This window comes from Bathymodiolus platifrons methanotrophic gill symbiont, from assembly GCF_002189065.1.
GTDB lineage: Bacteria > Pseudomonadota > Gammaproteobacteria > Methylococcales > Methylomonadaceae > Methyloprofundus.
The window spans coordinates 1-40,376 of sequence record NZ_BDMN01000033.1; the positions used below are offsets into that span (position 1 = coordinate 1).

Annotated in this window: 39 protein-coding genes and 1 pseudogene; 21 read left to right on the forward strand and 19 right to left on the reverse strand. The window is 41.1% G+C overall.

Annotated elements, in window-relative coordinates; translation table 11 throughout:
* The first annotated feature begins 291 nt into the window (after window positions 1-291).
* From aroQ to CDZ78_RS02400, 15 genes are all read left to right on the forward strand, one after another.
* Window positions 292-738 carry a type II 3-dehydroquinate dehydratase gene (aroQ, locus tag CDZ78_RS02330; protein WP_087868518.1) on the forward strand — a complete coding sequence of 149 codons (447 nt, stop codon included), beginning with the start codon at window positions 292-294 and terminating at the stop codon, window positions 736-738.
* 3 nt (window positions 739-741) lie between these two features.
* Window positions 742-1,188: an acetyl-CoA carboxylase biotin carboxyl carrier protein gene (gene accB, locus CDZ78_RS02335; protein ID WP_087868519.1), complete on the forward strand. Its 447-nt coding sequence runs from the start codon at window positions 742-744 to the stop codon at window positions 1,186-1,188.
* A gap of 15 nt (window positions 1,189-1,203) precedes the next feature.
* Window positions 1,204-2,547: an acetyl-CoA carboxylase biotin carboxylase subunit gene (gene accC, locus CDZ78_RS02340; RefSeq protein ID WP_087868520.1), complete on the forward strand. Its 1,344-nt coding sequence runs from the start codon at window positions 1,204-1,206 to the stop codon at window positions 2,545-2,547.
* 294 nt (window positions 2,548-2,841) lie between these two features.
* Window positions 2,842-3,720 carry a 50S ribosomal protein L11 methyltransferase gene (prmA, locus tag CDZ78_RS02345; RefSeq protein ID WP_087868521.1) on the forward strand — a complete coding sequence of 293 codons (879 nt, stop codon included), beginning with the start codon at window positions 2,842-2,844 and terminating at the stop codon, window positions 3,718-3,720.
* Complete coding sequence (locus CDZ78_RS02350; protein WP_087868522.1) at window positions 3,704-4,177, forward strand: hypothetical protein; 474 nt, start codon at window positions 3,704-3,706, stop codon at window positions 4,175-4,177. The genes prmA and CDZ78_RS02350 overlap by 17 nt, the downstream gene beginning before the upstream one ends.
* 61 nt (window positions 4,178-4,238) lie before the next feature.
* The gene (locus tag CDZ78_RS22845) at window positions 4,239-4,409 is read left to right on the forward strand and encodes a DUF3426 domain-containing protein (RefSeq protein WP_507766429.1); all 171 of its coding nucleotides are present in this window, start codon (window positions 4,239-4,241) and stop codon (window positions 4,407-4,409) included.
* A 339-nt stretch (window positions 4,410-4,748) separates the two neighbouring features.
* Complete coding sequence (locus CDZ78_RS02360) at window positions 4,749-5,945, forward strand: class I SAM-dependent rRNA methyltransferase (protein ID WP_087868524.1); 1,197 nt, start codon at window positions 4,749-4,751, stop codon at window positions 5,943-5,945.
* 508 nt (window positions 5,946-6,453) lie between these two features.
* Entirely contained in the window at window positions 6,454-6,702 is a 249-nt protein-coding gene (locus tag CDZ78_RS02365) for a hypothetical protein (RefSeq protein ID WP_087868525.1), read from the forward strand.
* A 182-nt stretch (window positions 6,703-6,884) separates the two neighbouring features.
* Entirely contained in the window at window positions 6,885-7,052 is a 168-nt protein-coding gene (locus CDZ78_RS02370; RefSeq protein ID WP_087868526.1) for a heavy metal translocating P-type ATPase metal-binding domain-containing protein, read from the forward strand.
* Window positions 7,053-7,082: 30 nt separating this feature from the next.
* Window positions 7,083-7,424, forward strand: a complete 342-nt coding sequence (locus CDZ78_RS22850; protein WP_230991145.1) for a hypothetical protein — start codon at window positions 7,083-7,085, stop codon at window positions 7,422-7,424.
* A gap of 419 nt (window positions 7,425-7,843) precedes the next feature.
* On the forward strand, window positions 7,844-8,293 hold the full coding sequence (locus tag CDZ78_RS02380) for a hypothetical protein (protein WP_087868527.1): 450 nt from the start codon (window positions 7,844-7,846) through the stop codon (window positions 8,291-8,293).
* A 180-nt stretch (window positions 8,294-8,473) separates the two neighbouring features.
* Complete coding sequence (locus tag CDZ78_RS02385) at window positions 8,474-8,962, forward strand: hypothetical protein (protein ID WP_087868528.1); 489 nt, start codon at window positions 8,474-8,476, stop codon at window positions 8,960-8,962.
* Window positions 8,963-8,979: 17 nt separating this feature from the next.
* Window positions 8,980-11,433 carry a heavy metal translocating P-type ATPase gene (locus tag CDZ78_RS02390; protein ID WP_087868529.1) on the forward strand — a complete coding sequence of 818 codons (2,454 nt, stop codon included), beginning with the start codon at window positions 8,980-8,982 and terminating at the stop codon, window positions 11,431-11,433.
* A gap of 1 nt (window position 11,434) precedes the next feature.
* Complete coding sequence (locus CDZ78_RS02395) at window positions 11,435-12,226, forward strand: sulfite exporter TauE/SafE family protein (RefSeq protein WP_230991144.1); 792 nt, start codon at window positions 11,435-11,437, stop codon at window positions 12,224-12,226.
* A gap of 369 nt (window positions 12,227-12,595) precedes the next feature.
* Window positions 12,596-13,726: a PQQ-dependent sugar dehydrogenase gene (locus CDZ78_RS02400; RefSeq protein WP_087868530.1), complete on the forward strand. Its 1,131-nt coding sequence runs from the start codon at window positions 12,596-12,598 to the stop codon at window positions 13,724-13,726.
* Window positions 13,727-14,211: 485 nt separating this feature from the next.
* Here CDZ78_RS02400 and CDZ78_RS02410 read toward each other — a convergent pair whose 3' ends face one another.
* From CDZ78_RS02410 to CDZ78_RS02430, 5 genes are all read right to left on the reverse strand, one after another.
* A complete protein-coding gene (locus CDZ78_RS02410) occupies window positions 14,212-14,793 on the reverse strand; it encodes a hypothetical protein (RefSeq protein WP_087868532.1) in 582 nt (193 codons plus the stop codon).
* 24 nt (window positions 14,794-14,817) lie between these two features.
* A complete protein-coding gene (miaA, locus tag CDZ78_RS02415) occupies window positions 14,818-15,759 on the reverse strand; it encodes a tRNA (adenosine(37)-N6)-dimethylallyltransferase MiaA (protein ID WP_087868533.1) in 942 nt (313 codons plus the stop codon).
* A 7-nt stretch (window positions 15,760-15,766) separates the two neighbouring features.
* Complete coding sequence (gene mutL, locus CDZ78_RS02420; protein ID WP_087868534.1) at window positions 15,767-17,632, reverse strand: DNA mismatch repair endonuclease MutL; 1,866 nt, start codon at window positions 17,630-17,632, stop codon at window positions 15,767-15,769.
* A 493-nt stretch (window positions 17,633-18,125) separates the two neighbouring features.
* Complete coding sequence (locus CDZ78_RS02425) at window positions 18,126-19,250, reverse strand: Fic family protein (RefSeq protein ID WP_244559143.1); 1,125 nt, start codon at window positions 19,248-19,250, stop codon at window positions 18,126-18,128.
* Window positions 19,251-19,474: 224 nt separating this feature from the next.
* The gene (locus CDZ78_RS02430; protein ID WP_087868536.1) at window positions 19,475-20,398 is read right to left on the reverse strand and encodes an ABC transporter ATP-binding protein; all 924 of its coding nucleotides are present in this window, start codon (window positions 20,396-20,398) and stop codon (window positions 19,475-19,477) included.
* 307 nt (window positions 20,399-20,705) lie between these two features.
* On the opposite strand from CDZ78_RS02430, the gene CDZ78_RS20995 reads away from it, so the two are divergent.
* The 4 genes from CDZ78_RS20995 to rlmA all read left to right on the forward strand — a co-directional run bounded on the left by CDZ78_RS20995 (window position 20,706) and on the right by rlmA (window position 25,137).
* Complete coding sequence (locus tag CDZ78_RS20995) at window positions 20,706-20,885, forward strand: hypothetical protein (protein ID WP_140413846.1); 180 nt, start codon at window positions 20,706-20,708, stop codon at window positions 20,883-20,885.
* A 397-nt stretch (window positions 20,886-21,282) separates the two neighbouring features.
* Window positions 21,283-22,794 (forward strand): exopolyphosphatase, encoded by a 1,512-nt coding sequence (ppx, locus tag CDZ78_RS02440; protein WP_087868538.1) that lies wholly within the window; start codon window positions 21,283-21,285, stop codon window positions 22,792-22,794.
* Window positions 22,795-22,799: 5 nt separating this feature from the next.
* Window positions 22,800-24,047, forward strand: coding sequence for a hypothetical protein (locus CDZ78_RS02445; RefSeq protein ID WP_087868539.1), 1,248 nt, complete (start codon window positions 22,800-22,802; stop codon window positions 24,045-24,047).
* A 268-nt stretch (window positions 24,048-24,315) separates the two neighbouring features.
* The gene (rlmA, locus tag CDZ78_RS02450) at window positions 24,316-25,137 is read left to right on the forward strand and encodes a 23S rRNA (guanine(745)-N(1))-methyltransferase (protein WP_087868540.1); all 822 of its coding nucleotides are present in this window, start codon (window positions 24,316-24,318) and stop codon (window positions 25,135-25,137) included.
* 93 nt (window positions 25,138-25,230) lie between these two features.
* On the opposite strand, the gene CDZ78_RS02455 is transcribed toward rlmA, so the two are convergent.
* The 13 genes from CDZ78_RS02455 to CDZ78_RS02510 form a co-directional block, all read right to left on the reverse strand.
* The gene (locus CDZ78_RS02455) at window positions 25,231-26,985 is read right to left on the reverse strand and encodes a mechanosensitive ion channel family protein (protein ID WP_167374144.1); all 1,755 of its coding nucleotides are present in this window, start codon (window positions 26,983-26,985) and stop codon (window positions 25,231-25,233) included.
* A 299-nt stretch (window positions 26,986-27,284) separates the two neighbouring features.
* Window positions 27,285-27,830: a ribosome biogenesis factor YjgA gene (yjgA, locus tag CDZ78_RS02460; RefSeq protein ID WP_087868542.1), complete on the reverse strand. Its 546-nt coding sequence runs from the start codon at window positions 27,828-27,830 to the stop codon at window positions 27,285-27,287.
* A 1-nt stretch (window position 27,831) separates the two neighbouring features.
* Window positions 27,832-28,017: a hypothetical protein gene (locus CDZ78_RS02465; RefSeq protein ID WP_087868543.1), complete on the reverse strand. Its 186-nt coding sequence runs from the start codon at window positions 28,015-28,017 to the stop codon at window positions 27,832-27,834.
* Window positions 28,018-28,147: 130 nt separating this feature from the next.
* A complete protein-coding gene (gene dinB, locus CDZ78_RS02470) occupies window positions 28,148-29,236 on the reverse strand; it encodes a DNA polymerase IV (protein WP_087868544.1) in 1,089 nt (362 codons plus the stop codon).
* Between the two features lie 4 nt (window positions 29,237-29,240).
* Window positions 29,241-29,555 carry a DUF4389 domain-containing protein gene (locus tag CDZ78_RS02475; RefSeq protein ID WP_087868545.1) on the reverse strand — a complete coding sequence of 105 codons (315 nt, stop codon included), beginning with the start codon at window positions 29,553-29,555 and terminating at the stop codon, window positions 29,241-29,243.
* Between the two features lie 7 nt (window positions 29,556-29,562).
* Complete coding sequence (locus CDZ78_RS02480; protein ID WP_087868546.1) at window positions 29,563-30,579, reverse strand: DUF2333 family protein; 1,017 nt, start codon at window positions 30,577-30,579, stop codon at window positions 29,563-29,565.
* A gap of 461 nt (window positions 30,580-31,040) precedes the next feature.
* Window positions 31,041-31,940, reverse strand: a complete 900-nt coding sequence (xerC, locus tag CDZ78_RS02485; RefSeq protein ID WP_087868547.1) for a tyrosine recombinase XerC — start codon at window positions 31,938-31,940, stop codon at window positions 31,041-31,043.
* A 194-nt stretch (window positions 31,941-32,134) separates the two neighbouring features.
* Window positions 32,135-32,803 (reverse strand): DUF484 family protein, encoded by a 669-nt coding sequence (locus CDZ78_RS02490; protein ID WP_087868548.1) that lies wholly within the window; start codon window positions 32,801-32,803, stop codon window positions 32,135-32,137.
* Window positions 32,800-33,633, reverse strand: a complete 834-nt coding sequence (dapF, locus tag CDZ78_RS02495) for a diaminopimelate epimerase (RefSeq protein ID WP_087868556.1) — start codon at window positions 33,631-33,633, stop codon at window positions 32,800-32,802. Before dapF ends, CDZ78_RS02490 begins: the two co-directional genes overlap by 4 nt.
* Window positions 33,634-33,755: 122 nt before the next feature.
* On the reverse strand, window positions 33,756-35,000 hold the full coding sequence (gene lysA / locus CDZ78_RS02500) for a diaminopimelate decarboxylase (RefSeq protein ID WP_087868549.1): 1,245 nt from the start codon (window positions 34,998-35,000) through the stop codon (window positions 33,756-33,758).
* Window positions 35,000-35,149, reverse strand: a complete 150-nt coding sequence (locus CDZ78_RS21000) for an LptM family lipoprotein (protein WP_140413847.1) — start codon at window positions 35,147-35,149, stop codon at window positions 35,000-35,002. The genes lysA and CDZ78_RS21000 overlap by 1 nt, the downstream gene beginning before the upstream one ends.
* A gap of 19 nt (window positions 35,150-35,168) precedes the next feature.
* On the reverse strand, window positions 35,169-36,545 hold the full coding sequence (locus CDZ78_RS02505) for a TRAP transporter large permease (RefSeq protein WP_087868550.1): 1,377 nt from the start codon (window positions 36,543-36,545) through the stop codon (window positions 35,169-35,171).
* Window positions 36,538-37,071: a TRAP transporter small permease subunit gene (locus CDZ78_RS02510; protein ID WP_087868551.1), complete on the reverse strand. Its 534-nt coding sequence runs from the start codon at window positions 37,069-37,071 to the stop codon at window positions 36,538-36,540. Before CDZ78_RS02510 ends, CDZ78_RS02505 begins: the two co-directional genes overlap by 8 nt.
* Before the next feature lie 327 nt (window positions 37,072-37,398).
* Here CDZ78_RS02510 and dhaK point away from each other — a divergent pair, with 327 nt between their 5' ends.
* Entirely contained in the window at window positions 37,399-38,388 is a 990-nt protein-coding gene (dhaK, locus tag CDZ78_RS02515) for a dihydroxyacetone kinase subunit DhaK (RefSeq protein ID WP_087868552.1), read from the forward strand.
* A gap of 76 nt (window positions 38,389-38,464) precedes the next feature.
* On the opposite strand, the gene CDZ78_RS02520 is transcribed toward dhaK, so the two are convergent.
* Window positions 38,465-39,460, reverse strand: a complete 996-nt coding sequence (locus CDZ78_RS02520; RefSeq protein ID WP_087868553.1) for a hypothetical protein — start codon at window positions 39,458-39,460, stop codon at window positions 38,465-38,467.
* A gap of 347 nt (window positions 39,461-39,807) precedes the next feature.
* Here CDZ78_RS02520 and CDZ78_RS21005 point away from each other — a divergent pair.
* Window positions 39,808-40,376, forward strand: a pseudogene (locus CDZ78_RS21005) (IS701 family transposase); the annotation flags it as partial.

Genomic DNA, 40,376 nt, shown 5'->3' on the forward strand with positions numbered 1-40,376 from the left:
CAAAAATTACGTGAATTAATTGAGCCATTGTTAACCCCTTAATTTTTAATTAAATATAGCTACAGCAGTGTTCTTTAGCAGTGAATAGTATACGCAAGCATTCGCGGCGAAATGCTGTTGCTGCACGAGATAAATACTCTGTCCTGAGTTATTCCCTCCATCCTCTAAGTTGTAAAAAAATGCACAGTTGTGTCGCGAACTGTTGCTAAAAAACATATATCTGGACAAAACCATACAAATTAGGCAAAATTAGAGCTCACTTACGTAAAATAATAAAAAATAACGTACAGAATGGCTAAAATTATAATTCTTAACGGTCCTAACCTGAACCTTCTCGGTGTAAGAGAACCTGGACATTATGGCAATAAAACCCTGGCTGATATTCAGATAAGTGCTGAATCTCTTGCCACAAAGACAGGCCATACTTTAAGTTTTTATCAAAATAACGCTGAACATGAAATTGTTGAGCTGATTCACCAGGCTTTTGCCGATCAGGTTGATTTTATTATTATCAACCCCGCTGCATTTACGCATACCAGCGTCGCAATACGCGATGCTCTATTAGCAACAAAAATTCCTTTTATTGAAGTTCACCTATCTAACATTCACGCTCGGGAGCCATTTCGTAAGCACTCCTATTTCTCTGATATAGCAGAGGGGGTTATTTGTGGATTAGGTGCAACTGGATACGAACTGGCCCTACAGGCCGCTCACCAGACACTACTTGAGAGAAAATAAATCGTGGACATTAGAAAAATAAAAAAACTGATCGAAATTATTGAAGAATCAGACATTGCTGAAATTGAGATTACCGAAGGCGAAGAGTCTGTCCGTATTAACCGTTACTCCTCAGCAGTTGCCCCGGCTGCACCGGATTTTGCTCCCGTAGCAGCAGCCCCTGTTGCCATTGCGACCGCTCCAGTTGCAAGCGAGCCTGTCGCTGCTGAACCCACTGGACACGCGGTTAAGTCACCTATGGTTGGTACTTTCTACCGTTCAGCTTCGCCTGGCTCAGCCCCCTTTATCCAAGTGGGTCAATCAGTAAAAGAAGGTGATACTCTTTGCATTATCGAAGCAATGAAAATTCTCAACCAGATTGAGTCAGATAAGAGTGGCGTTATCAAGCAAATTTTAATCGAAGACGCCCAAGCCGTTGAATATGATCAAGCACTATTCATCATAGAATAATAACGAGGAAAAATTATGTTCGATAAACTTGTTATTGCCAATCGTGGTGAAATTGCGCTAAGAATTTTACGCGCCTGCCGTGAATTAGGTATTAAAACCGTCGCTGTTTATTCCAGTGCAGATCGCGATTTAAAGCATGTTCGCCTAGCCGATGAAGCAATCTGTATAGGCCCACCAGCTTCAGCGGATAGCTACCTTAATATTCCTGCCCTTATTAGCGCTGCGGAAGTCACTGATGCAGAAGCGATACACCCGGGGTATGGCTTTTTAGCCGAAAGTGCTGAGTTTTCTGAAAAAGTAAAACAAAGTGGCTTTGTTTTTGTTGGACCAGAAGCAGATACCATTCGCATAATGGGCGATAAAATCGAAGCTAAAAAAGCGATGATCGCATCTGGAATCCCTTGCGTACCAGGTAATGGAGAACCTTTAGGTGATGATAATGCAACTAACCAGAAGTTAGCACACGAAATTGGTTATCCAATTATCATCAAAGCAGCAGGAGGAGGTGGTGGACGAGGTATGCGTACGGTACACACTGAAGGCGCTTTAATTAGCTCAATTGCCTTAACCAAGTCAGAAGCCGGATCTTTTTTTTGTAATCCAACGGTCTATATGGAAAAATTCCTTGAAGACCCACGTCATATTGAAATTCAGGTGCTTTCTGATGCTCACGGTAATGCTGTTCATTTAGGGGAGCGGGATTGCTCCATGCAGCGCCGCCACCAAAAAGTAGTTGAAGAAGCTCCTGCTCCTGGCATTACCGAAGAACAACGTAAATTTATTGGCGAACGCTGCGCACAAGCTTGTGTAGATATGGGCTACTTAGGTGCAGGTACCTTTGAATTCCTATTTGAGAATGATGAATTTTATTTTATTGAAATGAATACTCGCGTACAGGTCGAGCACCCCGTCACTGAAATGGTTACAGGTATCGACATTGTCAAAGAGCAGTTACGTATAGCTGCCGGCGAGCCGCTTTCTTTTACCCAGGATGATATTGTTTTACGCGGTCATGCAATAGAATGTCGCTTAAATGCTGAAGACCCGGTTACCTTTATGCCCTGCCCTGGTACTATTGATATATTCCATATGCCGGGTGGCCCAGGTATTCGTTGTGAAACACATATTTATAATGGCTATAGAGTGCCGCCTTATTATGACTCCATGATTGGTAAGCTAATTGCTCACGGAGATGATAGAGCTAGCGCTATCGCTCGCATGCGTACAGCGTTAAGTGAAATGGTAATCGATGGCATTAAAACCAATATCCCGTTACAACAGGATATTATGGCTGATAGTGCTTTTGCAGCTGGTTGCCAGAATATCCATTATTTAGAAAAGAAATTAGGTATGAATTAATTCTGTAGCAAGTGACCCAAAGTCCGCCCTTATCAATCTCTGTGTAATGGCGGACTAAAGAGACTATGAAAGTATATACTTTTAACCTCCCCCCTTGAGAAGGGGGGATTGAGGCGGGACCGTATAAAAACATATATCAAACTTCCCCAACCCCTCCTTAACTAAGGAGGGGAATTATATTGAATACTTTCACAGCCGCTAAAGCCACGCCCTACCGTTAAAATCAGCCTTTCTTGAATATATATTATTGCTACACTTAGCGGACTAAAGTCTGCTCTACACCAACAACCCATTATGGCCTGGCATCAAATTTCCGTAATAAGCAATTCAGCTATTGCTCCTGATATTTCCGATTTCCTTAGTGGGCTAGGGGCTGTCTCGGTCACATATATGAGTGCTGAGTCCAAGCCTGTCTACGAACCAAAAATAGGCGAAACGAAAATATGGGAACACACAAAAACTATCGCCTTATTTGAACTGGATGCTACTCCTGAAATAATCCAGACTCTTCTTTTGCAGCAGTTTCCTGATAATATCGCACATGACTGGCATGCTGAAATTCTGCAAGACCAAACCTGGGAACGTGCATGGATGGAACATTTTCAGCCTATGCAATTTGGCAAACGGCTATGGGTATACCCTTCGGGCCAGGAGCACTCAAAACCCGGGACTGTTAGTTTAATTCTTGATCCTGGCTTAGCCTTTGGTTCCGGTACCCACCCAACAACAGCCCTCTGTTTAGAATGGCTGGCAGAACATGATGTTGCCGGCAAGACAGTGATAGATTTTGGCTGTGGCTCAGGTATTCTCGCCGTTGCAGCTGTACTCCTAGGCGCTAAAGAAGCACACGCAATTGATATAGATCCGCAAGCCCTGACTGCGACAATTGATAATGCACAGAAAAATGGCGTGGTCTCTAAAATTAAAACCTATCTGCCCGAACAATTTACGCCTTTTGCTGTAGATATAGTACTGGCAAATATTCTAGCTAAACCACTGATTGAATTATCGGATAGCATCAGTGCACTTGTTATTCCTCAAGGCCAATTAGTTTTATCTGGCATATTAAAAGAGCAGGCACCTTCAGTTAGCAATACCTACCAAACCAGGTTCACGATGAGTACACCTGTAGTTCAGGGCGATTGGTGTCGCCTGGATGGCATTAAAAAATAGGCTTATGCTCCATATTCTTTGCCCGAAATGTAATCATTCTTTACAAATCAGCAGCAAACAGCTTAAAAGAAAACGCTACAACGTCACCTGCAGTCAGTGTAAACTGCAATTCAAAGCCGGCACCATAATAAATAAGCAAGCTGTACCGAAAACTCAGGAAACACGCGTACCAGAAGAGAAATTCCCTGAAATTCCAACCCTGATAAAAGTTCGTACTCAGACCAGTAAAAAGCCTGAAGCGCTCAATGCCCCCCCTGTCGAGACATACGCCTGGCAAACAACAAAATCAACTCATCATTCGGCCCGCTGGCTCACTGGAATTATTCTAGGGATTGCTTTATTCGCCTATCAAGTTTATTACTTTAAAGGCTATGCATTAAGCCAATCACCACAAATAAGACCCTGGCTACATATTATTAGTTCAAAATTAAATTACCCCCCTGCCAGTTTTTCGTAACCTGGCTGACTTTACCACCATAGGTAGTTCCTTTAAACGAGTTAATGCCGATAACTACCACGTGCAAATTAGCATCATTAACCATGCAGATTTTGATCAATATTTACCCAATATTTTCATCTCATTGCATAACTTATATGGCGGTACGCTGGCTCAAAGAGTTTTTACCCCCCCAGCAATACCTAGACAAAGAAACGGCTTCCGTACTAATCAAAAGCTCAGCTACACATGATATTGACTTTTTTATTTCCGCCCCTCAGCAGGAAATTGGCGGCTATAGCCTAGAGTTAAAATAAAAACCTAGGCTATACTCTTGCCTGCAACCTCTGCTTCACTTCCATTAAGTTAGTGAAATTTTTCATTAAACAACACAATGTTACCTGATTACCCATGACTCTCAGCCATACCTCGTCACTTTGGCTGAGAGTTGTACGTAATCAGCATCTTAAGCCAGGTTTCTGGCTGCCCACCTTCAAGTAACAAAATACTATATATTCAAAGACTTGTATTTTGTTACTTAGAAGGTAATGTTATAATTTTTTTTAATATCCTTTAAGCACAATAATATCCCATGGCTCACCCAGAATTATTTCTCAAGAAAAACGAAGATAAACGCTTACGCAAAGGCCACCTTTGGGTATTCAGTAATGAAGTTGATACCCAGCGTAGCCCTTTAAATCAATTTGCTCCTGGCGATATGGTCAAAGTAGTCACAAGTGACAACCAGATTCTGGGTGCTGCTTATATAAATCCTGGCACCCTTGTTTGCGCTCGACTATTATCCCGAAAGCCAGGGGCTAAATTAGGCTCTAAAATGTTTACTACTCGTATTGCACGAGCTCTGGCCTTACGCGAACGCTTTTATAACAAACCTTATTACCGACTTATTTTTGGTGAAAGTGACGGCTTGCCCGGCCTGGTTATCGATCGCTTTGGAGATGTATTATCAGTACAAATCACCACAGCCGGAATAGAACGACAGAAAGAACCATTGCTAGAAGTTTTAGTTGACCTGCTACAACCAACAGCTATTTTGCTCAAGAATGATAACCCACAAAGAATACTAGAAGGTCTTTCTACGGAGTCTGTCTGTGCGTATGGAACAATACCTGAACAATTAATTATTGAAGAAAATAACGCGCAGTTCCAGATTGATATAGTAGCAGGCCAAAAAACTGGCTGGTTTTATGATCATCGTAGTAGTCGTGCTCTATTAACTCAGCTCGCTAAAGATAAAACCGTGCTGGATTTATTCTCCTATGCCGGAGCCTGGGGCATTCCCGCCGCATTAAATGGCGCGCAGCAAGTAAGCTGTATTGATTCCTCTGCTGCTGCGATTGCTCTGGCGAAACAAAATGCACAGTTAAATCACGTTAGCGATAATATGCAGTTTGTGCAAAGTGATGTTTTTGAATATTTAAAACAAGCACGCCTGGAAAGAAGGCGCTTTGATATCGTTATTTTAGATCCTCCCGCATTAATCAAGCGCAAAAAAGATTTTAAATCAGGCTATGAAGCCTATCGCCGTCTTAACCATCTAGCTCTGCAAGTCTTAGAAAAAGATGGCATCCTGGTTTCTGCCTCCTGCTCTTACCATTTAAGCAAAGCCAATTTACACGAAATTTTGCGCTCCTCTGCCCGACATATCGATAGAAACCTGACTATTGTCGCAACTGGCGGGCAAGCACCTGACCACCCTATTCATCCCGCAATCTCGGAAACTGAATATTTAAAAACCTATTTCTGCGCTGTTTCTGAAAGCCTATAAGCAAAAAAGGGCGACTCAAGCGAGCCGCCCTTTTTTATTTAGACATTCAAAAGATTAACAAACTCTTTTAGGGTGCGATTTAATGTCACTTCTCCTATCAAGCATAAACTATCTTGATTACGTATATCTCTCAGCCATGACAGAATAAAGTTCGAAATATCAGAACGTTAAAAAAATCGTCATCCCGAAGTTTTTTAGCTGGAATCTGCGCTTAACCTACGAGATTCCAGCTAAAGGAATGCAGGAATGACCTCGTTTAGCTAAGAGTTATGGGTAAACTATTAACTTACAATGCATCGTAACTCAGCAACCCACCCAATGAATGAATTTTTCAGGCAAAAAAAACATTAATTGAACTATGTTAAATAACACATAAGCAATAGTTTAAATACCCTATTATTTCCTTAAATTCTTATTGTTACTTTAACTTATCTTTTATATTCATTACGTTATAAGTTGGCTTACTTTTTGTATAGTTATTTAGAACACCAATTAATCAAGCCAAAATATGAGCGATCAACAATCTATACAACAAGAATCTCAAATTTCAAATGGAGCTATAATGCTCGGCGCTGGTCTAGCCCTTGCCTCATTCATCGTTTTACCCGCTGTTGCAGCACGCTTTGGTTTAGGCTCTAGTCTCACTGGTGCTATGCGCATTGCTCTGATGAAAGCCTCATCTAAAGTATGCAATCACAAGCCAGGTAATGGGCTTTCTAGCAACAAGTCCTGCCCACCCGATGCTGACTGTCAGTAATAGCAAAAAAGCTGCATTATTAATACTTGCTAATTTTCAGCAAAACCCTCCCTAAAAGCTATATTTCTGTTATAGTTTATCAAAAGAGCGCACTCTAGCCTTACTAATTAAGACATCCCCTTTACTTAAGGCTATCTCTCTAGGGCGCGCACCAGGCTAAATCAATCCTTAACAACACACTTATGGCTGACGAAAAAAAATCATGTGATTTATGCGGACTACCAGTAGAAGTCGAAGGCTTTACACTCTTAACAAAAGAAGGTGATAAAGTATTTTGCTGTGAAGGTTGCCAGGGTATCTATCAAATGCTAAATGAAGATAACCTGTTACCTGAAGAAGCCTCTAAATAAATCATATTATCAATTCAACTGGACTCAAGAATGGCTCACAATCACGGTAAAAAAGCTGCTGTTACAACAATGAAGCATGCGCAACATATCGCCAGTCATGGAATGAATAGCCATGAAGTTTCAACTACATTAATCAAAGGTGCTGTTATGTCAGCAGGCGCACAAACAGGAAAAACAATTATGAGTAAAATCACTAAACACCCTCTTCTATTAATAGGTATCGGTATGGTAGCAGGCTACTATGCTCACAAATACAGAAAAGAAATTATTTCTTCTGTCACTTCGGTCGGTGACAAAGGTAAGGATTTTGTATTACAACAAAAAGAAAACCTGGAAGATATTGTTGCAGAGTCAAAAGAAGACCAAGAGTAAATTAAATTTACCTAAGGGAGTTGGAAACACACATCATCTAGGATTGCTGGTCTTTTTGTCCGTCTTCTACGTTGTAGTAACGGTTGCGTAGCCTGCTATGCGCCTTGAATACGAACAAAAATACTGCCCCATAGTGGACGTTTTTTTTATTTCCAGCTCTAACATTAATAACTATTTTTCAGGATGATTCCAGTGGGGTGAATTTTTAATTCACCCTACTGCACACACAAAGTGTAATAAAAGTAATGTCTCGCTTTCGTTTATTATCGTAAATTAAAGCACTTGTCGAAAATATAGCTGAGTGCGCAGGATCTTCTTTACCAGAGAGAACCTTATATATCTGGGGATCTTTGCAACAACAGTAATAAGTTTCTTATTATTTTGCGTAATCACGCCAACATCTATTTTTTACTACTTACATGTCTATACAACAAGAAATTATTTTACGCCATAAATCTTCTGGCCATGTAAGGTTCCAAATTCCGGAACGCTTATGTAGCGATGAAGTCGCTAGCTTCGTTTCTGATGCTATCAATGATTTTGATGGTGTGTATCGCGTTAATTTATTCAGAAACAAACAAAAGCTCGCCATTCGTTTCGTTGAGGAAAACCTCCCCTTCCAGGAGTTAGTCCAGCAACTGCTGACTCTACTCTCTGACCTGGAGAAAAAAGGTTTTTTTAAAGCTAAACCTGATGCAATCAAAACCAGCAGTTTTACAAACAATTTAAAATTATCTAACTGGAAAGGTACGCGCTGGGCTAAAGACAAATACACTGAAACTAAAGAAACAGCACAGGCAATCAGTATTCTGGCTAAATTAGGGCTGAAAAAAAACCCGAAATTCTCGCTAATCCCGAAAAAACCCTGATTACCTTTTTTAACGATGTGTTAGTGCTATTTTTAATTAAAATACACTGGAAATTAATTTCTAAAAAATGGATTCTGGCACCATTAAAATATCGCTATCAATGGCTCACCATTTTTTACCTGATGTTTTTATTTATTCGCTCAAAAACCACTAAAAAATAAAGGCTCTATGTGAATCCTAGTGGGTAGTGCGATAATAATACCAATCAGAAACAAACAAAAGCTCGCCATTCGTTTCGTTGAGGAAAACCTCCCCTTCCAGGAGTTAGTCCAGCAACTGCTGACTCTACTCTCTGACCTGGAGAAAAAAGGTTTTTTTAAAGCTAAACCTGATGCAATCAAAACCAGCAGTTTTACAAACAATTTAAAATTATCTAACTGGAAAGGTACGCGCTGGGCTAAAGACAAATACACTGAAACTAAAGAAACAGCACAGGCAATCAGTATTCTGGCTAAATTAGGGCTGAAAAAAAAACCCGAAATTCTCGCTAATCCCGAAAAAACCCTGATTACCTTTTTTAACGATGTGTTAGTGCTATTTTTAATTAAAATACACTGGAAATTAATTTCTAAAAAATGGATTCTGGCACCATTAAAATATCGCTATCAATGGCTCACCATTTTTTACCTGATGTTTTTATTTATTCGCTCAAAAACCACTAAAAAATAAATAATAGTAAGCTACCTATGACCGAATCATTTCAGCCTACAAATTTTAAGCTAGTTCATGAATTAAAAAACCGTATCCGGATTTTAGTTCCCATCCTGGAAAAGGATCCTGAACGAACTTATATTTTTGAAATCATTTTAAAAAAGCGCCCTGAAATACAATCAATCAAATCTATTCCCGAGATTGGCTCGATAACGCTTTACTTTGATCACAAACGCTTACCAAAAAAGAACTTTTTAACTTTGCTGGACATGGTTCTAGGGAATATCGGCAAGAAAAAGATCAGCCTGCCCAAAAGCGATATCATTGAGGACATAAGCGTCCCATTACAAGAGATCAGTTTAGCAATTGAAGGCATGAGTTGTGCCTCTTGCGCACTATTACTTGAAATGTCGCTAAAACGGGAGCCTCGTGTACACAGTGCAACAGTTAACTTTGCGTCTGCCATAGCCTCAGTCAATGGCCGCTTATCACGCCAGGATATGGCTGGAATTATTAGCAAAGTGGGCTATAAAGCAAACTTAATGGATACGCTATCACAGCGTCAGGAGCTTATAAGAAAGGAGCACTTGCGCCTGGCCAGCGCTAAAAAACGATTTATCTGGGCCAGCGTCTTAAGTGCGCCAGTTGTGGCAATTGGCATGGCAATGCCCTCGGGACGCTTATTTCACTTCATTCAATTTGCACTAACAACACCGGTTGTTTTTGTAGCAGGCGGGACCTTTTTCAGCAAAGCCTGGTTACTTGCAAAAATGGGTAAAGCAAATATGGATAGCTTAATTGCTATCGGTGTTGGTTCTGCATATGGTTATAGTTTGCCTGCCCTATTAAGAGGCAGAGGTCACCTTTATTTTGAAGCCGCAGCCAGCATCATTTCTTTTGTCTTACTTGGCCGCTATATGGAAGAAAGTGCAAAGGGAAAAGCAGGCGAAGCCATTAGGCAACTAGTTGATTTACAACCTCAGACAGCTACTTTGTTAAAAAATGGACAAGAGTTCACTATTAGCATTGATGAAATAGAATTAGATGATACTCTGCTGATTCGTCCTGGTGAAAAAATCCCCACCGATGGTGAAGTACTGTCAGGTATTTCCACCGTTGACGAAGCAATGGTCACAGGAGAAAGTATTCCTGTCATTAAGGAAAATGGCCATAAGGTTATAGGTGGCTGCGTAAATGGCACCGGTTTATTAACCATTAAGGCAACAGCTATCGGCATGGATACAGTTCTTGCTGGCATTATTCATATGGTAGATCACGCGCAAGCGTCTAAGCTACCCGTACAGAAAATGGTTGACCAGATTTCGGCGGTCTTTGTCCCTAGCGTTATGGGTATTTCAGCACTGACTCTTGCCTCCTGGACACTAGCTGGCGCACCCTTTAGCTTTGCCTTTAGTAGTGCCGTCACTGTACTGTTAATTGCCTGCCCTTGCGCGCTCGGCCTGGCAACACCTACTGCTATAATGGTGGGTACCGGCCAATCGGCAAAACGTGGCGTTTTTATCCGCAACGGTGAAAGTCTGGAGACAGCAACTCATTTAACAGCGATTATTTTTGATAAAACGGGAACTATCACCGAAGGCAAGCCGGTAGTTACGGACTTTATCAATATCAGCCAGCTTAGCAACGAAATACTGCTCACTCATATTGCTTCTGCCGAACATAATTCGGAGCATTTCCTGGCTAAAGCCATAGTGAATTATGCACAAGATAATCATGATTTCGCATTAAAACCCGTCAAAGATTTTCAGGTCACTGCGGGGCGGGGCTTACAAACAAAAGTAGGTCATTATCAGGTCTTGATCGGAAATCAGGCCTGGCTGGAAGAACAGAATATTGATATTTCTGAACTATTGCCTCATTGTCACAATCTGGGACTAAAAGGTAAAACACCTGTCTTTACCGCTTTTAATGGTAAAGCGAGCGCAATATTTGGTATCGCTGATCAGCCAAGAGAGTCTGCCAAACAAGCTATCGCTGCATTGAATCAGTTAAATATCGAAACCCTTATGGTCACAGGTGATACCCTTGAAACTGCGCATCACATTGCTGACCTCGTAGGTATTAAAACAGTGATTGCCCACGCAACACCTGAGCAAAAGCTACAGGAAATTCATCGCTTGCAAAACGAGGGCGGTAAAGTAGGTATGATAGGTGACGGCATTAATGACGCACCCGCCCTTGCAGCTGCAGACGTCGGTTTTGCTATTGGCCATGGTACTGATATTGCCATTGAATCTGCTGATTTAACTCTGGTTAATGGCGACATTTCCAAAGTAGCTGAAACAGTTGAGCTCAGCACCTATACCATGAAAATTATCAAACAAAATTTATTCTGGGCCTTTGGCTACAATACTGTTGCCATTCCTATAGCTGCAGTCGGAAAACTAAACCCAATGATAGCTTCTGCTGCCATGGCATTAAGTTCCGTCTCTGTTATCGTCAACTCTTTACGTATCAACGGAAAATAACGTGACCGATTTTTTTGCTAATCTGGATTACACTGTCTATCTGCTCGCCTTAATGACCGGATTTTTTGGCAGTGGACATTGCGCAGGAATGTGCGGTGCGCTGGTAGCGGGTTTCTTTATGAAAACCGAGAAAAAAAGTGTCTGGCCTTATATCGCCTATCACTTTTCCCGTATTACAATGTATTTTACCGTTGGCATTATTGCCGCCTTACTTGGTGTTGCGCTGGTCTCAACAGGCATCTTAGGCCAAATTCAAGGCTTTTTACAGGTTGGTATTGGCTTTTTTGTCATTATCTTAGCACTAGGTATTCTCGGAATTTCTCCCTGGCAGTTTTCCATGAAATACATGCCTACCAAAGTGCTAAATAAAATTTTTATGTCAGCGGCAAGACGTGGATCTGTTCTAGGTGCTAGCATGGGCGGCATGCTAAACGGCCTTATGCCATGCCCATTAACTTTTGCCATGGCAGTTAATGCTACCACCGCACCCAGCCCTGTCGAAGGCGGTTTAATGATGCTTGCCTTAGGTGTCGGAACATTACCCACCATGTTTCTGGTTACCTTTGCTTTTGGTAAATTAGGCACAGGAGCACGTGGCTTAATGTTAAAAGTGGCTGCTGTGTTGATGATTGTTATGGGAGCAAACACCATGTATAACGGAATTAGGTTCCTTGCATCTGACACTGGCTTCAAGGAAATGATGCACCATATGCAATCTATGGAAATGCTGAGTAATGAGCCTGAAAAAGAAGGCAGCATGCAGATGGATCACTCTATCCATAATATGCCTTAGGTGATTATCGGAAAAGAATATGCTAGATTACGCAGAATTTTTGTTCCTCTTCAAGGCGCGATTACAGGCGCATAGTTGTGCTATGTAACTGTAGTCGCAACGCCGAAGAAGGGCAAAAAGACAAGTAAGCTGGTATGTTCTTTGACAGAAATCACCTTAAGACTAGTAGAGCGAACTTGAGTCCGCTACTATTAAAGGTACTGAAGCTTTCTTAAATAGTTTTTATAAAAAAGAGCGGATAGCCCATTCAAGTTTCATGAGATACTGACCAGGAAACAGATAAGAAATAAGCTAGACAAGTTATATTTCTGCGCAATGGGTAAAGGAATGTACACGTTCCTGCCACTAAAATGTTTACAGGATATTATCATGTTCAAAGCAAAACTATTCAATCAATTTCTAGCCATCGGGTGGCTGTTCATTTTATTATTCAGCCAACTACAGGCAAGTGAGAAACAAACACTTCTGGATAACATAAAGCTGCCCAAAGGCTTTGCTATCAGTCTGTTTGCCGATAATGTACCCAATGCCAGAACAATGACTCTGGGCAATAAAGGCACAATCTATGTGGGCACAAGAAGTAAAGGTAATGTTTATGCTTTACAGGATATTAACCAGGATGGCAAAGCAGAGCGCCGTTATATCGTTGCCTCTGGTTTAAATATGCCCAATGGTGTCGCTTATAAAGATGGCACCCTGTATGTCGCCGAACTAAACCGTATTATCCGTTTTGATAACATCGACCAGCAATTGAGTCAGCCGCCTAAACCGACAGTCGTTTATAACAAATTTCCGGCGAAAAAAATGCATGGCTGGAAATATCTGCGCTTTGGCCCCGACAACAAACTTTATACTGCCGTAGGAGCGCCCTGTAATATATGCTTGCCAAAAGAAGAGGTTTTTACCTCATTAGTACGCTTAAACCCCGATGGCAGCGACCTGGAAATATTAGCACGCGGCATTCGTAATACGGTGGGATTTGACTGGCACCCGATGACAAAAAACCTGTATTTTACGGAAAATGGCAGGGACTGGTTAGGCAATGATATTCCCCCGGATGAACTCAATAAATGGACTACAAAAGGGCAGCATTTTGGTTACCCTTTTTGTCATGGCGGTGAACTTCTCGATCCTGAATATGGAATAGACAAGCAATGCAAATCCTATACCTCTCCACAATGGAATTTCAAAGCACATATGGCTCCCTTAGGCATTCGTTTTTATCGTGGTCAGCAATTCCCTAAAAGTTACCATCATCAACTGTTTGTTGCTCAACATGGCTCATGGAACCGGACAATCCCGCATGGTTACCGCATTGCCTTACTCACTTTTAAAGCAGGTGAAGTTGTCTCCGAAAAGGTCTTTGCTGAGGGATGGCTAGGTAAAAATGGTAAAGCGATGGGGCGCCCTGTTGATATCCTTGAATTAGCTGATGGTAGTCTACTGGTCTCGGATGACCTGGCGGGGGTTATCTATAAAATTACTTATACCGGTAACTAACAGCATTCATGCAGCACCTATTTTTTTCGGATTAAAAGAATAAAGTATTTTCGGGATCCTTCATATTCTCCCAATAGTAGTTTACACTTTTCAAATTTTAAGCCACGCCGGAGTGAAATCGCTTTAGCTATTTCTAAAACAGCAACAGCTAAAGCGATTGCACTCCTGAGAAAGTGTAAACTGGAAAATGAAGGCTGCCGTATTTTCATTGTAAATTAGCAATTTAGCAACCACTCTATTGGCTGCTAGACGGGGTATTCACCCGTCCATAACGTTTATCATTACTAACATATTAAACATAAGCCCCATTAATGGACCAGATATTCATCCCATTCGTAACGTTTATTACTCCCTGTTTGACAAAATATACCGATGTGCATCAAACTATAAACGTTTGAAACGGGGTGAATACCCCGTCTCGCAAAGGTCATATCCATGAAAATGTACCTTCAAAATTGTAACTTTTTTGTATTGCAACCCCTGCACTAGCTTTTAAAAAAACTGGCTACATAAGGTTTAAAGACCTTGTAGTGAGATTTAACACTCGCTATAAAACCAGCTTCACCAAAATACTGACGAATGATCTGCCGCATTTTCAGCCTGATTGCCATTATTCGGGTCTTGATATAAACATGGATGGCAGAGTTAAGTAATTTATCAATCATGTCCATAGTCCATTCATAAGCTATCTTCAGCCAGTTGAATGTCATCAATTGAGTTTTAGTTAAATCAAATAACCAAAAGATAAATGCTGCCAGGGGAATTTTTAAAACATAAACAAGAATTCCCGCCGCGAAATAGCCTTCAATAAAGCAAAGACCCGCCATCAACCCCATCACCTCTGCAAGCAGCAAAATAGAAATAAACACCGTCAGCAACAGATAACGATTCATCTGTAAAAATGTCTTTTTTAGAGGCTCTAATACAATGAGGCTTTTAAAATACTGATAAATTGGCTGGGCAAAAATATTCCAGATCAACTCTTCAAATAGTATGTAGCCAATCACCAGAATGCTTTCCAGTGTTTTAGCAACAAATATTTTGGTTTTATTATTATTTGTATTCATATTGAGTATAAAAAAATAATGTAACTATTCACTTATGCGCTGTTGTACCGCCTCTAATACACGCTCGAAAACATGCCCCTCTTCAGTATAAAAAGTAAATGCATCAGTTTCCCTCCGTAGCCAGGTAAATTGACGTTTTGCTAACTGACGGGTTGCGATAATGCCGAGTTCCTGCATTTCTTCGACATTTATTTCACCGTCTAAATAAGACCATACCTGGCGGTAACCTACTGCACGCATTGAGGGCATTTGCACAGTTAAATCACCCCGTCGATACAGAGCCTCTACTTCTTCAACAAAACCCTGTTGTAACATCAACTTAAACCGCTGGGCAATTTTCTCATGTAACACGCCCCGGTCGCGCGGTGCGATAATCAGCTTGATTTTCTGATAGGGTATTTCCTCAGTTTTTGCTTCTTCATGCAATTGGGTCATCGACTTACCACTTAGCGCAAACACCTCTAATGCACGTTGTACCCGCTGCGGGTCATTAGGATGTATGCGAGCCGCAGCAACAGGGTCGATGACTTGTAATTTTGCATGCATGGCTGCTTTGCCAATCAGCTTAGCCTCAACATCTAATTGTTTGCGCAATTCACTATCCGCAGTCGGCAGCTTTGCCAGTCCGTAATACAAAGAATTAAAATACAGCATGGTTCCGCCGACTAATAAAGGCACTTTGCCTCTAGCCGTTATATCACTCATCAATTCTAATGCTCTGCTTCTAAACGCACCAGTAGAAAAGCTTTCTGCCGGATCTAGAATATCTATTAGATGGTGCGCAATACCTGCTCTTTCTTCTAACGTGGGTTTTGCCGTACCTATATCCATCCCTTTATAAACCAATGCCGAATCGACACTGATAATTTCAGCATTAAATTGTTGCGCTAGCTTCACAGATAACGCTGTTTTTCCTGAGGCGGTTGGCCCCATTAGGAAAATCGCGGGTGGGTATTGAATTGTCATAAGGTATTCACTGCCCGCGCAAAAACAGTTTATCCAGCTCTTTTTTACTCAGCTCAACCCAGGTCGGTCTACCATGATTACATTGGCCACTACGCTCGGTTTTTTCCATATCCCTTAGCAATGCATTCATTTCAGGAACAGTTAAAAGACGATTAGCCCTTACCGATCCATGACAGGCAATACTGGCCAGGATTTCATTGCATCGTTCTTCTATTCTTTGACTCATGCCATGTTCGATAATATCAGCCAGGACATCTTTAACTAATAAAGCGATATCTACACCCGCTAATAAAGCAGGAACAGCTCTGACAATAATCGTCTCTTCCCCCATGCGATTGAGTTCTAAACCCAGGCTCATAAAAAATGCCTGCTGATCATCAGCTAAATCTGCTTCATTACTACTGACTTGTATTTGCACGGGCAGCAATAAAGGTTGAGTCGGCACAGAACCTTGATGGTACTGGCTTTTAAATTGCTCATAAGTAACACGTTCATGTGCGGCATGAGCATCGACCAGAATAATACCGTTTTGTGTTTCCGATAAAATATACACACCATGTAAATGTGCCACCGCATAACCTAAAGCGGGGACGGAATCTGTTTCCGTTTTAGTTAAACCAGAAATATGTGGTTCTTGAACTTGTATATCCGGTACATTGCTAGGAGTCACTAGCTTGCTATACGCATCAATCTGCGCTTCTACATTTAAAGGTAATGACGATTGGCGTGGCGCTGTACTCGACTGATAGTTCTGCCGTATTGCCGGAGTGGACTTAATATCACTTGCAGTCAAGGGTTGAAAATCAACTATCTGTCTTTCTTGGTCGCTAGTTACCGCTGTTTCGGGTTCAGCCTCTATCTCTTGCGCTTTAGGGCGTACGTCAGCTAAAGATCTATGTAAGGCTTTATATAAGAAATCATGTACAGTACGTCCCTCACGAAAACGCACTTCTAATTTTTGTGGATGTGCATTCACATCCACTAAACCTGGATCTAGCACTAGATATAAAACATACACCGGGTGCCGCCCATGAAACAGCACATCTTGATACGCCTGCTTAATCGCATGAGTCACCAGCCGGTCTTTAATCAATCGACCATTAACATAAAAATACTGCATATCTTGCTGACTACGAGAAAAAGTCGGCAAGCCTACCCAGCCATATAAGTGCATTCCGGAAGCATTAAAATCAATCGCCACCGAATTTTCTAAAAAGCTTGAGCCAAAAATATGCGCAACCCGCTGTTCCTGGTCAGTCTGAGTCTCTGCTATTTTAAAATTAAATACTTCACGCTGGTTATGCTTTAACTCAAATGCAATATCAAACCGGCTTAATGCCATGCGTTTAAAAAGTGTATCTATATGGGCAAATTCTGTTTTATCAGTTTTTAAAAACTTACGCCGTGCTGGCGTGTTATAAAACAAATCACAGACTTCAATGGTCGTTCCTAATGGATGTGGATCTGGTTGAGGATCCAGTTCCTGTTCAGAACCATCTGCCTGTACCCGCCAGGCACACTCAGCATCCTTTACCCGCGAAATAAGACTTAAGCGTGACACCGAGCTAACACTCGGTAAAGCCTCACCCCGAAAACCCATCGTTGCAACCTGTTCCAGATCATGTAATGACTGGATTTTACTGGTTGCATGCCGCGATAAAGCCAACGGCAGGTCCTCTTTTTCTATACCACAGCCGTTATCCCTGATTTTAATCAGCCGCGCCCCGCCCTGTTCAATTTCAACAGTAATCTGGCTGGCTCCTGCATCAAAACAGTTTTCTACTAATTCTTTAACCACTGATGCTGGTCGCTCAACCACTTCACCGGCTGCAATCTGATTAACTAATTGGGGGGGTAATGCATGAATACGCATAAATTCCTACTCATTCTTCGTGATATAAAATATATACTTCGCACGGTTACGGTTGCAGAAAATATATCGAGTTGTTTTTTGTTGATAGCAAGGCACTGAAACAGGTACATAGCTAGATTCAATAATCTTTGTGGATAATTTCGACTACCCACTTAATAGGAAATATTGCGGTAGGGTGCGCATCGCGTACCTTTCAGAGCTGCTATAGTTTCTCTGAAATTTTCAAGCTTGTTCCGCGTTGAATTAGTCGTCTAATTTTGGATGATTTAATTTTTCCATTTCCCTAAACAAGACTATCACATAAGCGCCATAGCGATTACATGCAAAATATATACATTATTAGGTGCTAACTGCCTAAAGGTAATTGCTGTTTTCTGGTTTTTAACATTGTAAAAAAACCTTTTAATGCTGATCGTTGGTTACACCATCTTCAGTTTGCTCTAAGGCACCTAGGAACAAAAATCCTGCCCAAAAAGTGGACGCTTATTTATTTTCAGGTGCCTAATGTGAAATCAGTAAATAATTTTGGAAATAATATTCTTGATGAGTCTAAATCGAACCGAAGAGAAACAGGGCCTTTAGGTGTATCTGAGCTTAAAATGCCATCATCCGTTAGTTTTGATAATATTGTTCTAGCACTTCTCTCTTTATGCCCTGTCATCCTTACCGCATCCCCTCTAGGGATTTCACCGTTACTAAGCACAGCCTCTAAAATATACATTGATTCTGGTTTAAGTTCTTTTAATTTGACATAGCTCTCTAAGCGTTTTTTTAAATGTGGGCGCTCAAATAAGCTAGTCATAAAATCAACCTGATCAATACTTAATTTTAAAAACCAGTTAGTAAAATCCACCAATGCTCGTAGAGATAAACTACCTCTACCATCTTGCCTTTTCATATCAGCTAAACTCATCATTCTTTTATATTCATCAGGCGTTTCCAGTCCTCTGGCAAGCCCTCTGGATATAGACCACAATCCTGAAGCTCCTATTCCAGCCTGTAATCCCATTGCATGGCTCATTAATCTACAAACCCTGCCATTCCCGTCTAAAAAAGGATGAATATAAGCAAGTCTATGGCGTGCTGAAGCACTCGCCATAATTTGACGACTCTTTCCAGTCGCCTGATTATAACGATTTTCAAAATAACGCATAAAAGCTTCAACATGCTGGCCGCTAGGCGGCTGATGCCGACCAACAACATTATGCTCAGCAGTTGACCTAAATATACCCGGCTCCATTAAAATACTTCTATTGTTATTCTTAATGGCTAACATGCTATCCGTTGCATCATTATAAAATTCTTTGTGCAGCCATAAAATAAATTCAATAGAAGTTGGATCTCCAAGGTCTCCACTTAAATGCATCTGATCTATCTTACGTTGAACTCTAATATGATCCAAAGCTTCAATTTGTAGATTTCTTTTTTTTTCATCATCTTCAAAATCACTATTAAGGGCCCTTTCTATGTCCTGAAGCTTTGTATTGTGTCCTTCAATAAGGTTTGAGTAATAGCAATTCATCATTCTGACAATTGATGATAAACTTTCAGCCGTTTTAGGATTTAACCAAGCGGTTAAATTTGATGATTTCCCGACAAGATCAACCGCTAAATCCAAAGTTATTGTTGGAACATTTTCACCAAATAGGCAAGGCTCAATTCGTGACGTTGACTCCTGATTTAACATACCGATTAATCCCTCATACAAAGCATTGATATATAAAACATATTATAGCTAATTCACCTATTTTTGCCGATCATTTTACCGATAAGATAATACAATATAACTAATTGATTTATAATTGATCTTCATGGTTTTTTATGAGATTTTTGCCGATATAATTAGCTAACTTTTTTATCCGCATTAATCAAATCCAGAAATAATTGCTCCAGGCGGTTGGACCCATTCTTTAAACTAACCACTTCAATCTGTTGCTCTGACAAGCCTTGAAATAACTGGTTCAATCCTAAGGATTTAGGCACAGAAACGCTGATTTGCATTGCATTCAGCAGCTCAATTTTGTAACCAGGAATAGCAGCTATTTTGTGTAGCGGTGATTTTACATCACAGATAAAATGCTCTTCGTTTAATCGTGCCAGCAAGCTTTGCATATCAGTATCTTCCACAATTGCACCCTGGTTAATAATGGCAATATTGCGACATAAACTCTCTGCTTCTTCCAGATAGTGCGTGGTTAAAATAATGGTCGTACCTTGCTCGTTAACCTGCTTCATGGTTTCCCACATCGAACGCCGAATTTCTATATCTACCCCGGCAGTCGGCTCATCCAGAATCAATAACTTCGGCTGATGCACCATAGCACGCGCAATCATCACGCGGCGTTTCATGCCTCCTGATAACCGTCTGGACACGGTATCACGCTGATCCCACAAATGCATTAGCTTAAGGCATCGCTCGGTTTGCTGTAAAGCTTGTTTTCTCGGCATGCCATAATAGCCTGCCTGATTCATAACGATATTTCGTGCAGTCTCAAATTGATTAAAATTAACTTCCTGAGGCACTAAACCAATATAACTTTTTGCCAACTGCTTATTACGTTTTAAATCCACATCAAAAATTCGCACATCGCCACTACTGGAGTTAACTAAAGAGCTAATAATGCCGATAGTGGTCGATTTTCCAGCACCATTGGGGCCTAAAAGCGCAAAAAAGTCCCCCTCCTCTACATCCAGATCAATTCCCTTTAAAGCAACTAAGCCATCAGCATAGACTTTCTTCAAATTTCGAATAGATAACGCTTTCATTAATATTATTTAACCTTACAAAAAAAAGACTAATAGGGAGCGAGGATTTAATAATACCCGAAAGTATGACGCAGGATTTTGGCTGCACAGCTGCGCAAGGAAAACAGGCGCATAGCAGGCTACGCAACTATTTTTCTAGTGCGGCCGTGTGGTCAAAAGACAAGTCAGACTCGGAGATTTAGGCGCGCCATGCTACCTCACGAAATTCCGGGACTCCTGTCGCCGTAATTCGTTCACCTACGCAGCGAATAGGAGATGCTCCAGCCGCCCTGCGTCCGCCACAGACTGAGCACAAAGCAGCTCAGTCATGGCTACCTCAAATGGCTCTACGGCTATTCGGGATAAAATTTTAGCCTCCCTCGCGCGCTATCGCGCACTTCGGATTGGCAAATTTCCCTGCGCCTTCTGGAGACTATCATCCCGTCGGGTGAGCTTAAAACTGCGGAGATTTGTTAAACTGAAGTTTCCCAATAATTATTTATGGTAAAATTGAAACTATGCTACAACTATATGAAAAAATAAGGAGCGAGGATTTAATAATACCCGAAAGTATGACGCAGGATTTTGGCTGCACAGCTGCGCAAGGAAAACAGGCGCATAGCAGGCTACGCAACTATTTTTCTAGTGCGGCCGTGTGGTCAAAAGACAAGTCAGACTCGGAGATTGTTGAATTCTCGCTCCTAAGCATATACTTCGCATGCCCGCGCGAAGTATAACAAAACCTTCAGGCTTGGAGATCAATCTCTAGGGATTTAAAATCACTTAATTTAGAATTAAGTCTTATTTTAATCTCATTCAACGCTTAACGTAAGCCATTAAATGCGTTACATTATGCATAAAAAATAAGACAAATTTTAGCAGATAATCTATTCCCCTATAAACAAATGACTCAGACTACTGACCAGGAACAAGCTCCCGAACTCGTCGCCGCAGTTGATTTAGGCTCAAATAGTTTTCATATGATTGTTTGTAGTATCAATAACGGGCAATTAAAAACCATTGATCGACTAAAAGAAATGGTCAGGCTCGCATCCGGTTTAAACGAAAAGAAAACTCTGGATGAAGTGACTCAACAACGGGCTTTAGCCTGTTTGGAACGGTTTGGCCAACGCATACGAAACTTCCCCGAAAGCAATGTACGTATTGTCGGCACCAATACCTTGCGTACCGCTAAAAATTCCAGTCAATTTTTACAAAAAGCTGAACAGGCCATCGGTTATCCGATTCATATAATCTCGGGAATAGAAGAGGCCCGACTTATTTATCAAGGTGTTGCCCATAGCCTGCAAAGTAATGCTAATCGTCGCCTGGTTATGGACATAGGTGGCGGTAGTACTGAATATATTATCGGCACCAATTCTGATCCATCCCAAAAAGAAAGTCTGCGTATGGGCTGTGTGACCGTTAGTAACCGTTTTTTTACCGATGGCGCAATTAGTACACAACGTTTCCGCAAAGCGGAAATTTACGTCAAGCAGCAGCTCAATACTTACAAAAACCTGTTTGCCCATCAACAATGGGATGAAGCTATAGGGGCATCAGGAAGTATACGTGCCATACGCAAAGTACTACTTGCTACTGGATGGAGTCAAGGGGGGATTACCCTAGAAGGTTTGGAAAAACTTAAAAAGCATGCCCTAAGCTGTAAAAATGTCATAGAGCTAGACTTACCAGACCTAGACCCGGAAAGGCTACCTGTATTTATGGGCGGATTGGCAATACTGTACGCAACCTTCAAGACACTTGATATAGAAAAAATGAGTGTTTCTGATGGCGCATTACGCGAAGGACTGATTTATGATTACCTGGGACGCATGTTTAATCATGATGTGCGCTCAGATACCGCACAACTACTTGCAGAACATTACCATACAGATACCCATCAAACTGAGCGCATCAAAGCTACTATTGACGCTATCTTCAAACAGGTAAGCCCATTCCTAGGGGCACAGCCTAAGGTCATGCACCAATACTTAAACTGGGCGGCAGATTTACATGAAATAGGACGTAATATCGCGCATAGTCAATACCATAAACATGGTGCCTATATTCTGAAATATGGTGATTTAGCCGGTTTTTCACAACAAGACCAAAACCTTCTTTCCACCCTCGTTCTGGCGCATCGGCGTAAGATTCCTGTAAAGAAAATTAAAGAGCTTCCCGCGCCCTGGAATAATATAGCTGTCTATATGGTTATAATTCTCAGACTTGCGGTATTACTGCAAAGAAACCGAAGTAATTCGGCCACTCCTGAATTCGATATTTCAATACAAAAAAAGACTATCCATATCCAGTTTCCTGAAAACTGGCTGGAAAATGCTCCCTTAACTCAAGCTGATTTAAAACAGGAAGAAGAATACCTTGAAAAAGCCGACTTTAGCTTACAAGTTAGCTAAACCAAGTGCTTACTTTACTGCGCGTAATCTTATATGGCATAGGCATACCCACTGTTATCCTCGCCATTTTTATTGCGCTCAGTACTAGTAACAAAGAGCTCGCACTACCTCACTGGGAGCTAACCAGTACTGATATTCAACGCGCCAAAAAAATATTACATGCAAATCAGCATGCCTCGGGCAATATTGTTAGTCTGGACCTTTCAGAGCGCGACCTTAATATTGCCTGCGCCTACTTACTCAATATCTACACCGATAGCCAGTCGCAAATACAATTACAGCACGACAATATTTCATTTACGCTACGCTTTTCCCTGCCAGACAATATTTTCGGTCGCTATCTCGACATTCAATTTCAGTTACGCACACCAAATTATCAGCCACCCGAAATAATAAACCTGCAGATAGGGAAAATCACCATCCCTGATATTTACGCAGGCTTCTTAATTGACACCGCCATTAAGTACACACGCCTAAACCAGTACTTACAATTAATCAGAAAAAACTTAAAAGTCTTTAGCATACAAGCTCAGCAACTGCATATTGAATACCACGCCCCCGTTTCTACCAGTAACAGCCTACAGCAATTACTAACACCGAAAATTGATAACCGGGCACTAACTCAATACCAGGAAAAACTGGATAAAGCATTACGTGAACATGACCCAGACTGGCGCTTATCGCTTAGCAATGTACTACAACCCTTGTTTGAACTTGCCCAGCAACGCTCGACAGCAGAAAATGCAATCGCCGAGAATCGTCTAGCTATTTTCATAGCCAACCGCTATGTTAATTATTACCCGGGTTCAACAGCCCATAGACAAAATAACAAATCAGTGCCAAAGTACTCAGTATTTTTATATAAACGTATTGATATGGCACAACACTTTATGTGGTCAGCCACATTCTCGGCATTGGGGAATAGTCATTTAGCGAATATACTAGGCATAGAAAAAGAATTGAAAGATGCGCGAAAAGGCAGTGGCTTTAGCTTTATCGATCTCGGAGCAGACAGAGCAGGCATGAACTTTGGTAAACAGGCCACCGCCAGCCCTGAACAAGCAATGAAGATACAAGAAAAAATGGCCAGGGTAGAACATTACCGAGCGTTTATGCCGGACATAAGAGACCTGCCAGAAGGCCTTAGTTCCCAGGCATTTACTGAACAATACCAATCTATCTATAGCTCCAGATATCAAAGTATTTTAGAAGAGTTAGATCGACGTATAGCCGACTGTGAAATATATCGTTAAAAAAGCAGCTGAATATCCTTGGGAGCAAGGATTTAATAATACCTGAAAGTATATAGCGCAGGATTTTGGCTTCACAGTCGTGCTAAGAAAATAGGCGTATAGCAGGCAATGTAACTACTGCTACCGTGCTGATGACGGACAAAAAGACCAGCAAGGATGGATGATGTGTGTTTCCATGTGCCTAAGTATAGCTAACGTGCAACTGATGTTTCAGGATAATTCATAAAGATAGCGGGCTTAAGCCCCGCCCCTACTATTTAAGTAAGCCATGCCCTATATTTGCCCTATTTGCCAAAACCCTCTTATGCACCACCTGCCCTCTAAAGGCTACTATTGCACCAAAAAACATCACTTTGATCAGGCAAAAGAAGGCTACTTAAATCTGCTCCCCGCACAGCATAAAAAACCTAAAGAGCCCGGGGATAGCAGGGCAATGATGCGTGCACGACGTAATTTTCTCGAAGCGGGTTTTTATCAGCCCATGGCACAGGCGCTAACCAATATTATCGAAAAACACAGACCAGAAACTATACCCATGAATATTCTGGATGTCGGCTGCGGAGAGGGCTACTACTGCCGACAAATCGAGTCTTTAGCCAAGAACCCTGAAGACTTGAATTTACATGGTATAGACATTGCCAAAAATGCTATTTTTGCTGCCGCGAAAAAACAAAAAAATGCCAGGTTTATCGTTGCTAGTAGCAAAAGCATGCCCTATGCCGATGAATATTTTGATTTATTATTTAGAGTCTATGCGCCCTCCGATGCAAAGGAAATGGCCCGGCTCCTAAAGCCCAGTGGCTTATTATTAATTGTCACCCCAGGCCCAAGGCATTTATGGCAATTAAAAGAGTTTATCTACACTAACGTCAAAGAACACTCTATTGATGTACCTCTACCAACTGGTTTCTCACAAATAGAAAGCCAGAGAGTTAGCTTTAACATTCAGCCTGATCAGGATCAGCGCATGGCATTATTGCAAATGACTCCTTTCGCATGGCGCGCTAATGCAGCAACACAAAATAAAATTCAGCATGCTAAAGACTTGATAATTGAAACTGATTTTATATTGACGCTTGCATCTCGCTAGTAATCCCTTACTATTATTAATGGTCCTAATGTAACCAGTAACTGTGCCTTCCCTGACTGGTTCTTCTATTTTCTAAAGACCCCAACTACATTTTTATTCAGCTAATAGATCATGCCTACCCAGCGTTGAACTTTCCTCATCACGATTAATCTGTACATTGGTTGGGTACGCAAAAGAAAGGTTATTTTTTTCCAGAATATCAGCAATTTTAAATAACACATCCTGTTTGACTTCCAGCCATTTTTCCCAGTTTACTGTTTTTGAAAAACAGTAAATCAAAATATCAATCGAAAAGTCATTATAACGATCTAAATACACCAGCTGAGTCGCTTTAATACCATGCACATCTTCCTGAGATAAGAACTTGTTTCTTGCCTGTTTTGATAGATCTTTTTCTTTGGGGCTAGCTATCCCGGGATGCTCCGCAAGCATTTGTTTAATATCTTCTAGTGCCTGGCGAATATCATCCATATTACTCTCATAGGTCACTCCTATATGCATTTTGATACGTCGGCCCACCGAACGACGATTCCAGTTCAATACACTTGCCGTTGATACCAAAGAGTTTGGCATAGTGACCAAAGCATTATCAAAAGTTCTCACCGTAGTGCTACGCAATCCAATTTCCACCACAGTTCCTTCAACATCACCAATTTTTATCCAGTCGCCCATTTTAAAAATACGGTCGATCATGATATTCAGGCCACCAAAAAAATTTGACAGACTATCCTTGGCTGCCATCGCAAACGCCAAGCCTCCTATCCCTAAAGTAGAAAGAATGGCAGTGATATTAATACCCAAATGGCTTAATAAAAGAGTTAATACAACCAAAAAAACGACTCCTTTCAAAGTCTTAACCAGCAATATAACTAGCTCTTTACTATACGCCTGGTTGCGCCTATTCGCTTGCTCAGAGTGAACCGCAGCAACACTATCGATTAAATTAAACAGCAAATAGATATAAAGTCCGCTATAGATAAAATAAATTAAATAATCGATGGTTATTTTAACTTCAGTTTTATATAACAGCGCATTCAAGGCTAAATCAATGCCGAAAAAAAGCATTAAATACAGAATAGGTTTGTGCATACTAACAAACACCAGCTCTATATTTTCCACTTTCCCATCATTCAAAATAAACCGCTCAACCAGCCGGTTACTTGCTCTCGAAACAAAGGGGAAAGCAATAATATTTAATAAAATTATGCACATGGAAACAATAATTCCACCCATATCAATCCGCATAGGTGCAATATTGAAATTAATATCTCTAAATACATCAAGACTATTAAAGTATGAAATAGCACTTATTAAAGAAATTTTCTGAATAAAACTGGTGGTAACGATCTTATCAGGGTTGGCTAAAACATACTCCAGGAAATCCTGATAAACAGTATAGACTCTCAATAACTGGATACGGTTTTTTTCTACATCCTGATAAATCTCACTATCACCTTCAAGTGCTGCCGATATTGAATTAATTTTATTCTTGATCGATTTGATTCTTTTTTGGGTTTCCTTGATTATTTCATCTTTTGCCTTATAGTCCCGGCTCGCCTCAACTAAATAGACGACATACGCCCCCATTTTCCGTTTAATTAATATATAGTCGGTAGTATAACGATCACGCTGCACTGCGACTGTATTCCCTCGCGAGCGATTAATACTGATTTTAGATTGTAGTAATTTTAGTTCTGCGTTACCTATTTCCTGCACATCATAATCGATAAAAGATCCACGTATAACCAATAGCAGGTTCTGAAATACGACATTTCTATTTTGGAGCAGGGCCTGAAGTTTTACATCATCCTCAGCAATAGCCGTAATTTCCTGATTGATTTCACCCACATTTTTAAATATGTCAACGATTACGACATACCTTTCTTCATCATTAGCCGCTTGCAACTGGAACGATAGGAAAAGCAAAAACGTCAATAAAAAAACTCTAATAAACTGGTTAAACATTCGTAACTGTATTCCTAAATTAATTATCCTGGAAAGCGCGATTGAGCACGGATTTTGTGGGAAAACTGAGTGCTACACTAAAGCGGTTATATTCGAGATTTTCCACCATACGCTTGTATGTAGGCCTAGCTTTAGCGTTTGTAAAAGAGTTAAAAAATCTTGAATAAAAACTCGGCACGTCCCTAATCTTCAACCTTGTCTGCTTCGCTCTCTAACAACTCCCTTAAATAACGAAACAATAACCGCGAAGATTTAGGCGGTTTTTCATTAGCTATTTCTTTTTTAGCATTGCGTATCAACTGACGTAGGTACTGTGCATCAGCACCAGGGTTTTGTGCCAGAAACTCAGTTAATACCTGTTTATCATCGGATAAAAATCGTTCACGCCAGCGCTCTAACTGATGCAGTTCACGTGTCGCATGAACACTTTTCGTTTTTATTTTATCTAATTGTTCTTGAATAGACTCAACATCTATCTTACGCATCAAACCCGTAATAAATTTTAGCTGCCGTTTTCTAGCCGCTTTTGCTGGCATTTTTGTAGCTTCCATTATCGCTGCCTGGATATTCTCAGGTAAACCTAAACGCTCTATCTGAGCAGGTGCTAATTGCGTTATCTCTTCACATAAACCGCCTATCGCGGATATATCACGTTTAATTTGTGATTTATTTGGCCTAATGGCCCAAGTCTGCTCTTCTTCCTGATCTGTCTCTATCAATTCACTCATATCAAACCATCATGATTAAAAATATAACAAATAATACTACACCACCAATAGGTACTAGTGCCCCTAACCAATCCTTAGGAGCCTCTTTACTTCGTTGTAACGTAGCCTTAATACCAGGGCCCATCCAGAAAATAAGACCCAACGCCATTACACCCAGTAACACACTTTCCCACATTGCCATTTGCATCTTGCCCTCTCTTGAGTTTTTTAATAATTATAATGACTGGCTCCATAGGGTGTGCTGAGACACGAAGCGCATCACTCGCGAAAGCTGCGCGGCGTAACTCAGCTCCCCCTTACTCATATTGAGCCCAAAACTAATCAAATAAATCCATCTGCCGATAGTAGTTTGTTTGTTTTTCCAGTGATGACAAAGTAATACCTAATAAGCGTATTCTACTCTGCCCTATGCCATCTTTTTGTAATAATTGCCTAAATACAGGCGTTGTTGGTAACTGATTTTTGATCGGCCTATTAAAGGTGAGACTCCGGGTAATCTGCTGAAAATCATGATATTTTACTTTTACCGTCAACGTACGGGCATAAAGCTTTTTAGCTTGAACCTTCAATAGAGCCTTATCCAGTAACTCAGTTAATTGCTGGTAAATTTCATGACTCTGTTGCAGGTCCTGGGCGTAGGTTGTTTCTGTCCCTATAGATTTACTTTCACGATCTGTTTTGACTGGCCGCTCATCGATCCCCTGGGCAATCTTATAAAAAAATAAAGCAGACTTGCCAAAATGTTGCTGTAAAACGGGTAAAGAAAACTGTTTAAGATCTGCTCCATTTTTTATGCCCAATTCATGCATTTTTCGCTCTGTTGCCTTGCCTACTCCATGAAATTTTCCAATAGCTAGTTGCGCAACAAAAGCCTGGCCTTGGTCTGGCGTTATCAAATATAGCCCGTCTGGTTTATCCATATCAGAGGCAATTTTTGCAAAAAATTTATTATAAGAAACGCCTGCCGATGCCACTAGGCCAGTCTCTGATAAAATTTGTTGCTTTATTTTTTGCGCAATTCGACTCGCGGAACCCTCACAAAGCTCACTACCACTCACATCTAAATAAGCCTCATCCAGTGATACCGGCTCAACCTGAGAGGTGTATTGATAAAAAATCTGACGAATGGCTGATGAAGCCTCTTTGTAAATTGCAAAACGAGGTTTGACAAATATTGCCTGAGGACATAAACGGAAGGCCCTTGATGACGGCATAGCTGAATGAATGCCGTATTTTCTTGCTTCATAACTACAGGTGGCAACCACGCCACGACTATCAGGTGCGCCACCCACAATGATGGGCTTATTCTGGTACTTTGGGTTATCCCGCTGTTCAACCGCTGCAAAAAAAGCATCCATATCTATATGAATAATTTTACGCAGCGGTGCCGGCTTTACCCCTGTCATCGCATTATTTTTTAGCGACTAAATCCCTGTTATTAATCGCTTCCTCTGTTAAACCCCAATCAGAAAAAGGGAAAGGAACAGTATCGGTATTAAAGGTCATAAATAGCATTATATGATACAAATAAGCCGCTAATTTCTGACCAAAACCTAAAATATGCTGATTGGTATTACCCGTTAATAAAGCAGAAGCAATTTGCAACAACACCACAACCCATATCAAGGTACGTACAACACCTGCTATCACAGCAAAAATCAGTATAAAGCCAATCCGCTTCCAGGTACTGACTTGCTTAAGATTATCTTGTAACTCTTCTTCCATTATTTTTTTAACCTCTGTTCATTACATCACGTAAATCAAGTGCCGCTGCACTAGCACGCGAAACATAACTAGCCATTGCCAATGAATAATTAGCAGAAATACCAAAGCCATCACCATTCAAAATAACCGGACTGGTAATGGGTGCCAAAGCATTTTCCATTTCATGAATCATAATATCGACAGTATCCATCGCACGCTTATCTTCCAGAATTAGTCTAAAATCATGTTTAATAGCTCTTAATATATGCAGCAATGCCCAGCATGAGCCTCGCGCCTGCCAGAATTCGTCATCCAGTTGCATCCAGGTAGTCTGTGAAATTGCATTTGATTTTTCCTGTTTAAGATCATAAGCTTCATAGCGATCTGTACTGGCTGACAACCGTGTTGAAATACCACCCAGGCGTTTAATAATAATCTCTACATATTGCCATAAATTGTCTGCTCTGGAATAAAAATGTCCCGGGTTTTTATTGGTAGAGTCTGCTAAACGCGCCATATATATATGTAACGCTTCAATCCCCTTTTCATATTCCGCTTCAGTAGATGGCAAAGCCCATGAATTACGCTCATAGTAGAAATATGGCTCAGCCCTGGCTAAATCCGGGTCTTCAGCTGATTGAGACTGCGCACGCGCCAGGTGATTTCTTAATGCAGAAGCACCATCACGCAACATAATCAGTGCCCCATATTCCCAGCTGGGAATATTATCCAGTAGTACACCGGGTACACCCACATCATTAGTAAGATAACCGCCAGGCTTGTAAAGTAATACCTCTGCAATATGTACTAAAGTATTTGCATAGACATATCCATCGGGATATATGTACCCATCGATAGATGAATTTTCAATACCGTTCTTTTCCTGATTCATCTTGGCTTCTGCTACCACATCGAAAGATCTAGGCTCTATGCTCCAGTAACCGCCTAATACCACAATAGCTATTACAGAAAACGCGCAAAGAACGCCGAGAAACCATGCAAATCCTTTAGATTCTGCCTCTTGCGAAAAGTCGCTTGCTGCCATTTTATAATCCTATTCAATTAATTTAATCTATCTGCAAACTCAAAAGCTGCCTATAGTTCACGAAATCATGGGTGGGTGTAGTACAGGAGGTTGTTTTTTGTCGAGTCAAGCCTTGTCCCGCACTTGATACGGGCGCGCTAAAACCTGCGCATAGTCAGTTCCCGCAAGCAGCTATAACAATACATTGGCCGCTATAAATCATTAGGAACGAGAATTAGTCTGACTTATCTTGACTCCACAGCCGGCCTAGAAAAACAGTTGCGTAGCCTGCTATGCGCCTATTTTCCTAGTACGACTATGCAGCCAACTACTGCGCCATACTTTCGGGTATTATTAAACCCTCGCCCCTTAGTTGTAAGCACCCGAAGTCTATTTCATTTACGCAAACAAATGAGCACTATAGTAACACTATTTATAATCGATAGGCATAGATTAATAAGCGATGAAAATGTCCCCGTCAATTATTTAGATTTTTTAGCTCTTGGATGTGCCTGGTCATACACTTCAGCCAGATGTTGAAAGTCTAAATGCGTATAAATTTGTGTGGTACTGATGTTTTCGTGGCCCAGCAATTCTTGCACAGCCCTCAAGTCCTGACTGGCTTCCAGTAAGTGCGTGGCAAAAGAGTGGCGTAGCATATGCGGGTTCACTGATTCCGGAACACCTTTTTTAATACACCATTGTTTTAAGCGTAACTGGATACTACGATTACCCAGGCGCGTACCTTTAACGCTGGTAAACAGTGCCTTTTCATCATCTACAGCAGGGCGAACTTTAAGCCATTCTTGCAATACTTTAATTGCCTTAGTCCCCATAGGTAATAGGCGTGATTTCCCACCTTTACCGCTGACCACAGTTAACTGTTTATCATGAATATCAATATCAGCCAGGTTTAATGAACTCAATTCACTCAAGCGCAAGCCAGAGGAATAAAATAGCTCGAACATCGCTACATCACGTAACTCTAAAACCGAATTTGCTCCTGCATCCAGTAGCGCACTGACTTGATCTACATCCAGCGTTTTAGGTAGTTTTCTAGCTTGTTTCGGTGCTTTAACATGTTGTGCCGGATTGTTTTCTACGAGCCCTGCTTTCATTAAAAATAAATAAAAACTTCTTATCGCAGAAAGTTCACGTTGCAAACTTTTGCTACTAAGCCCGGAACGATGCCGTTCTGCTACATGCTTAAGAATATCAGCTGAACTCAACGCTCCCCAGTCTTCATACTTATAACTCACACAAAAAAGACTTAAATTCTTTAAATCCCTTTGGTAGTTCTTGACTGTATGCTCTGAAACACGCCTTTCAACTTTTAACTGAGTTAGAAAATCGATAACTTGCTGCCTGGCTTGCTCTTGCATATCAATATACTTACTTTAGGTGATTGTCGGAAAAGAATATACCAGATAACATAGGATTTTTGTTCATCTTCAAAGCCTGCCCCGTACTTGATACGGGGGCGAGATTACAGGCGCATAGTTGTGCTATGTAACTGTAGTCGCAACGCCGAAGAAGGATAAAAAGACAAGTAAGCTGGTATGTTATTTGACAGAAATCACCTTAACAACGCTGCAAAACGCGTACCTATAATTTCACTTATTTGCGTTAAAAATAGATGTCCCATACTATAATGAAATCGATCTTCTTCCCGACTACCAATGGCAATCAAGCCTTCAATTTCAGTATAAGCCATAGGAATAATAACGCATGATCTAACTTCCAGCGCATTTTCACCAAACAGGAATCTAGCTTGCGCCAAAGTAGGTCGCCCACAGTTAGCCTTATTACTATTTAGTTCGGTGATAAAATGCGTTAACTCCTCACTTTCTGGATCAACAAATAAATCTGCCAAAGCCGTTTTATTTTTTTCTGCACTAATAATTCTGACGGCAAAAAAATCAGTTAGAAAACATTCAGCCAAGACCACATTCAGGTTTTCAATCGCTGTTTCCAGCGTATCCGCCTCAAGTACAGCCAGGGTTAACTCATGCATTTTATTGGCTGAATTATCATTATCTCTGGCAATTTCAATCAGACCATTTAACTGTGCTTCCATCTCATGATGGCGGTTGCGAAATAATTCTAATTGCTTAGAAATCAATGATACTGCGTCACCACTAGGATGAGGAATACTAATATGCTCTAATAACTCCAGATGCTCATGAAAAAATTCTGGATGCTGTTTTAAATAAGCTTCCACTTCTGTTGAACCCAGTTCATTCATATCTCTATACTTCCTCCAAAAATACTGACGGCAGGTCCGGTCATAAAGACTGGATGATCACGCCCTTCCCAATAAATTTTAAGCTGCCCACCCGGCAACTCAACCAGCACATTATTAGCTAATAGATGCTGCTCTATACCTATGACCACTGCGGCACAGGCGCCACTACCACAAGCTAGTGTTTCACCAGCCCCTCTTTCATAGACACGCAATTTTATATTATTTTTATCAATCACTTGCATAAAGCCAATGTTCGCCCTTTCCGGAAAAAACACATGACTTTCCAAAGCTTCCCCTACTTCTTCAACAGCGGCCAGTTTCACATCGGTCACCTGTAATACCGCATGGGGATTACCTAAAGATACTGCACCAAAGGCCTTTTCCACATCACCAACTTTAACCGTATAAAACTTTTCTTCCTGCTCTGTTTGCAGAGGAATAAGTGCTGGTTTATGCCGGGGCACCCCCATGTTGACAGTAATTAAACCATCATCATCATCAAAAGTTAACAACAGCTGCCCAGCATGTGTATCCACCAGGATATTGTCTTTATAAGACAATTTTTTATCTCTGATAAAGCGTGCAAAACAGCGAGCCCCATTCCCACATTGCGCAACTTCACTACCATCTGCATTGAAGATACGATAGCGGAAATCAGCATCAGAATGCTGGCCATACTCTACTAATAACAACTGATCACAGCCCACACCAAAGTGACGGTCAGCAATAAATCGAATTTGTTCGGGTGACAGAGTAATCTCCTGCCGAATAGCATCTATCACGACAAAGTCATTGCCCAGACCATGCATTTTTGTAAATTCAATTAACATTAAACGATTCCATAAATCTTCATCACTGTAGGGCGCGGCTTTAGCCCGCCGATAGGAAGCCACTAAAGGCGGGCTAAAGCCGCGCCCTACCTTAAATTAATCATAGCGGGCTAAAGTCCGCTCTACAATAAATGCTCACCCGCCCATAGCTGCGCAATAGTTTCTCGCTCTCTGATAAGATGGGTATTCTCGCCATCAACCATAAGCTCCGCTACTCTAGGGCGTGAGTTATAATTTGAGCTCATGGTGAAACCGTAGGCTCCCGACGAGCGAATAGCTAATAGATCTCCCTCTCTTAACGCTAAGCATCGATCTTTTCCCAGAAAATCACCCGTTTCACACACTGGCCCGACAATATCCCAGACTTTCTCAAGCTCTTTACTACCCAACTGAACTGGAATAATAGCCTGCCAGGAACTATAGAGCGATGGACGCACCAAATCATTCATCGCTGCATCAACAATGGCAAAGTTTTTATGTTCTGTCGGTTTTAAATATTCAACTTTAGTTACTAGAATCCCGGCATTTCCAGCAATGGCTCGCCCAGGTTCTAATAAAATTTCTAATTCATTATGCCCTAGACGCTCTAGAAGAGCAGCAACATATTCAGCCGGTTCAGGTGGTGTTTCATCGTTATAACAAATACCTAAACCACCACCTAAATCAAGATGATGTAAATTTATCCCTTCCGCTTTTAGAGCATCCACAATTTTCAACACACGATCTAAAGCATCTAAAAAAGGTCGCGTTTCAGTGAGTTGTGAACCGATATGACAATCAATACCCACTATCTCAATATGCTGCATTGCAGCTGCCCGGCGATACTCACCCAATGCTCCAGCTATATCAATACCAAATTTATTTTCTTTTAAACCCGTAGAAATATAAGGGTGTGTTTTGGCATCTACATCCGGGTTTACCCGAAAAGAAACGGGGGCTATCATCCCTAATTCACCAGCTATCTGGTTTATTCTATCCAGCTCACCTTTAACTTCAATATTAAAACAGCGAATACCTGCCTGTAACGCAGCTCTAATTTCATCTTCTCGCTTACCGACACCCGAAAAAACCACCTTTTTTGGGTCGCCTTTTGCTACAAGCACTCGCTCCAGTTCACCCAATGAAACGATATCAAAACCAGAACCTAATCGCGCCAGAGTATTTAAAATGGCAATATTGGAATTAGCTTTAACCGCATAACAGATCAAATGAGCCTGCTTACCGAAAGCCGAATCAAAAGCATGCCAATGACGCTCTAAAGTTGCTTTGGAATATATATAACAGGGAGATCCGTATTCAGTGACTATTTCCTCAATAGCTACATCTTCTGCGCAAAGACTATTCTCACGGTAGTTAAAATAATCCATTAATCTAATCCTGCATCTGGCTTGCTGTTTTCAATCGATTTATCTTCTATCGTCTCATTTTCAATTGGCATAAATAAAGGTCCCTGCTGACCACATGCGTTTAATACAACGCTAAATAATATAAAAATTAATAATCGTCTATATGTCATAAGATTATGTATTAGAGCATCAAGCATAAATTAGAGAGGGTAACCAGGTTGCCAGCTCGGGAAAATAGGCCAAAATCCCCAGCAACAGTAATTGTATGACAATAAAAGGCATAACACCTTTATAAATTTGCCCAGTCGTTACCTCGGCTGGAGCAACGCCACGCAAATAAAACAATGCAAAGCCAAAAGGTGGCGTTAGAAACGACGTTTGTAAATTTAAAGCAATCATAATCCCTAGCCAAACGGGATCAATCCCCATTGCCAATAGAACCGGTCCAACGATGGGCACTATAACAAAGGTAATTTCAATAAAATCCAGCACAAAGCCGAGTAAAAACATCACCAGCATCACCATAAACAATGCACCAAACTTCCCACCGGGCAAATCAGACAAAAGCCCAACAATAAGTTCATCACCTTCAAAACCTCTAAATACCAGTGAGAATAATGCCGCACCAATAAGTATCATAAACACCATGCTGGTGATTTGCGTGGTATTGCGCATTACTTCCAGCAATATAGTTTTATTTAATTGTTTATTGATAAATGCCAGTAATAGTGCCCCAGCCCCACCCACGGAAGCGGCTTCTGTCGGCGTTGCCAGCCCGCCAACAATTGATCCTAAGACTGCTAATATCAACATTAAAGGAGGCAATAAGCTTTTGCAAACACGCAAATAAAAACCCTGTTGATGGTTCTCGGTTCTTTCCGGCTTTGGTAGCTTATCGGGATATATCCATGCTGTTACAAAAATATAAACCAGGTATAAACCTACCAGTAATAACCCAGGCAAGATGGCTCCGGCAAATAAATCACCGACTGAAATAGTTTCCGGTGCGAAAACCCCCATATCTAATTGTGCCTGCTGATAAGCTGAAGAGATGACATCACCCAGTAATACCAGAACAATTGAAGGAGGAATTATCTGCCCTAGGGTCCCTGAAGCACAGATAATCCCACAGGACACGCTTGGGTCATAGCCTCGTTTTAGCATAGTCGGCAAGGATAATAAGCCCATCGTCACAACAGTAGCCCCTACTATTCCCGTGCTGGCAGCCATCAGCATACCTACAATGGTTACCGCTAAACCTAAACCTCCATGTAAAGAGCCAAATAATTCTGACATTGCCTCCAGTAAAGACTCGGCAATCTTTGCACGTTCCAGCATCACACCCATAAAGACAAATAAGGGCACGGCTATTAAAGTCTCATTATTCATGATGCCAAATAAACGATTCGGCAAAGCGGTTAAAAAGTCAGCATCGAAAGTATCTAGCTGCAAGCCTAATAAGGCAAACATTAATGCAGTGCCACTCAGCACAAAGGCAACGGGATAGCCTGACAGCAAGACCACAAAGACTGCCAGAAACATCCATAACGCCATATAACTATCCATGCTTTGTTCCTGGTTCAAAAATGTAGACTATTTCACTCATTAATAAAGATAAGCCTTGTAAAATCAACAACCCAGACATAAGCAATAAACAACTTTTAAGTAAATAAACCAAAGGTAGCCCACCTGAATTACGTGAGCCTTCCAATATATCCCAGGAACTCATGACATACTCCCAACTGCTCCAGAGCATAAAGCCAGCCACAGGTAACAATAAAAACAGAGTCCCCAGTAAATCAATCCATGCCTTAATTTTTGGCGTACAGCGCTGATAGATAATATCCACACGTACATGCCCGTCATGTTTTAGCGTATAAGCCGCCCCCAGCATAAACACCAGCCCATGCAGATAAATAATAGACTCCTGCATCATCACCCAGCTAAGATCAAACAGATAGCGCAGTAGCACAATGCAAAATGTCACTAAAACCATGACTAAAGTTAACCAGGACACAAAACGCCCAATTCGCTCATTCAAAGAGTCAATTGCGTGCGCACTACGCTTAAAAAAAGAAAAAAATAAGAACATAAATACTTCTACAAATCGCTAAATAATAACCTAACCGGATATTATACTGCATAACACTATTATGTAGAGCGGACTTCAGTCCGCAACTCACTATATAGACATCATCAGAACCAGTAGTCATACGCTAGATTTTTATTAGTGTATAAACCTACAAAATGGCATTCCGACATAGGCCATATATAGCCGAATTACCCATAGTGGAATGAAGTCCTATTCAGCGTTTTACATACGTGCTTTTACATGCATATTTTTTATCAGTGAAGTATAATCCCACACGAATACCAAAACTTATCTCAGGAAAACAACAATAATTTCAGGAAACCAATAATGAAAAAATTTTATAACACCATCGACAGCCTGTTTAATGAAAGCATCAAAGGCGTTGCCAAAGCACACAGTGATATTTTAAAGCTAAATCCTGACCCTTGCTTTATCACTCGCACCGCTCCTGTAGCTGCAAACAAAGTCGCGATAATTTCTGGCGGCGGCGCAGGGCACGAACCACTACATGCTGGCTTTGTTGGTAAAGGCATGTTAGATGCAGCTTGCCCAGGGCAAACATTTACTTCTCCTACACCAGATCAAATGATGATGGCTGCAGAAGAAGTTAACAACGGGGCGGGCGTCATATTTATCGTCAAAAACTACGCTGGCGATATAATGAACTTTGAAATCGGTGCAGAAATGTCTGACTGCGAGTCTGCGTCCGTTATTGTTGCAGATGACGTTTCCCTACCGAAGGATCACCCGATTGGTCGTCGCGGTGTTGCAGGCACATTGATTGTTGAAAAAATGGTCGGTGCTGCAGCAGAAAATGGTGCAGACCTGGCTACTTGTAAAGCCATCGGTGATCGTGTTGCAGATACGACTGCATCGATGGGCGTTGCCTTAACAAGTTGTACTATCCCTGCATTAAGCGAGCCGACTTTTGAGCTAGCAGAAAATGAAATGGAAATGGGCGTTGGCATACACGGTGAGCGTGGCATTGAAACCATGAAACTGGGTACCGCAAAAGAAATTACTGCCATCATTTGTAAAAAAATCGAGGATGACTTAAAGCCGCAAAAAGGTCAAAGAATTCTGCTACACGTAAATGGCTTAGGTGCAACTCCTCCAATGGAGCAGTATTTAGTCTTTGATGAGGCATGTCAATACTGGGAAGAGCGTGGCGTAATTATTGAGCGCTCTTTAGTGGGTGATTATACGACTGCTCTGGATATGGCAGGTATTTCAATCACAGTAACTTTATTAGATGATGAACTCATCGAATTATGGGATGCGCCTGTGCATACTGCTAATTTACGTTGGGGTTGTTAAGTAATTATCAAACTGGAAGCGGGGTCTTTAGCCCCGCCGACACCATGCGGAGCCAAAGACCCCGCTTCCTTAACATTCAAGACAAAATCCTTTTAAAGCCATGTAAAACCTGAAAATAGTTATCGTAACTAGCTATATTTCTACCTTCAATAATAAATTCTGGTGCCTCCTCTTTATCGACCGCCTCCTGCCAAACACCGCCAGTCACTCTGCAATCATCCGCCACAACTCGATTAATGCGCTCTAAAGATAGCTGTTCTTTGTGTTCTGCATTATAGTTCCAAACTTGCAGAATCTTATTCTCTTTATCGACAGCAAGCAATATAAGTCGTTTATTTGAACCAATAAGCCATAACCGGCTATTCTCCAATACCCTTATAGAGGCTTCAGTTTCTATAGATTCCGCAAAGCGAATATCAGTATAAATAAACTGTGGCGTTTCGCCTTGTTCCATTATGCTTAATATATAACGCGCTAAAAAAGGCTTTATTTTCTTTTCAGGAGAACCTGAACAAAGATTAGTTCTTAAATAATCCGCATCATTGCTATCTATCTTTAACTGAATTTTTATACCAAACCGCGATTCAATTTTTCTACGCCAGCCTATAAGCTTTTTTTCTGCTTGTTCATTTCCTTTTTGAATAACACTATTTTCGACAAAAGTACTCAGTTTATTCACTACTCTCTGCTTATCTTCCTGGCTAAAAAAATCATTTTCAAACCTTTCTGGCTGGGCACTTTTCCCCTGAGCCATGCAGTGATAAATAAAAATTCGGTCATATTCACTGCGCATCGATAAGGCAGTGACAATTTTCAGAGCCTTTCCCAGAGCACTCTGTTGAACAGGCGAAAAATGATAAAGTATTTCTGTAAGTTCTACAGCATAAATCCCGTGCTCACAACGATAACGAAAAGACTTATCGCCAAAAATCGTGGTCGCCTGCTCGCCAATAATTTCTATAACATCATGTAACAGATTTAAAGCATACTTCTCTGAGCCTTTTTTTGCGACCTGCTTTCCCGCTTCAATGGCGATTGTTTGAGCAATTCCGATAACTGGATTAGCTGCCATACCAATCCGTAGCACGGGCGCAGCAAAGCTTAAAAATGGCTCGGCTTTTTTATAGTAGCCGTAAACAGTAACAGATTGTTGAATGTATGAATAAGTTGTTTTCAGATTGTATTCTTTTATATTGATTGGGAATCCATCAACTGAAGTTTCCTAGTTTTTAAAGCATAAGCATATTAGTTAGTGCTTATTTTTAATAAATATTAGCATTCCCTAATAACACTGCACTCCGTTTGCTAAAACCCTTGAATTTACTTAAAAAACAATAGGTTAATGATGAATGAGACCTGTTTTTACTGTATAATAAAAGATGTTAACTCATTGATTATACAAACAAAACGGCCTCATTCATGTTCATTTTACGCGATATTTTACTCCCGCTTCAATATCATTTTTCCGAAACCACTTTAGGCCGCGAACGAGCCTCTCTGTTTGTTTACACGATCCTGTCCATTATCGTTCCCTTTACGTCGTCGATGACATCTAACCTTTGGCGTTGCCTTGATACGCTGTTTGGGTTTGAGATCAAGAATAAGCGATTTTACACTTTCATGGCTTCTCCAACGCTACCGTGGGCTGGGCTATGGCAAACTATCTGGGGGCTAATCCCGTCCCCTGAAACTGATGGCCGCATATTGGTTGGTTTGGATGACTCCATTATCACTAAAGTAGGCAAGAAAATCTTCGGTTGTGAAGCAATTTTTGACCACGCGGCCAAGTCGAACCAAAGCAAATATCCATGGGCACAAAATATTGTATCGGTGGGGTTGTTGAAACAGGTCAAAGGTCGCTGGGCGTGCTTATTTTTAGATTTCCGGTTTTATCTGCCCTTAAAAACAATTCAGGGAAAAAAAGAGACAGCCACGATAAGAGGGGAAGTAGTTCCTTTCCAGACCAAGATGGCTCAGGCGGCTCAAAT

Excerpts from the sequence above, each read along its gene's own strand:
- aroQ (WP_087868518.1), top strand. The coding sequence starts at position 292 with ATGGCTAAAATTATAATTCTTAACGGTCCTAACCTGAACCTTCTCGGT.
- accC (WP_087868520.1), top strand. The coding sequence starts at position 1,204 with ATGTTCGATAAACTTGTTATTGCCAATCGTGGTGAAATTGCGCTAAGA.
- prmA (WP_087868521.1), top strand. The coding sequence starts at position 2,842 with ATGGCCTGGCATCAAATTTCCGTAATAAGCAATTCAGCTATTGCTCCT.
- CDZ78_RS02350 (WP_087868522.1), top strand. The coding sequence starts at position 3,704 with ATGGCATTAAAAAATAGGCTTATGCTCCATATTCTTTGCCCGAAATGT.
- CDZ78_RS02360 (WP_087868524.1), top strand. The coding sequence starts at position 4,749 with ATGGCTCACCCAGAATTATTTCTCAAGAAAAACGAAGATAAACGCTTA.
- CDZ78_RS02365 (WP_087868525.1), top strand. The coding sequence starts at position 6,454 with ATGAGCGATCAACAATCTATACAACAAGAATCTCAAATTTCAAATGGA.
- CDZ78_RS02370 (WP_087868526.1), top strand. The coding sequence starts at position 6,885 with ATGGCTGACGAAAAAAAATCATGTGATTTATGCGGACTACCAGTAGAA.
- CDZ78_RS22850 (WP_230991145.1), top strand. The coding sequence starts at position 7,083 with ATGGCTCACAATCACGGTAAAAAAGCTGCTGTTACAACAATGAAGCAT.
- CDZ78_RS02380 (WP_087868527.1), top strand. The coding sequence starts at position 7,844 with ATGTCTATACAACAAGAAATTATTTTACGCCATAAATCTTCTGGCCAT.
- CDZ78_RS02390 (WP_087868529.1), top strand. The coding sequence starts at position 8,980 with ATGACCGAATCATTTCAGCCTACAAATTTTAAGCTAGTTCATGAATTA.
- CDZ78_RS02400 (WP_087868530.1), top strand. The coding sequence starts at position 12,596 with ATGTTCAAAGCAAAACTATTCAATCAATTTCTAGCCATCGGGTGGCTG.
- CDZ78_RS02410 (WP_087868532.1), bottom strand. The coding sequence starts at position 14,793 with ATGAATACAAATAATAATAAAACCAAAATATTTGTTGCTAAAACACTG.
- miaA (WP_087868533.1), bottom strand. The coding sequence starts at position 15,759 with ATGACAATTCAATACCCACCCGCGATTTTCCTAATGGGGCCAACCGCC.
- mutL (WP_087868534.1), bottom strand. The coding sequence starts at position 17,632 with ATGCGTATTCATGCATTACCCCCCCAATTAGTTAATCAGATTGCAGCC.
- CDZ78_RS02430 (WP_087868536.1), bottom strand. The coding sequence starts at position 20,398 with ATGAAAGCGTTATCTATTCGAAATTTGAAGAAAGTCTATGCTGATGGC.
- CDZ78_RS20995 (WP_140413846.1), top strand. The coding sequence starts at position 20,706 with ATGGCTACCTCAAATGGCTCTACGGCTATTCGGGATAAAATTTTAGCC.
- ppx (WP_087868538.1), top strand. The coding sequence starts at position 21,283 with ATGACTCAGACTACTGACCAGGAACAAGCTCCCGAACTCGTCGCCGCA.
- rlmA (WP_087868540.1), top strand. The coding sequence starts at position 24,316 with ATGCCCTATATTTGCCCTATTTGCCAAAACCCTCTTATGCACCACCTG.
- yjgA (WP_087868542.1), bottom strand. The coding sequence starts at position 27,830 with ATGAGTGAATTGATAGAGACAGATCAGGAAGAAGAGCAGACTTGGGCC.
- CDZ78_RS02465 (WP_087868543.1), bottom strand. The coding sequence starts at position 28,017 with ATGCAAATGGCAATGTGGGAAAGTGTGTTACTGGGTGTAATGGCGTTG.
- dinB (WP_087868544.1), bottom strand. The coding sequence starts at position 29,236 with ATGACAGGGGTAAAGCCGGCACCGCTGCGTAAAATTATTCATATAGAT.
- CDZ78_RS02475 (WP_087868545.1), bottom strand. The coding sequence starts at position 29,555 with ATGGAAGAAGAGTTACAAGATAATCTTAAGCAAGTCAGTACCTGGAAG.
- CDZ78_RS02480 (WP_087868546.1), bottom strand. The coding sequence starts at position 30,579 with ATGGCAGCAAGCGACTTTTCGCAAGAGGCAGAATCTAAAGGATTTGCA.
- xerC (WP_087868547.1), bottom strand. The coding sequence starts at position 31,940 with ATGCAAGAGCAAGCCAGGCAGCAAGTTATCGATTTTCTAACTCAGTTA.
- CDZ78_RS02490 (WP_087868548.1), bottom strand. The coding sequence starts at position 32,803 with ATGAATGAACTGGGTTCAACAGAAGTGGAAGCTTATTTAAAACAGCAT.
- dapF (WP_087868556.1), bottom strand. The coding sequence starts at position 33,633 with ATGTTAATTGAATTTACAAAAATGCATGGTCTGGGCAATGACTTTGTC.
- lysA (WP_087868549.1), bottom strand. The coding sequence starts at position 35,000 with ATGGATTATTTTAACTACCGTGAGAATAGTCTTTGCGCAGAAGATGTA.
- CDZ78_RS21000 (WP_140413847.1), bottom strand. The coding sequence starts at position 35,149 with ATGACATATAGACGATTATTAATTTTTATATTATTTAGCGTTGTATTA.
- CDZ78_RS02505 (WP_087868550.1), bottom strand. The coding sequence starts at position 36,545 with ATGGATAGTTATATGGCGTTATGGATGTTTCTGGCAGTCTTTGTGGTC.
- CDZ78_RS02510 (WP_087868551.1), bottom strand. The coding sequence starts at position 37,071 with ATGTTCTTATTTTTTTCTTTTTTTAAGCGTAGTGCGCACGCAATTGAC.
- dhaK (WP_087868552.1), top strand. The coding sequence starts at position 37,399 with ATGAAAAAATTTTATAACACCATCGACAGCCTGTTTAATGAAAGCATC.
- CDZ78_RS02520 (WP_087868553.1), bottom strand. The coding sequence starts at position 39,460 with ATGGCAGCTAATCCAGTTATCGGAATTGCTCAAACAATCGCCATTGAA.